Below are 55847 nucleotides of genomic sequence, written 5' to 3'. Positions count from 1 at the left end.
GAGCCCGTGGGTTGGGACGAGGCTTTGGACGAGATTGCCGCCCGCTTGAAAACCATTGCCGCCCGCAACCCCCAGGCCATCTTGCCCTACAGCTATGCGGGCACCATGGGCCTGGTGCAAAGCGAGTCGATCGCGGCGCGGTTTTTCCACCAACTGGGCGCGTCGCTGCTGGACCGCACGATTTGCGCCTCGGCCGGGGCCGAAGCCCTGACCCAGACCCTGGGCAATAAGGTGGGCATGAAGGTCGAGTTTTTTGCCGAATCCAAGCTCATCGTCATTTGGGGCAGCAACTCGATTGGCAGCAACCTGCACTTTTGGCGCATCGCGCAAATGGCCAAGCGCAACGGCGCCAAGCTGGTGTGCATCGACCCCCGGCGCAGTGAAACGGCCGAAAAATGCCACGAACACATCGCCCTGCGCCCCGGCACCGACGCCGCGCTGGCGCTGGCCCTCATGCACGAGTTGATCGTGCACGGCTGGCTCGACCAAGACTACATCGACCGCTACACCCTGGGCTGGGAAGCTTTGAAAGCCCGCGCTTTGCAATGGCCACCCGAGCGTGCGGCCGAGGTGTGCGGTGTGCCGGTTGAACAAATCCGCCAACTGGCCCGCGACTGGGGCACCACCCAGCCAGCGGCCATTCGCTTGAACTACGGCATGCAGCGTGTGCGCGGTGGTGGCAACGCGGTGCGGGCGATCGCTTGCCTGCCGGCGCTCACCGGGGCCTGGCGGCACCGGGCGGGCGGCTTGCTGCTCAGCAGCTCGGGGCATTTCCCGGTGCGGCGCGCGGCATTGCAAAGGCCCGATCTGCTGGGCGAGCGCCGTCCACGCACCATCAACATGACGACGATTGGCGACGATTTGCTGCGCCCAACATCGCCCGCATTCGGCCCGCAAATCGAGGCCTTGATCGTCTACAACAGCAACCCGGTGGCCATCGCGCCCGAGTCGGGCAAGGTGGTGCAGGGCTTTGCCCGCGAAGACCTGTTCACCGTGGTGCTGGAGCATTTTCAGACCGACACGGCCGCCTACGCCGACTTCATTCTGCCCGCCACCACGCAGCTGGAGCATTGGGACATCCACACCAGTTACGGCCACACCGATGTGCTGCTCAACCGCCCCGCGATTGCGCCCGTGGGCGGTGCGCGCACCAACACCGACATCTTCCGGGCGCTGGCTGCACGCATGGGTTTTGACGGTGCGTGTTTTGCCGAGAGCGATGAAAGTCTGTGCCGCAGCGCGATTGGCGATGTGCAGGATTTTGAGCAGCTGCTGGCGCATGGCTTTGCCTCTTTGCCCGTGCCCGATGCGCCCTTTGCGCAAGGCGACTTTCCTACGCCTTCAGGCCGCTGCGAATTTTTCAGCCAGCGCCTGGCCGACCAGGGCCTGGACGGCCTGCCGGACCACTTGCCCAATTACGAACTGGCTGCGCCGGGTGGCCGCTACCCGCTGGCCATGATCTCGCCGCCTGCGCGCAACTTCCTCAATTCCACCTTCGTCAACGTGCAAAGCCTGCGCGACATCGAAGCCGAGCCCGTGCTGGAAATGCACCCCGAGGACGCGGCCCAGCGGGGCATTGCCGACGGCGCGGTGGTGCGCGTGTTCAACGACCGGGGCGCCTACCACTGCAAAGCGCGGGTGAACCAGCGTGCGCGGCCCGGCGTGGTCAACGGCCTGGGCATCTGGTGGCGCAAGCTGGGCTTGAACGGCACCAACGTGAACGAGCTGACCAGCCAGAACCTGACCGATTTGGGTCGTGCTCCTGTCTTTTACGACTGCTTGGTGGAGGTGGCTGCGGATACCAAATTTGCCAGCCAACTCACGGCCGAAATGACCGAGCGACAAGCCAAGAAAGAGCACCATGCCTGAACTGAAAATTGAACGCGAACACACGTTGGGCCTGGCTGGGGCACGCGCCGTGGCCGAGCGCTGGCGTGAACAGGCCGAGCAGGAGTGGGGCATGGCGTGTGAATGCGAGCCGGGCGAGGCCACCGACCGCATGCGCTTTGACCGCAGCGGCGTGAGTGGTGAACTGACGGTGACCGACACCCGCTTTGACCTGCAGCTGAAATTGGGCTTTTTGCTGGGTGCCTACAGCGGAAAGATCGAAGAAAAAATCCGGGCCAATCTGGACGAACTGCTGGGGCCAGTGGCCTGAATCCTTTGCGCATACCCGGCCAACTTGTTGTCATACCCGGCTTGACCGGGTATCCATGATCACCGAAGGCATGGACCCCCGATCGGGTCGGGGGTGACAGATGTCTGTCGTACCCGCGAACGCGGGTATCCATGGCAGTCGAAGGCCTAAGGCATGGACCCCCGATCGGGTCGGGGGTGACAGATGTCTGTCGTACCCGCGAACGCGGGTATCCATGGCAGTCGAAGGCCTAAGGCATGGACCCCCGATCGGGTCGGGGGTGACAGATGTCTGTCGTACCCGCGAAGGCGGGTATCCATGGCAGTCGAAGGCCCAAGGCATGGACCCCCGATCGGGTCGGGGGTGGCAGATGTCTGTCATACCCGCGAAGGCGGGTATCCATGGCAGTCGAAGGCCTAAGGCATGGACCCCCGATCGGGTCGGGGGTGACAGATGTCTGTCGTACCCGCGAACGCGGGTATCCATGGCAGTCGAAGGCCCAAGGCATGGACCCCCGATCGAGTCGGGGGTGACAAAGGCGTGGACCCCCGATCAGGTTGGGGTGAGCAATGGCGGTCGGGTGCAATGCTCACTCAAGGCAAATCCTTGTTGACCTCGGCCACGGGTGAATTGCGTGGACCGATCGAGCCCAGGCGTGCTTTGAGCGACTGCGGCTGGCGGGTCAGGATGGCCGCGTAGTTGGTGGTGTTGGACAGCACTTTCTTCACGTAATCGCGCGTTTCCTGGAACGGGATGTTTTCTGCCCAGATGGCCGCTTCGAGCACGGGACCGTTGCGCCAGTTGCGTGACCGACTTGGCCCGGCGTTGTAGGCGGCGGTGGCCAAAGGCATGGAGCCTTCAAAATCGTCCAGCACCAACTTCAGATAACCCGTGCCAATGGCCACGTTCACCTCGCGGTCGGTGATCTGGTCGGGCGTGAACTGGGTCATGCCGATCTTTTTGGCGGTCCATTTGGCGGTCGCGGGCATGACCTGCATCAAGCCCGATGCGCCCACATGTGATCGGGCGTCCATGACGAATCGGCTTTCCTGTCGGATCAGGCCGTATACATAGGCCGGGTCGAGCTTGATGTCGCCAGCGCGGCGCACCACGATCTCTCGCAGCGGCATGGGAAAGCGTTGGTCAAAGTCGATGGCGTCTTTGGTGCGGTCGCTGGTGTTGATGCAGCGGTCCCACACCTGGCGTTGGCAGGCCAGGTCAGCAGCGGCCAGCAGTTCGCGATCGTTCATGCCGCCAGGTGTGTGCAGGTTGGTGCTGTAGTTCCACTCTCGGTTGCCTTCAGGGCGCAGTCCCATCTGAATGGCGTACATGGCGCGCTGCAGGCCGGGGTTGATGAGTGCGGCCGCTTTTTCTTGCGGGGTCAGGGCCAGGGGGCGCTCAGGCAGGGTGATGCTTTGGCCCAATTCTTCGAGGGCCAGTTGTTCGTAAAAACCCCGCACGCTGGCGATGCTGCGCAGCAGGCTTTGGGCTTCCAGTTTTTGGGCATTGTCCTGCGCTGTGGCGGTCAGGGCGCGTGCACGCCAATACACCCAGGCCGGGTCTTTTTGCGATTCGGGGCTCATGGCTTGGGTGGCGCTGAGCACTTGACGCCATTGGCCCATTCGCAAAGCGGCACGCACTTTCCAACCGAGCAATTCGTCGTTCAGGTCGCTGTCTTTTTGCACCTTGGCAAAGTAGCTGGCTGCGTTGTCTTGCAATTTCCACGCGGCTTGTTTGCCGATCACGCCCCAAGTCCAGTTGCGCTCTTCGGCGCTCAGCTGAATGGACCAGCGTTTTTCCAGCAGTTCGGCTGCTTTGTCAGGCTGGTTGGCGGCCAGGCGGATCAGGGCCAGCACGGCCAGCTCCTTGCGGCTTCGCGTGATGGCGATGATGCGTTTGTCCAGATACTGCTCCGGGTCGGCATGGATCAAGGCCACTTGCTCGGACAAGCGAGGGGCTTCGATGTCGACCGCAGCTTTGGCTGGGCGGGGGCGGTTGGCGTCCATGGCCAGCCGTGCCTTGCGCCACAAGTCCAGACCGTTGATCTGTTTGCCAGAGTGCAAATGCTCGGCCACATAGGTGCAGCCATCGTCGGCCTCGCGCAGGGCGTACCACAGGCGTTTGGCTTCTTCGGCCACATTGGCTTTGCTGTTCATGGCTTCGGTGGCCAGGGCGTAGCAGCGCACCTCGCGGTCGTCGCGCATGCGGTAGCGCGGGTATTCGGCGGTGAAGGTGGCCCAGTCGCGGCGTTTGCCCAATTGCAGCAGCCAGTCGTTGCGCAAGCGGTCTTCGTAGTAACTCCCGGCATAGCTGCTCAAGAAGCCGCGAATCTCGGATTCCGGGGCGCTGTCCAGGCGCGTGCGCATTTCCCAATAGGCGGCCAAAGGTTCCAGTACATGGCCACGGGTTTGCGGCAACAAGGTGGACAAGCGGTTTTTGTCGCCCTTTTTGAAGGCTTGTTGCATCTCCAGGATGACGTCATCGGCCTTGTTTGGGGACTGCACTTGGGCGTGTGCGTGGGGGCCCCAAAGGCCCGTCATGGCCAATGCGCCAACCAGTGTCAGAATCTGAGTGAATTTCATGGGTCGATTATGGACAAAGCTGAAGTTAAAAAAGCCTTACGAAAAGCCTTGATTGAAGAAAGGTTGAACTTGCCTGACCGCTTGGCACGTGCAGAAGCCTTGCAGCGCGTCATGCGCATCTGGTTGTTTGACCGACCCGATACCGTGATCGGGGCCTATTGGCCGATCAAAGGCGAATTTGACCCATTGCCTGTGCTGCACCGCTGGAAGGAAGACGGTGAGTTGAATGGCGAACCCCAGCGCCGCCGCATCGGCCTGCCGGTGGTCAACAAACTCCACAAAACCCTCACGTTTCACACCTGGTATCCCGGCTGTGCGATGGAGGAAGACGCCTACGGCATCCCCAAACCCAAAGACACCGAGGTCATCGTGCCCACTTTGTTGTTTGTGCCTTGTGTGGGCTATGGCACTGGCGGTTACCGCTTGGGCTATGGCGGTGGCTTTTATGACCGCACGCTGGCCACCTTGCAACCCAAGCCTTTCACCGTGGGCTTGGGCTTTACCCAAGGCTTTGTGGATGACCTGGAGCCCGAAGCGCATGACGAGCCGCTGGATGCGATCCTGAACGACAACGGGGTAGTTTGGCCGGTTTGAGCCAGCACTAAAAAGACCATGGCCCGACCCAAATCCGCAACCCACGACATCAAGCGCGACGCGATCCTCGACATCGCCGCGCAATGCTTTGCCCAGCGCAGCTACCCTGCGGCCAGCATGAACGAGATTGCCACCGCCTGCGGCACCTCCAAGGCGCGGCTGTACCACTATTACGAGAGCAAAGAGGCCATCCTGTTTGACCTGCTCGATCGCCATACGCAGCGTTTGTTGGCGCTGATTGCGCAGACCGAAGCCACCGCGCAGCGCAAAGACCTGAACGACCGGGCGGCCCTGCACGAACTGGTGCGGGCATTTTTGCAAGAGTACGAAACCTCTGCCACCCGGCACGCGGCCTTGCTCAATGACACGCAGTTCTTGAGCGATGCCCCTGATCCGGCCTTGGGTGCCGACCCCATCTCCCCCCGCGAACTGGTGTTGAACCGTCAGCGTGACATCGTGGCCGCCATGACCCGTTTCATGAAACGGGCCTACCCCGAGCGCCTGACCCCCACCAACCAGACGGCATTGACCATGATGCTGCTGGGCATGATCAACTGGACCTTTACCTGGCTGCGCCCGGGCGGCCCGATCAGCTACGCTGCATTTGCCGAAGAGGTCATTGCCATGCTCGAAAAGGGCTTGGGCTGACTGGGTTGGGGTTTACCAATCCGTAATGCATTTCGTTTAGGTAAAATCTACGCCATTCATTGACCGGAGCAATTTCCATGTCTAAAGCCAAAACCCAAGCCCCCACCAAGGCCTTCGCCAGTCAAGCCGACCTGAGCGAAAAGAAGATCACCTTTGAGCAACTCAGCAAGCACTGCTGGGCCTACACCGCCGAGGGCGACCCCAACTCGGGCGTGATCATCGGTGACCGTTTCATCATGGTCAGCGACGCCACCGCCACCCCGGCCATGGCGCAAGACCTGATCAAGAAGATCCGCACCGTCAGTGACCTGCCCATCAAATACGTGCTGCTGACCCACTACCACGCGGTGCGCGTTCTGGGCGCTTACGCCTACGCCGCCGAAGGCGCGACCGAGATCATTGCCAGCGAAGGCACGCTCGATCTGATCAAAGAGCGTGGCGCACAAGACATGAAGAGCGAGATGGAGCGTTTCCCGCGCTTGTTCCGTGGTGCTGACAGCGTGCCCGGCCTGACCTGGCCCACCATGGTGGTCGGCGGCGGCAACCCCACAAAGGGCGAAGTGCCCGGCAAGCTCAGCATCAACCTGGGCGGCGTGGTGGTGCAGATCTGGCATCCAGGCCCCGGCCACACCCGTGGCGACACCATCGCCTGGGTGGAAGAAGAAAAAGTGCTGTTCTCGGGCGACCTGGTCGAATACGAAGCCGGTGTGTACACGGGCGACGCCCAGCTCGAAGAGTGGCCCGCCACCTTGGAAGCCTTGCGTGACCTGAAGGCCGAGTTCATCGTGCCCGGTCGCGGCGAAGCCATGAAGGGCAACGACAACGTCAACAAGGCGCTGGACTACACCCAGCGCTGGGTGACCACCTTGTTCCAGGCCGGCAAAGAAGCCGTGGCCGGCAAGATGGACCTGAAAGCCGCCATGGCCCACACCCGCAAAAGCATGGACCCGGTGTTTGGCCATGTGTTCATTTACGAGCACTGCCTGCCGTTTGACGTGACCCGCGCTTATGACGAAGCCAGCGGCATCAAGAACCCCCGCATCTGGACCGCCGAGCGCGACATGGAAATGTGGAAAGCGCTGCAAAGCTGATCTGTGCCCCATTTGTCATACCCGCGAACGCGGGTATCCATGCCAGCCTAAGCCATGGACACCCGATCGGGTCGGGTGTGACAAATTTCAGGCGGCTCGGGTGTGACAAATGTCAGGCGGCTCGGATGCGACAAATGTCTGGCGGCTCGGGTGCGACATGGTCAGGGGTGATCAAGGCGGGTCAAGGCCGCAGCAAGTCCCGAATATCCCGCTCATAGGCACGCAGCGTGCGTGCCACCCGCAGACGCTGCTCGGGGCTGGTGGTGTTGTGCAGCTGTGCCAGGTTGTCGCAGGCTTGTTGCGTCATTTTTTGCACCAGTGCGCGGCCCGCTTCATCAGGCGGCATGAACCAGCGCTGCCAGACGCCAAACAATGCAGCCTCCACCTGGTCTAGCGGTGCTTTGGATTGCGTCAATTGCCGCAAGGTGGACAGCAAGTCTTGTTCGCGCCGCAGTCGGTCATGCCGACCCCATTCCGGGCTCCACGCCGACTGGCTCACCTGGGTTTTGACCAGCGCAATTTGCGCAGCACTCAGGTCACCATAAAACGAGCGGTAGCGTTCCAGTGTTTTTTCCAGGCGTCTTTCGAGCCGTTCGTTGGCGCTGCCTTGCAGCCATTGCTTGTCCCAGTCTTCGTTTTTGCTTTCCTGGTGCCGTGCCAGGTGGCTCAGTTGGCGAGGCCCGAGCATTTTCACCACGGGTGCAGCTTGGGCAATGGCCACCCGCATGCTTCGGTCCATTTTGGTTTGTATCTCTGCCCAGACACTGCACACCTGGCTGGCCTGCACAGGGCCTTGGCTCAGCTCACTGCTGCGCTGCAACACATCGAGGTAAGTGGCGAGTTCCTGGCTTTTGTGCCAGTGGTGCACGTTGGTCAGCGAATCTTTGACACGGTCAGCCTGCGCGTCATTGAAAGAGACAGCACTGTCCAGCCACAGGTAGGAGAGCGTGGGCAACTGCTGGTAGCCCAGTTTGATGGCGCTGCAGCCTTGCAGCAAAAGCAGTGTCAGGATGACGGCAATCTGTCGAATCATGGAATCCTTCTGTGCGAGCGACCTGTTTGCCGCCGTGAGGGGGCAAGGCGCACGCGATCATATGCCCCACGCCGGGCGGCGATAATTGATCTGTATCTGAAGACCGCCACAAACCAGTGGCCATTTGAGAAAGTTTGACCGAATGTCCACCCCAGTTCAGCCCCCCATTGATGTTGTCGTGATGGCCGCCGGCAAAGGCACCCGCATGAAAAGCCGTCTGCCCAAAGTGTTGCAGCGCCTGGCCGGGGTGCCCTTGGTGCAGCATGTGCTGAACACCGCTGCGCAACTGAACGCCCGCTCGGCCGTGGTCATCACCGGCCATGGCGCTGACCAGGTGGAGCCGGTTTTGCTGGCCCCCGGGCAGGTGCTGTCGGTGCAATGCGTGCGCCAGGAGCCTCAGCTGGGCACCGGGCACGCGGTCCAGCAGGCCGTGCCCGTGCTGGCCGATGACGGTGTGGTGGTGGTTTTGTCGGGCGACGTGCCGCTGACGCAGGCCGACACCCTGCAAGCGCTGATCGCCCAGTGCGGCGGCAACCAGCTGGCGCTGCTGACCATCGATTTTTCCGACCCCACGGGTTATGGACGCATCGTCCGGAAGGGTGAAGCTGTGCAAGCCATCGTCGAGCACAAAGACGCGACCGACGCGCAGCGCCAGATCAAAGAGGTTTACAGCGGCATCATGGCCGTGCCCGCGCGCTTGCTCAAAGCCTGGCTGGCCCGGCTGGACAACCAGAACGCCCAGGGCGAGTACTACCTGACCGACGTGGTCAAGTTCGCCGTGGCCGATGGCGTGCCCGTGGTGGCGCACAAGATCGCCGACCCGCTGCAGGTGGCGGGCATCAACAGCCCGGTGCAACTGGCCGAGCTGGAGCGTGCCCACCAGCTGCGCCAAGCCCACCGCCTGATGGAGCAGGGTGTGCGCCTGCAAGACCCGGCCCGCTTTGACCTGCGTGGCCAGCTCGACTGCGCGCAAGACGTTGAGATCGACGTGAATTGCGTTTTTGAAGGCCGTGTATCTTTGGGCGAAGGCGTGAAGATCGGTGCGAACTGCGTGATCGCCAACTGCACCCTTGCGGCAGGCGCGGTCATCCACCCCTTCACCCACATCGATGGCGAAAAATTGGGCGTGTCCGTGGGCGAGGGCGCTCTGATCGGCCCGTTTGCCCGCCTGCGTCCCGGCGCGCAATTGGGGGCCGAGGTGCACATTGGCAACTTTGTTGAAGTGAAAAATTCCACCCTGGCCAAGGGCGCGAAAGCCAACCACTTGGCTTATCTGGGCGACGCCACGGTGGGCGAGCGCGTGAACTACGGCGCGGGCAGCATCACCGCCAACTACGACGGCGCGAACAAACACCGCACCGTGATCGAAGCCGACGTGCACATTGGCAGCAACTGCGTGCTGGTGGCCCCGGTCACCATTGGCGCAGGCGGCACCGTGGGCGGCGGCTCCACCATCACCAAGAGCACCGAACCGGGCGCTTTGAGCGTGGCGCGGGGCAAGCAGATCAGCATCGCCAACTGGGCGCGGCCGCAGAAAAAGCCAAAGGCTTGAACGAAGGGCGCCGACTTCCTGGGCGCCCCAGGTGTTGGCCGCCGCTGAGATGTCATCGGGATTCTGAGAGGGGTGCCCCTTGTTCTGTCATGCCTGCGAAGGCGGGCATCTATCCCCGTAAACCATGGATACCCGATCAAGTCGGGTATGACGGGCAGGTAGGACGACGGGTAGGACGGGTAGGACGGGTAGGACGGGTAGGACGGGTAGGGGATCGGCAGTGACAAAGACGGTGTGGTTCTATCCGAGCACGGGCCAAGTCGTCGTGAATTTCGCCCGTTTGGTCGAGAAGAACGCCTTCACATTGCGCACATTGGCGTCTTGTGTGAACAGCGTCTGGCTGATGGCCAAGTAATGCGGCATGTCGCGCGCTTGCACCACCAGCATGAAGTCGGGCCCGGGCGACACGCGCCAGCACTGTTGCACCGCATCGTGCGCCACGGCGCGGGCCTCAAAAGCGTCCAGGTGTTCGCTGCCCTGTTTGTCGAGTGACACTTCAACCAGTGCCGTGAGGCCATGGCCCAAGGTCGCGGCGAGCCGGTCGGTACTGAGCACAGCCACCTGCCGCTCGACCCAGCCACCCTCGATCAGGCGCTTGACGCGGCGCAAGCAGGTGGGCGGGGAGACATTGACCTTTTCGGCCAGCGCCACATTGCTCAGGCTGGCGTCACGCTGCAGGCTGTCGAGCAGTTGCAGGTCAATGGCGTCGAGTTCGTTGGATTCCATAAAACTGATTCTAATGAAATTAAATTCTGTTCTGGGTAGTCGGTGAAATAAAAAACCATAAATAATGGAGAATTGATCTGATATTTTTTATGGCTGTGCCTACCATCACTGCCATTCCCCCTTTTTAGGAGCCCCTTTATGTGTGGCATCGTCGGCGCAGTCTCATCCCGCAACATCGTTCCCATCCTCGTGCAAGGCCTGCAGCGGCTCGAATACCGGGGCTATGACTCCTGCGGCGTGGCGGTGCACGCCGCCAGCTTGAGCGGCGGCACGGGCGGCCTGCAGCGCGCCCGCAGCACCTCGCGTGTTGCCGAACTCATGGACCAGGTGAGCGCCGACCACATCGAAGGCGGCACCGGCATTGCCCACACCCGTTGGGCCACGCACGGCGCGCCCGCTGTGCACAACGCGCACCCGCATTTCAGCCACGGCACGGGCGCGGCAGACGCCAAGCCCGGCAAGGTCGCGCTGGTGCACAACGGCATCATCGAAAACCACGAAGAACTGCGCGCCGCATTGCAGGCCAAGGGCTATGTCTTCTCCAGCCAGACCGACACCGAAGTCATTGCCCATCTGGTGGACAGCGTGTACGACGGCGACATCTTTGAAGCTGTCAAAACCGCCATCCGCCAGTTGCACGGCGCTTACGCGATTGCCGTGTTCCACAAAGACGAGCCGCAGCGCGTGATCGGTGCGCGTGCAGGCTCACCGCTCATTTTGGGTGTGGGCCAGGGCGAAACATTCCTGGCCAGCGACGCGATGGCGCTGGCCGGCGTGACCGACCAAATCGTGTACCTGGAAGAGGGCGACGTGGTCGACATCCAGCTGGGCAAATACTGGGTGGTGGACCGTGAGCACAAGGCCGTGACCCGCGTGGTGAAGACCGTGCACGCCCACAGCGGCGCGGCCGAGCTGGGCCCGTACCGCCATTACATGCAAAAAGAAATCTTCGAGCAGCCGCGTGCCATTGCCGACACGCTCGAAGGTGTGGAGGGCATCACGCCCGAGCTGTTTGGCGACGGCGCTTATTCCACCTTCAAGGCGATTGACAACGTGTTGATCCTGGCCTGCGGCACCAGCTACTACAGCGGCTGCGTGGCCAAGTACTGGATCGAGGCGATCGCCAAAGTGCCTTGCCAAGTGGAGATCGCCAGTGAATATCGCTACCGCGAATCGGTGCCCAACCCCAACACGCTGATCGTCACCATCACCCAAAGCGGCGAGACCGCCGACACCCTGGCCGCGCTGCGCCACGCGCAAAGCCTGGGCATGACGCACACGCTCACCATTTGCAACGTGTCCACCAGCGCCATGGTGCGCGAATGCAAACACGCTTATGTGACCCGCGCCGGGGCCGAGATCGGCGTGGCATCGACCAAGGCCTTCACCACGCAACTGGCAGGCTTGTTCTTGCTCACGCTGGCGCTGGCGCAGACCAAAGGTCGCCTGTCTGACGAAGAGGAAGCCGGGCACATCAAAGCCATGCGCCACCTGCCCGCCGCGTTGCAAGCCGTGCTGGCGCTGGAGCCGCAAATCATCGCCTGGGCCGAAGAGTTCGCCAGCAAAGAAAACGCGCTGTTCTTGGGGCGTGGGACGCATTACCCCATTGCCCTCGAAGGCGCGCTCAAGCTCAAAGAAATCACCTACATCCACGCCGAAGCCTACGCAGCGGGTGAGCTGAAACACGGCCCCTTGGCCTTGGTGACCAGCGCCATGCCCGTGGTGACCGTCGCGCCCAATGACCAGCTGCTCGAAAAGCTCAAGAGCAATATGCAAGAAGTGCGAGCCCGCGGCGGCGTGCTCTATGTGCTGGCCGATGGTGACACCAAGATCGAAAGCAGCGAAGGCGTCAACGTCATCCGCATGCCCGAGCACTACGGCGTGCTGTCACCCATCTTGCATGTGGTGCCGCTGCAGCTGCTGAGCTACCACACGGCCTGTGCACGGGGGACGGATGTGGACAAGCCGAGGAATTTGGCGAAGAGCGTGACTGTGGAGTGATTGACATCACCGTCTGAATAGCTTAAATTCATGCAAAAATTAACTAGAAGTTAAATTCTGCATGAAAATAATTGATCGGCAAGCGCATACCGTGTTGCTTCAGCGGGCCACGCTCTACCCCGTGGTGACTGTGCTCGGGCCGCGCCAATCGGGCAAAACGACGCTCTGCCGCATGGCGTTTCCAGACAAGCCATATGTCAATCTGGAACAGCCCGATGTGCGGGATTTTGCGCAGCAGGACCCCAAAGCCTTTTTGGCGCAATACCCTGATGGCGCGGTGCTGGACGAAATCCAGAACGTACCTACGCTGTTGTCGTGGCTTCAGGTGCTGACCGATGCCGATCCACGAAAAGGTCGTTTTGTGTTGACGGGCAGTCACCAATTGCAAGTCAGTGCACAAGTCACGCAATCCTTGGCGGGGCGAACCGCCGTGCTGGAATTGCTGCCTCTGAGCTTGTCAGAGTTGGCAGCAGTCGGCGATGGCGTAACCGTTGGCCCCGATGATGTGAATCGAATGATGCTGCAAGGTGGCTATCCGCGCATTCATGCACAAGACTTGCCGCCCGAGGTCATGCTGTCGGATTACTTTGCCACCTATGTGGAGCGTGACGTGCGCCAGCTCATCAACCTCAGGCATTTGCGCGAGTTTGGCCAGTGTGTGCGTTTGTTGGCCGGGCGCACGGGGCAACTGTTGAACCAGACCAGCTTGGGTAACGAAGTGGGGGTCAGCAGCAACACCATCACGCAGTGGTTGAGCCTGCTGGAGGCGTCATTTCTGGTGTTCAGCCTGGCACCCTGGAGCGTGAACATTGGCAAGCGATTGGTCAAAAGCCCCAAGGTTTATTTTTACGATGTGGGGCTGGCCTGTTGGCTTCTTGGCATCAAGACAGTCGAGCAGTTGCAGCACCATCCTTTGCGCGGCGCTTTGTTTGAAAACCTGGTGGTGCTGGAGGTGATGAAGTCTTTGCGCAACCAAGGCTTGCGTGATCCTTTGTATTTCTTCAGAGACAGCAATGGTCTCGAGGTCGATCTGTTGCTGGAGCATGCCGATGGCGTTCAGCTGATCGAAATCAAGGCGTCACAAACCGTGGCGGCACCGCTGTTTAAAAATCTGCGCACCGTCAGTGCCCTGCTCGGCGAGCGTGTGAAAAGTCAGCACCTGGTTTATGGCGGTGATCTTCGGCAAGCAAGAACCGATGTGGATGTCTTGCCCTACGGGCAGGCCGGTTCGCTGGTGCAGGGGGCTTTGTGATGTCACGACCCGACGCCTGTTGGTCGGTGGAGTCTTCCGCCGTTCACGGCAAAGGCGTGTTCGCCACCCGCCACATTGCCGCAGGCGAGCGGATCATTGAATACGTGGGTGAGGTCATCACCATGGTCGAGGCGATTCGCCGCCATCCACACGATGTCAACAACCCCGACCATACGTTTTACTTTCATCTGGACGATGGTCGCGTGATCGATGCGCTGTATGGCGGCAACGATTCCAAATGGATCAACCATTCGTGCCGACCCAATTGCGAGCCCGACTTGGTGAAGGGGCGTATTTTCATCAAAACGCGCAGACCTGTTTACAGAGGCGAAGAGCTGACGTTTGACTATGGCTTGTTCAGCGACGAGCCCATGACCGACGCACTCAAGGCCCGTTATGCCTGCCGTTGCGGCGCGGCCAAGTGCCGGGGCACGATGCTTTCAACTGACTGAACGGGCGTGCCGGACTGACTGCTGTGCTCAAACCGTGGGCACGGGCGGCGGCGGTGTGTCGGTGCTGGGTTTGCTCTGCCCACTGGCACCCTGTGCCGATTTGGCGCACACGCGCTGCACCAGCAGCAACCACGCGGGCTGCTGCAAGGCCTGAAGGCACAGCGCACGCGATACCTCCAGGCGTTGCTCGGGAGACAGTGGGGCGTTCATGCTTTTGGGCTTTGACGCAAGGCCAGAATGTCCAGTGCGATTTGTGTTTTGAGTTTGTCAAACGGGGGCGGCATCTTGATGTGCCTGGCCCATGCCCAACACGCCAATGAGAACAGCCCCAAAGCCATGGGCAAAAACCACATGACCCATGCACTGCGCCCGTCGACCACGGGCAAAGCACTCCACAGCAGCAAGGACACCCCGGCCAGGAAGAGCCCGAGGACCCCGCTTGCCGTGCCCATGGCTGCCATCAGCAGCCGGGTCTTCCAGATGCAGCGCTGCCGCTCCCATTCCTCTGAGGCCAGATCGGCATAGCCATGCGCGTGCATTTTGAGCAGGTCTGGGGGCAGCAGCAACAGCTTGAGCAGGAGCCTGGACATCAGTGGGGGCGTGAACGCGTCAACCAACCGACGAGTGTGGCCGCCACTGCGCCCACACCTGCGGCGATCAGCACCGATTTGAACGGCGCGCAATGGATGTAGTGCTCTGCCGTTGAGGTGACTTCTTGTGTTTTTTGCGCCAATTGTTTTTTGGCACCCACGGCTGCATCCCTGCTGTGATGGGCCATGTCGCTGATGCTGTCAGTCAGACGATCGACGGTGCGTTCGAAAACCGGCTTGGCGTCTTGTGCGGCGTCGTGCAATGTGCCTGTGATGCTTGCGGCAACAGTGGCCAGTTTTTCCTGGGGGGATGGTGCTTGGGTCATGTGAACTCGCTTGGATGGTTGAGGATGAAAGACAGGCATCCACCATAAAAGCGACAGACCGTGGTGTCTGTTTGCTGGCGCACCAGCGCTCAGTGGTCAGGCCGTTGTTGGCGCTTTTGGTCGCGCAGCATGAACAGGTAAAGGCTTTCCACTTTGTCGCGGGCCCAGGGGGTTTTGCGCAGAAATTTCAGGCTTGAGCCCACGCTGGGATCATGGGTGAAACAGCGGATCGGGATGCGTGTGCCCAAGTCGTTCCAGCCGTAATGGTCGGCCAATTGGGTGACGATGGCTTCGAGGGTCAGGCCATGCAATGGGTTGCGCGCTTGCTTGGAGTCAGGTGATGAAGGTTGCATCTTTCGATTGTCCCTTGATTTGATCAGGCAGATCCGCAGACGGTGGTACAGCACACGGAAAAGTTCACAGCTCGGACGTAAATTGAAAAGCTCGGTGCTGCGGTGGTCGCATGTGCCTTGTATTTTTTCAACAGATGGAGGCCCATGGACATGGGCACACGCATGGCCCTGACGACGAGCCGCCTGGTCGAGCTGGATGCTGCCGCGCTGCGCCGAACGGTAGAGCCGCAGACCTTGGGGTTTTCGGACACTTCCGAATTGCTGCATGAACCTCTGCCCTGGATCGGCCAGGAGCGCGCCAAACAGGCGGCCGAATTTGGCATGGGCATGACCGAGCCGGATTACAACTTGTTTGTGTTGGGCGATGTCGGCAGCGGGCGCACGACCTTGCTCAGTCAGATGATGCACGCGCATGCGCAAAAGTGCCCGGTCCCACCGGACCTTTGTTACTTGCACAATTTTGAAGAGCCAGAGCGCCCGCGTGCCTTGCACCTCAAGGCGGGGCAGGGCAGAGTGCTGCGCCAGGCGATGCAGCAGTTGGCCAAACGTTTGCAGGCCGAGGTGCCCAAGCGTTTGGGACAAGATGACTTCAAGGCTGAAAGCAAGCGGATTGAAGCCTCTTACAAAACCGAAGAAGACCGTGGCTATCTGGCACTCAGCGCCTATGCCGAGGCCCATCGTTTTTCCCTGATGTGCGACCAGGGCCACATGGTGTTCACCCTGAAAGACGAACAAGGTGAGCCCGTCACGGCAGGCAAGGCTTTGGCGATGAGTCGTGAGCAGCGTGCCGAAATCGATCTCGCCGAGGCCTCCCTCAGAGAGGAGATCAGCCGCTACCTGGAAAAGATGCGGGCCATGGAGCGCGTGAAGAATGAAGGCTTGTCGGCCTTGCGCAGGCAGACACTCAAGCCCATGCTCGACCATGAGTTGCAGTTGATCAGGTCGGCACTGAACCAGCCTGTGCAGGACATGGTCAAGCTGAACGCGTTTCTGGAGCAGATACAGACCAGTGTGCTCGAAAACGTGGCGCTTCTCGAGCCTGGGGAAGAGGAAATGGTCCGCCTCGAAGCCCTGGACGCTGTGCTGTCCTTGTTTCGTGTCAACTTGGTGGTGGACAACCACGCGTTGCAAGGTGCACCTGTCATTCGGGAAGACAACCCCTTGTTCAGAATGCTGTTCGGCAGCATTGAATACGGCTCGGACAATGGTGAGTTGGTGACAGATTTTTCGCGCATCCGTGCCGGCAGCTTGCTGAAGGCGCATGGGGGGTTTCTCATGTTGCATTTGCGCGATTTGTTGGCCGATCCGCATGTCTGGGAAAAATTGCGCCGCTTCATGCGCAATGGCCGCTTGCAGATCGAGGAGCCCGGCATGATGCATGCCCCCATGGCCGCGATGTCATTGGAGCCCGAGGCGGTGAATGTCCATGTCAAGGTTGTTTTGATCGCTTCGGGCGACGAGTATTACGCCGTGCAAGAAGCCGACCCTGAATTCGTCAGGCGCTTTCGGTGCAAGGTCGATTTTGCCGAGAGCTTTGTGGCCACCCCTGAATCAGCCCACGCCACGGCCATTTTTGTGGGGCATACCTGCCGCAAGATGAACTTGCCACATTTTTCAGCGGCGGCGGTGGCGGCCTTGATTGAAGAAACCCACCGTGAGGCAGATGACCAGAACCGCCAAAGTGCGATCTTTGCGTTGGCCGAAGCCTTGGTGATTGAAAGCGCTGCGCTGGCCAGGCAGGGTGGTCGTCAACGGGTTGATACAAGTGACGTCCATGCCGCAAGACAGGCCCGAGTGCATCGCCACAACTACCCTGAGCAGCGTTTGCAAGAGACCCTCATGGAGGGTGAGCGTTTGCTGGGTGTCTCTGGTGAGCGGGTGGCACAGATCAATGGTTTAACGGTGGTGGATTTGGGCGATTACCGGTTTGGTTTTCCGGTCAAGGTCACCGCTTGCACGTATGCCGGTGAAGAGGGCTTGCTCAACATTGAGCGAGAGGTCGAGATGTCGGGGCCGATACACGACAAGGGTGTGCTGATCTTGCACAGTTATTTGTCGTCCTTGTTTGCCCACATAGCGCCTTTGGCCATGAATGCGGCCGTGGTCTTTGAACAGGAGTACAGCGGGGTCGAGGGCGATTCGGCTTCGTGTGCCGAGTTTTATGCCTTGTTGTCAAGTTTGTCCGGCTTGCCGCTGCGCCAGGGCATTGCCGTGACAGGGGCGGTCAACCAGCATGGCGAGTTGTTGCCTGTCGGGGGTATCAATGAAAAGATCGAGGGCTACTTCAGAAGTTGTGAAAGCTTGGGGCTGGATGGCCAGCAAGGGGTGTTGATGCCCAGCCGCAACCGGCGGCATTTGATGCTGGATGAGCGTGTGGTGAAGGCCGTTGCCGAAGGCCGTTTTCACATCCACATGGCCGATACCGCGGGTGAGGGGTTGGTGCTTTTGACGGGCGTGTGTTTTGGCACCTTGGGGGTTGCGGGCTATGAGCCCGACAGTGTTTTGGGCCGTGCGCAGAAAACCTTGCTGCGTTTTCGTCATGCGTGTGAGCACCTGGGCAACAAACCGCCCGTCACGCCCACCCACATGCGGCATCTGAAGCACACCGTGTTTCGTTGAGCACGTCGTCCAAGCCGCGCGTGCGCGTTTCCTTGCTGTGCAAAAAAATGCAATTCGAACTACCTGTTTTTGTGAGCTTACTGGTTTGAACGTAGCTTGCCTCACCAATTCAGGGGATCACAAAGCACGCAAGCGCGTTCTATTCTGAGTGCAACGATCAGGCCAAGTTTTGCCTTGCTGAAAGGTGCCTCTGGCCTGCGATAAATTTTGATAAGGACATGCCCATGTGCATTGATATTGTGCTAGCCGACCCCTACCCCGTGATGCTGGAAGGCTTGACCCATGTCTTTGAGGATTCACCCGAGTTTTCAGTCAAGTCGTGCGTGAGAACGGGCGATGCTGCTTTGCAGGCCTTGGAGCAGCATCGGCCGCACATCTTGGTGATGGACTTGTCATTGACCCAGCGAAGTGGACTGGCCTTGCTGGAGGACATCAAAACAAAAAATCTCCAGACGCGGCCTGTTGTTTTTACCGGTGCGCCGATTGGAGAAGTCATGCGTGCGCTGGACTTGGATGTGGCAGGCTTGGTTTCGAAAGAGAAATCCAAGCAGGTTTTGACACGGTGCATCAAGTCTGTGCACGAAGGCGGCAAGTGGCTTGACCGTGACCTGACGGTCAAAACGATGTCGCTTTTGTTGGAACAGCAAAAGAAAAATGCCCATGCATCACAGCTGTTGACCCCACGCGAAATGACCGTTGCGCGCATGGTGACAGAGGGCTGGCCCAATAAAAAAATCGCGACCAAGCTGTTCATCAGCGAGGGCACGGCCAAGCTCCATCTCCATCACATTTACCAAAAACTCGATTGCCCAGGGCGCATGTCTTTGCAGCGTTACATGCAAGAGCATGGACTGATGTGATGCAACCCACAGAGTTTTTCCACATGGGTATCTACCATTGAACCATCACCGGTCGAGGAGCTGACATGACCCAAGAACACCGAATGCTTGAGAAAGCCTACGCGGACCACATCGGCGATCACTACCGTCGTGCTTCTGAGGAGTTGCTGCATGCGTACCAACGCAACAAGGAGGCCGCCAGACACCACGAGGCTGGCGCATTCAAGGCCGCTTTGCACCATGCCAAATTGTCCAAGCACCATTCTTTCAACGCACACGATCACCTGAAAGAGGTGCTCAGCATCAGTGAAAAAATGGACGACTTGGCATTGCCCTTGCCTGGGCAGAGTGCTTCAACGGTCGGCCCCTTGGTTCAGTGAGGGTCAACAGAGAAAACCATTTTTTGTTTCATATGTATGGGACCGCACATACAGCGGGCTTGCTGGTGCCTACACTTTCTCAACAAGCGCCGAATGTGGCGCTGATTGACAGGGAGTGTGGAACACGAATGAGTGGTTTGGCTTTGCAATGAAAGGGTCTTTTGACCCAAATTTGGAGACGTGAAAATGTCAATTCGAGTTTTACTTTCTTCCAAGCACAAAGTGGTTTCTGAAGGCATTGCAGCTGTCTTGCGAACGCACCACGATATGGATCTGGTGGGCATGTCTGATAACGGAGCCATGACCAATGCCCTGTGTGATCAGGTCGATCCCGATGTGGTGTTGATTGGCATGCAGGCCAACGACTCCAAAGACATGGCGTTGATGCATCAGATTGCGCACCATCAACCTGCCAAAAACATGGTGGCGTTTTCTGCTGATTCTGATCGAAATTCTATTATTGAGATATTGGATGCAGGTGCCAAATGCTATGTGTCAACGACGAGCAGCATCGATGAGTTGATGTCGGCGATTCGCGCCGCAGCGGCAGGGCGAGTGTATTTGTGCCAGGCAGCTGCAAGTGAAATGATGGAGAGCGTTCGCAAGGCCAGGTCCGGAGACATCAGCTTGAAAGGGCAACTCGGCGGACGCGAAGAGCAGGTGTTGCGCCTGATCGCCGATGGTTATTCGTCCAAAGAAATTGCACGCAATTTGCAGATCGCGCCCAGCACCGTGGAGGTGCATCGCCGCAACATCATGCGCAAGATCGGCTTGCACAAAGTGGCCGACTTGACACGCTATGCGATTCGCAACCAGATGGTGTCGGTTTGACCTGCTTGTTGAGCGTGTCTCATACGAGCGCATTCAAAAAACGATCGTATTCGCGGCTGATCACGCTGTAGCACTCGCAAGTCCTCTCTTCCAGGGCTTTGCGGTCCAGCACGGTGATGTTGCCTCGGCTGTAGTGAAGGATGTTCTCATTCATCAAACGGTGCGCGGCATGGGTCACACCTTCTCGGCGAACACCCAGCAGGCTGGCCATCAGTTCTTGGGTTAAGACAATGGTTTGGCTGTCTTGCCGGTCGAGCGTGAGCAAGAGCATGCGGCACAGTTGCTGTTCCAGGGTGTGATGTCGGTTGCAAACGGAGACTTGGGAAATTTGATTCATCAAGGTTTGCGCGTAGCGCAAAAATACCTTTTGAACCGCGTTGCCTTGGTTAAAGCTGTTGAGCACCACACTCAGTCGAATCCGCATGGCCGATCCGGCTTTTTGCACGATGGCTCGGTTGTTGGTTTGCGCCGCACCCATGAGCTGATAGATGCCGACCATGCCTTCGCGGCCGGTGATCGCGATTTCGCTCGATGCCCCGTTTTCGAGGATGTGACCCCAGGACACGATCGCGGTGAGGGGGAAGTAAAGGTGGCCAATGATGCGGCCTGGCTCGAACAGTACCTGGCCCAGAGCCAGTTCAACAGGCTCGAAATAGGGCAGCCACTCTTTAAGTATCGATTCGGGTAAAAAACCAATAATTTTGTTTAATTTTAATGTAGTTTGCATAAATGCTAATTGTCGTATGGACTACATTTGAATTTATCAGTATCTATGTCTTAGATGGGTTCGGTTTCGAACACATTTATCGCTTTCTTGAAAATTTTCGGATTGGATGATTTTTATCAAACTTGTGTGATGTTCTGAGTCCGGTCGGTGATTTGACGCAATGCGGTCATGTCCAGGATGCTGAGTTCACCTCTTTGGTAATCAATGTGCCCAAGCTTTTTCAGTTCACCAGCCGCCAAGGTGACGCTGACACGCCGTACACCCAGCATTTGGGCCAGGTGATCGTGTGTCAGTTGCAGGTGTCGCGATTGAGCTTTGTCTGCAGACAGGGTCAGCCAACGTGCGAGTCGGGTGGTGATGTCATCAGACTGAATGGATGCGGCCATGTTGGCCACATGCGCGGCCAACAACCACAGATATTGAGAGATGGGCCACAACATGCCGGGACGTTGGTGGAGCAGCAGTGCCAGGTCGGCACTTTCGGCCACCCAGGCGTCGCCGGCGGTTTGCACACGAAACTTAAGGTTTTCGGGGCCGATGTCCAGCACTGACCCCAAACCGATGGCCCCTTCTGATCCGATCAAACCCACGGCCAAGGTGTTGCGCGAAGAGCTTTCAACCAACAAGGCGACGCAGGCACCGGTTAAAAAATAGACTTTGGGTGTTGCTTGTTGAGCGGTGTCACACAGAATTTGTCCTGCAACCAACTGAACCGGTTTGCAGATGTGCTGCAGTCGGTTTTGATCTTCCTTGGCCAGTTGAAAGATGAGTCCGTTGGTGAAAAGCGTCACGGAAATTTGCCTGGTATTGGTGGTGTTGAAATGTGTGTTGATGTGGCTGAAAGATCAGTGGATCTTGAGCTTATACAAAAGTTCCAAGAGTATATGTCTCATGATTTATCAGTAGACCACAGTCCGCATGGAATCAAGTGTTCGTTAAAGAACATAGAATGAATGGGATGCTAAAACCAGCAGCCTTGGTGGTCGTGTTGGGGACAAGTTCAGGCATCGGGAGTCCACACATTTGTCAACTGAAAAAACTGAAAACGCTTTGCTGGATTTGATGCTTGCAGACGTCGCACTTCAATCTGATTTGCAGCCGGTGTGTGTTGATCTGCCGACGGGCCCTTTGGCACCCGATTCTCATGGGCCAGGCCAGTTTGTTTACTTTCCGGTCGATGCGCTGATGACTTTGGGTGCGGCGAATTCAGCGGACGCTGTTCTGGCTGTGGTCGGCCGGCACGGGTGTGTCGCGCCAGGGCAAGCGGGTGGCAGTGCCATTCAGTCGCATGTGATGGTGCCTGGGCGCGCTTACCGGATGGATTGGGCTCCCGTTGCCGACGATCCCGTCCGTTATGCATCTTGGTTGTGGCAGACCACAGCGGCAGCGCAAAGACTGATCGGGCAAATGGCGCAATGGTCTTTTTGCGTGCAGCACCACACGGGCCCGCAACATTTGGCCAGTTGGCTTTTGCATTGTGTGGCGCAGTATCCGCGTGACCCTCTGAACTTCCATCTTCACGCGCTGCCGACGGCCATTCGGCAGTTGCTTCCGCCGTCTGATGCCCAAAATGGGCCTGGTTTTGATGTGCACGAAGGTCACTTGCATGTCACGTCGCCCCAGCGCCTGGCTGAGCAGGCTTGTTCGTGCCACCAAAAAATGACAGGTGCCCACAACGCGTGATTTCTGCGCATGGTTTCAACCCGCGGTTTGGATCGGTATCAGGATGTGATGTTGCGCGCCAAAGATTCGGCCACTTTGATGCCGTCAACACCCGCCGACAAAATGCCACCGGCATAACTGGCTCCTTCACCTGCCGGGTACAAACCCAAGGTGTTGGTGCTTTGGTGGTCTTCGCCACGCGGGATGCGCAAGGGCGATGAAGTTCGGGTTTCCACGCCGGTCAGAACGGCATCGGCCATGTCGTAGCCTTTGATTTTTCGGCCAAATACCGGCAAGGCTTCGCGCATGGCCGCGACGGCATAGTCGGGTAAAACATCGGCAAGGTCGACCAGCTTGACGCCCGGCTTGTACGAAGGCTGCACGCTGCCCCAAGTGGTGGACGGGCGTTTGGCCAGAAAGTCGCCAACCAATTGTCCAGGGGCTTCGTAGTTGCCACCGCCCACTTCAAAAGCCCGCGTTTCCAGTTGGCGCTGCAACACAATGCCGGCCAGGGGATGTGCCGCTGGCGGTTGCTGGCGCGACAAGGTCTGCGCTTCTTGTGCCAGCGCGGTGCCTTCTTCGTCGCCAAAGGCAGCTTGCCAGTTGGCGGTGTCCAGTGGGTAGTCGGGCGGGTCGATGGCCACCACCATGCCCGCGTTGGCATTGCGTTCGTTGCGTGAGTATTGGCTCATGCCGTTGGTGACCACCCGCCCCGCCTCGCTGGTGGCTGCGACCACGGTGCCGCCAGGGCACATGCAAAAACTGTAAACCGCACGGCCGTTTTGGGCGTGGTGTACCAGCTTGTAATCGGCCGCACCCAGCAGCGGGTGGCCTGCGTGTCGGCCCCAGCGCGCCTGGTCGATCACGCTTTGCGGGTGCTCGATGCGCACGCCAATTGAAAAGGCTTTGGCCTGGATGGCCACACCGCGGCGGTGCAGCATGACAAACGTGTCGCGTGAGCTGTGTCCCAGGGCCAGCACCGCATGGCGGGTCTGCAGGGTTTGGATTTGGCCTGTGCGCAGGTCTTGCACTTGCAGGCCCGTCAGTTGGTGGCCGTCGGTGGTGGGTGACAGCAGCAGGTCGCTCACCCGGTGCTCAAAACGAATTTCGCCACCGAGGGCGATGATTTGCTCGCGGATGTTCTCGACCACTTTGACCAGCTTGAAGGTGCCAATGTGCGGGTGCGCGGCAAACAGGATGTCGGCCGGCGCACCGGCCTTGACGAATTCGTCCATGACTTTGCGGCCCAGGTGGCGCGGGTCCTTGATCTGGCTGTACAGCTTGCCGTCTGAAAACGTGCCTGCACCGCCTTCGCCAAATTGCACGTTGCTCTCGGGGTTGAGCACTTTTTTGCGCCACAGGCCCCAGGTGTCTTTGGTGCGCTCACGCACCGGCTTGCCACGTTCCAGCACGATGGGTTTGAAGCCCATTTGCGCCAGCGCCAGCGCTGCAAACATGCCGCAAGGCCCAAAGCCGACGACCACAGGGCGTTCGCCCTCTGCTGCACCAAAGCCTTCGGGGGCTTGGCTGGGGGCGTGCCATGCCATGTCGGGTGTGGGCAGGATGTGTGGGTTGGGGGTGTGCTTTTGCAGCAGGGCGCATTCGGCGGTGGCATCGGCCAGCGCAACGTCCACGATGTACACCGCCAGCAAATCGGCTTTTCGGGCATCAAAACTGCGTTTGAAAACGGTCAGTGTGGTGATGTCTGCCCCATCGATGCCCAAGGCCTGCGCAGCCAACTGGCGCAAAGCGGCTTCGGGGTGCGGCGTGGGCAGACGGTCTTCGTCGGTCTCTGCAGGCGCATCGGCTGCGCGGCGCACTTCGACCGGAAGGGCTGAAAGTGGGAGTTTGAGTTCTGAAATTCGGATCATGGCAACCTCTGTGGCTTGTGGTTATCAAGCAAGAAGCGGTGATTATCGTCGCAGTGATGGATGTCATCCCTGACGCAATGCGGTCTGTCTCAATGCTGTTTCAATGTTGTTTCAATGTTGTCACCCCGGGCGAAGACCCGGGGTCCATCTCCGCCGCCGCCATGGATCCCGGATCAAGTCCGGGATGACAGCGGGATCAAGTCCGGGATGACAGCGGGATCAAGTCCGGGATGACAACGTGGTCAAGTCCGGGTAGGCATGTTGACGTCAGAGGACTCAAGCGGGCAAGAACCCTTCAATCGACAAATAGCGCTCACCTGTGTCGTAGTTGAAGCCCAACACCGTGGCGCCGGCTGGCAATTCGGCCAGTTTTTGGGCGATGGCCGCCAGCGTCGCGCCTGACGAGATGCCCACCAGCATGCCTTCTTCGCGGGCCGAGCGGCGTGCGTATTCACGCGCGGCTTCGGCATCGACCTGGATCACGCCGTCGAGCACGCTGGTGTCGAGGTTTTTGGGGATGAAGCCTGCGCCAATGCCCTGAATGGGGTGGGGCGCTGGGGCACCGCCCGAGATCACGGGCGAAGCGGCAGGCTCGACCGCAAACACCTTGAGATTCGGGAATTTGGCCTTGAGCACGCGGGCGGTGCCCGTCAGGTGACCGCCCGTGCCCACGCCGGTGATCAGCGCGTCGATGCCATCGGGAAAGTCGGCCAGGATCTCTTGTGCGGTGGTGCGCACATGCACATCGATGTTGGCGGGGTTTTCAAACTGCTGGGGCATCCAGGCGCCGGGCGTGCTGGCCACCAGTTCTTCGGCGCGGGCGATGGCGCCCTTCATGCCTTTTTCTCGCGGTGTCAAATCAAAGCTGGCGCCATAGGCCAGCATCAGGCGGCGGCGCTCGATGCTCATGCTGTCGGGCATGACCAGCACCAGTTTGTAGCCCTTGACGGCGGCCACCATGGCCAGGCCGATGCCGGTGTTGCCAGAGGTGGGCTCGATGATGGTGCCGCCGGGCTTCAGGGCGCCGGATTTCTCAGCGTCTTCGATCATGGCCAGCGCGATGCGGTCCTTGACCGAGCCACCGGGGTTGCTGCGCTCGGACTTGATCCAGACGTTGGCCCCTGCGCCAAACAGGCGGTTGATGCGCACATGGGGCGTGTTGCCGATGGTGTCGAGGATGGTGTGGGCTTTCATGGCGGGTCTCCTGTCTGAAAATTCAATGCAAAAAAACATTGTGCGTGAAAGCTCAGACCTTTTGCGGCATGAGCTTATGCCCGCAGGCGATAATCCCCCTCGTGAAGCTCGCCAGACCGCCGCTGGTGCAATCTCCGAAAGGAAGCACTGGAGGAACGTCCGGACTGCACAGGACAGCGTAGGAGGTAACTCCTCTCCACCGTGAGGTGAGGATCAGAGCAACAGAGACGAGCCGATTGAGTTCGGGTGAAACGGGCAATCTCTACGCGCAGCAATACCAAGTAGGCCAACGTTGATGTGGTTCCGCAGAGTTGGCGGGTAGGTAGCATTGAGCCGGGTGGGCAACCCCCGGCCCAGATTAATGGCGGTCACGCAGCGGGCAACCGTTGTGCACAGAATCCGGCTTATCGGCGAGCTTCACACTTTTTTCAGACCACAAAAAAACCCGCCGAAGCGGGTTTTTTGCAGTGTGTGGTGCGCGGTTCAGCCTCGGGACGGCATCAAGGTGCCCGCCAGTGCAAACACCGAATTGGGCGCGGTGATCTTCAAGGTGCTTTTGGGCTTGGCAAACACACCGCGTTTGACGGCAGGCGCAGGCGCAGGCTCGACCGTGACGCCCTTGGTGCGCTGCTCGGCCACCAGTTGGCGCAAGCTGATGGATTGCAGATGGGTCAGCATTTTTTCGTTCAGGCTGGCCCACAGGTCGCTGTTCATCCAACCCCCTTCGGCTGCCGCTTCTTCATCCGAAGGCGCATCCACGGCCCCAACGATGTCGGCCATGGTGATTTTTTCGGCATTGCGAGACAGCGAATAACCGCCGCCTGGGCCACGGGTGCTTTCCACCAAGCCTTGCTGGCGCAGTTTGCTGAACAGCTGCTCCAGGTAGGACAAGGAAATTTGGTGACGCACGCTGATGGCGGCCAGAGAAACAGGACCGCGGTCTTCGCGCAGTGCAACGTCAATCATCGCGGTGACGGCAAATCGGCTCTTGGTGCTCAAACGCATGGTGTGCTCCTTTCTGCGTTGGACAAACCCTCATGGGTCTTGCCCTGGTCACTGACTGCGTGGTTCGCAGATGTGACTGGACGGTCATTTTCTCAGACTGATCATGCAATTGGGGATTGCCCGTCTCATTTCAAGGGTAAATCCTGTGTATTTTTGTCGGAAATCAATCAGAAGCGTTCATAGCCTTCCAGCTGCCGCCATTGCCCCGTCTCCAGAGGGGCCAAGCTCAGGCGGCCCACCCGCTGGCGGCGCAGGTCTTGCAGCGGGCATTGCTGGTCCAGCCAGCGGCCCAGATCTTGGCCATCGATGTCTTTGCCTGCGATGCGCAGTACCGTCAGTGTGTCCGTCTGACGGTTGATGCTGGCGCGGATTCCAGGACCATTCATGGCTTTGAGCGTTGTTTCGCTCACAGGGCCCTGGAGGGTGGCCATCCATTCCACTTCCATGGGGCTGCGGCGGTCTTCTAAATGACGCAATACGCCCAAATCGTCCGAAAAAATGCACAGTCCGCTGGCCGCTTTGGGCAAAGGCAGGGGCATTTGCATTTTGGCCAGCCGCTCGGGTCCCCAAATGCCGGCTTGGGCCGCTTTCAGGCCTGCGGTGTCTTGCAGCCAAGCCAGGTTGGCCACTTTGTCTGAGGGCTTGAACAGCACCAGGGTCAGTGGTGCCAGTGCGGCCATGGACACCAAGCGGTTGACGTCGACAGGCTGCTCGTCCCGCACGCGCCGGGCCGGGTCGGTGACCACTTTGCCTGCGACCTGGACGCCGCCGGCCACGATCAGGGCTTCGGCTTCGCGGCGTGAGCAGTTCTGGTCAGCGGCCACACGTTTGGCCAGGCGTATGCCTTCTTCAGAGGGGGTCATCAAGTCTTTCAAAAATCTCAAAATGCCTCAGGACAAGGCTTGTTCGCGGATGTGGTCCACATGCGCTTGCAGCGAGCGGGCGGCCACCGGCCACAGGCGGGGGGGCACGTCGTCATAGGCTTTTTCGACCCACTCCTGCAGGCTGCCTTGGGGCAGAGCTTGCATGGCGGCGGCTATTTTGGCCTCGCGCCGCAGGCGGTGCGCCCGCAGCTGGGTGATGGCTTGGTGGGCAAAGCCCAGCACATGGCCGTGCGCGGGCAAGATGAATTCAATGTGGCCTGCCTCACAGGCGGCCGCCAGTTTGTCCAACGAGTCAAGGTAGTCACCCATGTGGCCGTCTGGCGGGTCGATCACGGTGGTGCTGCCGTTGAGCACATGGTCGCCCGAAAACAGCAGGCCGTCTTCTTCGAGCACCAGACACAGGTGGTTGGCCGCGTGGCCGGGCGTGTGGACCACGCGCAGGGTGTGGGTGATGTCGCCCTCGGTGCCCGTGCCTTGCAGCACCAGTTTTTCGTTGTCGACCAGCTCGCGATCCGGCGTGAAGCGGCTGTTGGCGCGGGCCGTGGGGCGGGACGCCAGGCCCAGGATGGGCGGCTTGTTCGTGCACAGCGCCTGCAAGGGAGCCGCACCGGGGGAATGGTCAAAGTGTGAATGGGTGCAGACGATGGCCTTGATTTGCCCGCCCGCCGCGCGCCACAGGCGCTGCAGGTGATCGTCGTCGGCCGGACCCGGGTCGATCACGATGTAGCCGGTGTTCGGGTCGCCCACCAGGTAGCTGTTGGTGCCGGGGCCGGTCATCACGCCGGGGTTGGGGGCGGTGAGGCGCTGCACGTTTTTGAGCAAGGGCACGGGCTGGTCGGTTTGCCAGTCGAGGTGGTGCTGGATTTGGCCGTCGGGGCTGACCAGGGCCAGCTCGCCAAACGGGGCTTCGTGCTCCATGTAGCGGGCTTCGTTGCCCGCCAGCCAGCCAGCTCGGGGGCAGCTGGTCCACAGCGGTTCGTCGTTCACGGCGCAGGCTTGCAAAACATCGTCGACCTTCGCGAAGGCTTTGAGGCGTTCCAGCGTGCGGATGGTCGGGAAGATGATGAAAAATTCACCCGCTTCGTGGCGCGTCAGCGCATCCACCGGGCGCACCCAGACGGGCTCGAACTGCTCGGCCTCGTCGGCCACGGGGGTCTGGCCTTCGGGCATGCGGGCCACCAGAAAGGGCACGTCAAAGCGGCGGGGCAGGTCGCGGTCGGTGATCCAGTGGGCCAGCACAAACACCTGGTCGGCGGCCAGCGTCAGGCCCCGGGCCTGGCATTGGGCGGCAAAAGCGGCTTTGCGATCGATCTGCGCAATGTCGCTGTTGTCGGCCCAGCGCCCATCGGCATGGCGGGCGAACAAAATGCCCAGCTCCTCAAAGCTTTCGCGGATGGCGGCAATGGCTTGCGTCAGGTGCAAGTCGCTTTGCTTGGGGCGGCGTGTGGACAGGGGATGTGCCTGTGCGTCGGCAGCGTCAATGCCGCCGCCTGGGAACACATAGGCGCCCGGCGCAAAGCTGGCCGTCATGGAACGGCGGGTCATCAAGACCTCAATGCCTTCAGGGCCATCGCGCAAAAGCAGCACGGTGGCTGCCGGGCGCAGGGGGGCGGGCTCACGTTGGGGGTGCAGGAGTTGGGATATGCGTGCCATGCCCCATTATCAGGCGGCTTGGGCTTCATCCAAGGGCGATAATCGCGGCCATGCACATACGCTTTACCAAGATGCAAGGGGCCGGCAATGATTTTGTCGTGCTCGACGAGACCCAGGCTCGCCTGGGCCTGAACGCGGCGCAGTACCGTTTTTTGGCCGACCGCCACTTTGGTGTGGGGGCCGACCAGATCCTGACGGTGCGCCCGTCGCCCGCGCCGGGGCTGGATTTTGAATACGTGATCCACAACGCCGACGGCGGTGAGGTGGAGCATTGCGGCAACGGGGCGCGTTGCTTTGTGCGCTATGTGCGCGACAAGGGCTTGACCGACAAAACCACGGTGCACGTGAAAGTGCAGCAAGGCGAGATTGAGCTGCACATGAACCCCGATGGCCGCGTCACGGTCAATATGGGTGCCCCGGTGTTCGACTGGGAACGCGTGCCGTTTAACCCTATGGGCCTGATCAGCGACCAGGTGAATGGCTGGCCGGTGTTTGACCTGGCCTTGGGTGCGCAGGGCATCGCCCGCGTGGGGGTGGTGTCCATGGGCAATCCGCATGCTGTTCAGCGGGTGGACGATGTGGACACTTTCCCGGTGCTGGCACAAGGCCCCCTGATTGAAAACCACCCGGCTTTTCCGAAACGGGTGAACGCTGGTTTTATGCAAATTGTTTCGCGCAAGCAAATCAAGCTGCGCGTGTTCGAGCGTGGTGCAGGAGAAACTTTGGCTTGCGGCACGGGTGCATGCGCGGCGGTGGTCGCAGGCATTCGCCAAGGCTGGCTGGACAGCCGCGTGGATGTGCAGGCCCGTGGTGGTGTGCTGACCATTGAATGGGCCGGACAGGCCGACAGCCCTGTGCTGATGACCGGCCCTGCGACTTCTGTGTTCGAGGGCAGCATTGAAGTGCCCGATACCCTTTCCTGAATTTCTGGAGCCAAGACATGACCCCCTCCGAGCCGATGAGCCCGATCACCGAAGACGACATTGCCGACTATCTGGTGAACACCCCCGACTTTTTTGAGCGCCACGCCTCGCTGTTGGCCACTGTGCAACTGACGCACCCGCAAAGCCACCGCACGGTCGGTTTGCAAGAGCGTCAGGCGCAAATGTTGCGCGACAAGATCAAGGGCCTCGAGCACCGCATCATGGACATGATTCGGCATGGCAACGAAAACATGATCCTGACCGACAAGCTGCACCGTTGGTCTTGCGAGTTGCTGGTCACACCGCCAGCACAACTGGCCGAGTCGGCGGTCGAGAACATCCGTGATTTGTTTCAAGTGCCTCAGGTCGCTTTGCGCTTGTGGTCACTGCAGGACGAACACGCCCAGGCGGTTTATGCCCAGGGCGTGACCGAAGCGGTGCAAATGCTGGCCACGTCTTTGGACACGCCTTATGTTGGCCCCAACGCGGGTTACGAGGCGGTGCAGTGGTTGGCCGAGCCGACGCAAGCGGCGTCGCTGGCGCTGTTGGCTTTGCGCGCAACGCCTGGGCAACCGGCTTTTGGTCTGCTGGTGTTGGCCTCGCCCGATGCGCAGCGCTTCAACGGCCAGATGGGCACCGACTTGCTGGAGCGTCTGGCCGAGTTGGCTGGCGCTGCTTTGTCGGTGTTGCGGGCACCGCAGGCCTGATCCATGTCGGATGCGGAGGCCCCAGACCCGCTGGTCGTCCGTTATCTGGACCACGTTCGTTTTGAAAAGCGCCTGGCCGAGCGCACCTGCGCGCTTTACCAGCTCGATCTGATTCGCTTGGCCGACATGGCCGCCGCGTCGAAAGTGCCTTTGTTGCAAGTGCAAAGCGGCCATGTTCGCCGTTGGGTCGCTCAAATGCACAGTGCGGGGCGCAGCGGCCGAGGCATTGCCCTCATCTTGTCGGGCTGGCGCGGTTTTTACACTTGGCTTGGGCGTGAAGGCCTGGTGGCTCACAACCCGGTGGTGGATGTGCGTGCCCCGCGGGCGGCCAAGCCCTTGCCGAAAGCTTTGGGTGTTGATGAAGCGGTGCAGCTGGCCGAGCACGAAGAAGAAAACGACGCCCCTTGGCTGGAAGCTCGCGATGCCGCCATGGTGGAACTGCTTTATGGCTGCGGTTTGCGCATTGCAGAGCTGACGGGGCTGGATGTGGTGGCCAGCGCCGAAGCCAGCCGGGCAGGCCGCGGCTGGATTGACCTGCAAAACGCCGAGGTGCAGGTGCAGGGCAAAGGCAGCAAACGCCGCAGCGTGCCTTTGGGGCGCTCTGCCCTCGAAGCCTTGGCGCATTGGCTGGCCGTTCGCACCCAGTTGCCGGGCATGTTGACCCAGCCCACGCCCGGCGCATCGGGACTGGCGCTGGCGCTGTTTCCTGGACGCCATGGCACCCGCTTGACGCCCCGAGGTGTGGCGCAACGCCTCAAGCGCCGCAGCCTGTTGGCGGGCTTGGCCACGCCGGTGCACCCGCACATGCTGCGCCACTCTTTTGCCAGCCATGTGCTGCAGTCCAGCGGCGATTTACGCGCCGTACAAGAGCTGCTGGGCCACGCCAACATCACCACCACACAGGTCTACACGCGGCTCGATTTTCAGCACCTGGCCAAGGCCTATGACGCGGCCCACCCGCGGGCCAAACGCAAATGACCCCCGGGGCGGGTGTGCCGTCGGCCCATGAGGGTATGTCGGCGCACGCAGCGCAGGTGGTTTGAATTCGTCGCTACACTCCCCAACTCTTGTCTTTTGACCCTTTCCGCGGAGCCTTTCATGTCCCTTATCCCCGCCACCATCCTGACCGGTTTTCTGGGTTCGGGCAAAACCACCTTGCTCAAACGTGTGTTGACCGAGGCCCACGGCCAGAAGATCGCCGTGATCGAGAACGAGTTTGGTGAAGAGAACATCGACAACGACATCCTGGTCTCTGAAACGAACGAGCAGATCATCCAGATGAGCAATGGCTGCATCTGTTGCACCATCCGCGAAGACCTGCGCGCCACGCTGCAACTGCTGGCGGCCAAACGCCGCAAGGGCCTGCTGACGTTCGACCGCATCGTGATTGAGACCACTGGCCTGGCCGATCCGGGGCCTGTGGCGCAGACCTTTTTCATGGACGACGAAATCGCCGAAACCTTCTTGCTTGACTCGATCCTGACCTTGGTGGACGCCAAACACGCGGCCCAGCAACTCAATGACCGCCAAGAGGCACGTCGTCAGGTGGGTTTTGCCGACCAGATTTTCATCAGCAAGGCGGACCTGGTCTCAGCCGAAGAGCTCGATGCCTTGCAGCACCGACTCAAACACATGAACCCGCGTGCGCCCCAAAAGGTGGTGCACTTTGGTGAAGTGGCTTTGTCCGAGGTGTTTGACCTGAAAGGCTTCAACCTGAATGCCAAGCTGGACATTGACCCCGACTTTTTGAATGACGGTGCGCATGACCATGTGCATGGCGAGCACTGCGACCACCCCTCCCACCAGCACGACCATGATCATGAACACGGTGAGCACTGTGATCACCCCTCGCATGACCACGAGCACAGCCATGGACACGGGCATCACCACCACCATGACGACGATGTGAAAAGCTTTGTTTTCCGGTCCGAGCGTGCGTTTGACCCGGCCAAGCTGGAGGACTTCTTGGGCGCCATCGTCAACATCTACGGCCCACGCATGCTGCGCTACAAGGGCGTGCTGAACATGCGGGGTACCGAACGCAAAGTGATTTTCCAGGGCGTGCACCAATTGATGGGCAGCGATTTGGGGCCAATGTGGGCCGATGGCGAAGTCAAAATGAGCAAGATGGTGTTCATTGGCATCGATTTACCCAAAGACATTCTGTTGCAGGGCCTGGAGCAATGCTTGGTGTGAGGTGTGTTTTGTGGCCAGAGACGGGCAGGGGCTGATGGGCTTGAACTTGTCTTTAATCGACAGGTTGCCGTTTTTCGATCGTTCTTATCGCTACAATCGCCCGCCTGAAGCCCCCCCTTTTTTCGGTAGGGCTGGTGAACCCCATAAGGTCTATAACAAGGGTTTGAAATGCAAATGAACAGGTTTTTCAATCGGTTGCTGCAGTGTGGCAAGAGGTTTGGGCCTGCCCTTTCACACGGCTAGGAGACAAGACGTGAAGACCTCGACTCAAAAAACAACGAGCAAAGTGACCGCCGCCAAGGCGAAAGCCAAGCCTGTGCCGGTCAAAAAAGTGCCGGCCAAGTCTGCTGCTTCTGCCAAAACGACAGCAAAGCCACAAGCCAAGCGCCCGTCCTCTGCCGCATCTAAAACCAAAAAGGCTGCACCAGCCCCCAAGTCGACCAAAACACCTCAACCTCTTGCGGCCGCCAAAAAAGCCCCTCCATTGAAAAGCAAGCCCGTCGCACCAGCCCCTAAAAAAGCCGTTGCGGCAGCTCCTAAGTCGGCCCCCGCCCCCAAGGCGAAGGCCGCACCCGTGCCGTCCCCTAAAAAGACGGCCTCTGTACCTGAAGCGAAATCTATGACTGTTAAAAAAGTGGCGACACCGACCCCCCCGGTCGCCCAACCTGCCGTGGCGGCAGTGGCGGCGCCTGCTGCGCCTGACCAATTGGTTCGTGCAACACGCCCCTCCGCCCGTTTGGCCCAAATCACGGTGCCTTCTTTGCCGCCAGCGGTGGCTTCGACGGCAGCCAAGGCCAGTTTCATGCCCAGTTCGCCAGTGGCTGCGGTTTCTGCCCCTTTTGCACCGATCAAAAAAGACCCCAAATTGGCCAACAACTGGAAGACCAAAGCGGTTGAGCAGTTGACCGACGCCGAAATTTTGGCGATGCCCGAGTCGGAGTACATGAACAGCGTGCAAATGGCGTATTTCCGCCGCAAGCTGTCGATCTTGAAACAGGAAATTCTGAACAGCGCGGGCGCGACCACAGAGCACCTGCGTGAAGACACGGTGGTGGTGCCCGATCCTGCAGACCGTGCCACGATCGAAGAAGAGCACGCTCTTGAGCTGCGCACGCGTGATCGCGAACGCAAGTTGCTCAAGAAAATCGAACAATCGATCGGCCTGATTGACTCTGGTGAATACGGTTACTGTGATGAAACCGGCGAGCCCATCGGTGTCGGTCGTCTGTTGGCCCGTCCAACGGCCACCTTGTCTTTGGAAGCGCAACAACGGCGTGAGTTGAAGCAAAAAATGTTCGGCGACTGAGTTAAAAAAGTTGTGTCCAAACGTAAAAAACCCCTTCTCAGGGGTTTTTTTACGCCCGGTTTAAGTCTAGCGGGGTCAAAAACTGATTTTTTGCATTTGATGTATTTGCCATTTTTAATTTTTATCATCCTTCACAGGTTACTTTCATTGCCACTTGTAAGTGCCTAATTTACATGGAAATTTCTCTTGCTGCAGGGTTCGATTTCGGTGCTAAGCCATTGATTTCATTGAAAAAAATCGATCTACACCGGTTGAGTTGCACTGAATTCCTGATACAGTGCAAAAAAGTGCAATTAAGTGGGGAAAAGTGTCCTTGCTTGTGTGTCTCAACTGAAAAAAGGTCGTTGCAGTGTTTCAAGGGGCTTCATCGCTGAGTCTGGATGCCAAAGGGCGGTTGTCTGTACCGACCCGGCACCGTGACGTCTTGAGCGCCACGGCACAGGGCCAGTTGACCATCACCAAGCACCCCCATGGCTGTTTGATGGTGTTCCCCCGCCCCGAGTGGGAAAAATTCCGCGAACGCATTGCCCAGTTGCCCATGTCTGCCCAGTGGTGGAAGCGGATTTTTTTGGGCAATGCCATGGATGTCGAGATGGATGGCACAGGGCGCGTGCTGATCTCGCCTGAATTGCGCCAAGCCGCAGGCATTGCCAAAGACACCATGCTGCTGGGCATGGGCAACCACTTTGAGTTGTGGGACAAAGCCACTTACGACGCGCAAGAAGCGCAGGCCATGCAGGGCGACATGCCCGATGTGTTCAAGGATTTTTCGTTCTGAACGCCATGACCGACACCGTACTGACCCACACCACCGTGCTTTTGAATGAGGCGGTGGACGAATTGCTCCAGGCTTCTGCGGGTGCCGATGGCGCTTATGTGGATGCCACCTTTGGGCGTGGCGGCCATTCGCGTTTGATTCTTTCGCGCTTGTCGGCACAAGGGCGTTTGCTCGCTTTTGACAAAGACTTGGAGGCGATTGCCGAAGCCGGGCGCATTGGCGACGCCCGCTTTTCGATCCGCCATGAAGGCTTTTCAAACTTGGGCGAACTGCCCCCTGGCAGTGTTGACGGCGTCTTGATGGACTTGGGCATCAGCTCTCCCCAGATCGACAGCCCCGAGAGGGGTTTTTCTTTTCGTTTTGAGGGCCCACTTGACATGCGCATGGACACCACGCGCGGCGAAAGTGTGGCCGATTGGCTGGCAACGGCCACGGTGGATCAAATCACGGAGGTGATACGTGACTATGGCGAAGAACGGTTTGCTTTTCAGATTGCAAAGGCGCTTGTGGCTCGCCGACAAGAGCGGGGCCCAATTTCAACCACCACCGATTTGGCCCAGCTCGTGGCTGACACGGTCAAGACTCGCGAGCCGGGCCAGAATCCTGCAACGCGGACATTTCAGGCTTTTCGGATTTTCATCAACGCAGAGCTTGCGGAGCTCGAACAAGCGCTAGAGGCCAGCCTGCATGTGTTGGCCCCAGGCGGTCGTTTGGTGGTCATCAGCTTCCATTCGCTGGAAGACCGCATCGTCAAGCAATTCATTGCCAAGCACTCCAAAGAAGTGGTTGACCGGCGTGTGCCTTTTGCCGAGCCGGTGAAGATGCGTTTGAAGGCCTGTGGCCGTGTGCGTCCCCGCGATGCTGAAGTGCGCGGCAACCCCCGTTCGCGCAGTGCCATCATGCGCATGGCCGAGCGCACCGAGGTGCCTGCATGACTCGCCTCAGTATTTTCCTGTTGCTGGCGGTGATCGCCAGTGCGTTGGTGTTGGTGCACAGCCAATACGAAACGCGCCGCTTGTTCATGGCGCTGGAATCTGCACGCAAGGAAGCCAAGCGCCTGGATGTTGACCGGGACCGCCTGCAGGTAGAGCGCCGTGCGCAAGCCACGCCTTTGCGCGTGGAGCAGATTGCGCGCCAGCAGCTGCAAATGCGCGCAGCTTCGCCCGCCATCACCCAGTACGTGTCCATCAAGGATGCGGCCACCGCTGGCAAGGAGGCGCGTCCATGAGCCGCAGCGTCCAGCTTTCATCGAGCCCGCTGCTGGCGAGCAAAACACCGGTTTGGCGCAGCAAGTTCATTGTGGCGGCGATTGCCTTGGGTTTCACGGGGCTGGTGGCGCGTGCGGCCTATGTTCAGGTTTTTGCCAATGACTTTTTCATTCGCCAGGGTGAAGTTCGTTTTGCCCGGACCTTGACTTTGCCCGCCAATCGGGGGCGTGTACTCGACCGCAATGGCATGTTGCTGGCATCGAGCGTGCCTGCGCCCAGCATCTGGGCCAACCCCGAAGACATGGAGCGCGACCCGGCCAAGTTGCGCGAGCTGGCCCGTTTGCTGGAGATGACGCCGGCTGAGCTGGACAAAAAACTCAAGGACGATGAAAAAACCTTTGTCTGGTTGCGCAGGCAACTCGATGAGCCAGTGGTCAAGCAGATTTTGGCGTTGGGCATCAAGGGCGTATACGACATCAAGGAATACAAACGCTTGTATCCGGAAGGTGAAGCCGCGGCCCACATCGTGGGCTTTACCAATGTGGAAGACCAGGGCCAAGAGGGTGTGGAGCTGGTTTTCCAGAAGCAGCTCTCCGGCAAGCCGGGTTCGCGCCGAGTCATCAAGGACCGGTTGGGTCGTGTGGTTGAGGATGTAGGCGAGGCAGTGCCGCCTGTTGATGGTGAAGACCTGCAGTTGAGCATCGACAGCAAAGTGCAATTCTTTGCTTACCAAAAGTTGCGCGATGCGGTGCTGGATAACAAAGCCAAGGCCGGCAGCGTGGTTGTGCTGGATGCCCAGTCGGGTGAAATTTTGGCGCTCGCCAATTACCCCAGCTATTCACCCGACAAACGCGTCAATCTGAGCGGCGAACAATTGCGCAACCGTGCTTTGACGGACACCTTCGAGCCGGGTTCGACCATGAAACCGTTTGCGGTGGCCTTGGCTTTGGAAAAAGGTTTGGTCAAGCCTGAAACACCGATTCAGACCGCACCCGGTCGGATCACGATCACCGGCTCAACCATCACCGATGCGCATCCTCATGGGGTGCTCACGGTCAACGAAGTGATTCAGAAGTCCAGTAACGTGGGCACGGTCAAGATGGCCATGCAGATGCAGCCCAGAGAGATGTGGGAAATGTACGCCCAGGTCGGTTTTGGACAAAAGCCTCAGCTGCCGTTTCCTGGCGTGGTCAGTGGGCGTTTGCGGCCCTACAAAACATGGCGACCCATTGAGCAGGCCACCATGAGTTATGGCTACGGTATTTCAGGCAGCTTGTTCCAGGTGGCCAGGGCATACACAGTCTTTGCGCGGGACGGCGAAGTGGTTCCGGCCACGTTGATGAAAGCCGAAAACCAGGTCCCTGGTGTGCGTGTCATCAGCGCAGAAAACGCCAAGGCCATGCGCAAGATGCTGCAGATGGCGGCAGGCCCTGGAGGCACTGCGCAAAAGGCCCAAACCATGGGCTATTCCGTAGGTGGCAAAACCGGCACGGCGCACAAGCAAGAAGGCAAAGGCTATGCCGGTAAAAAATACCGGGGCTTTTTCGTGGGCATGGCCCCCATTGAGGCCCCGCGCATCGTGGTGGCCGTGATGATCGACGAGCCCAGCAATGGCCGTTACTTCGGTGGCGATGTCGCGGCACCCGTGTTCAGTCAGACCGTACAGCAGACCTTGCGCTTGATGGGTGTGCAACCCGACATGGCGGTCAAGCCGCAAGTCGTGGCCAAGTCGGTTGAGGAGTCTTTCTGATGCAAGACCTGCACAACGCCCCCGAAGCGGCGCGCTGGTTGCGCGCGCATGTGGCGGGTGAGCTGCGCACCGACAGCCGTCTGGTGCAGCCGGGTGATGCGTTCATTGCTTGGCCTGGTGCAGCGACGGATGGGCGTCAATACCTGGCGCAAGCCTTGGCGCAAGGCGCGGCTGCCTGTTTGCTCGAAGCAGACGGTCATGCGCCTTGGCTCAATGCCATGCAGGCCACTTCGGTCAAATTGGATCGATTGGCCGTGATGAAGGACCTCAAGGCACAGACCGGTCTCGTGGCCGACGCTTATTACGAGCATCCGAGCCAGGCCCTGAGCGTGCTGGCTGTGACCGGCACCAACGGTAAAACGTCCACCGCCTGGTGGCTGGCGCAGGCCTTGTCTTCTCCTGTGCTGCAACATGCTTGTGGTTTGGTGGGCACTCTGGGCGTGGGTCGGGCGCCTGATCTCGTGTCCACTGGCATGACCACACCCGACCCCGTCTTGCTGCAGCGGCAGTTCAGGGTGTTTGCCGATGAGGGGGTCACGCATTGCGCGATCGAGGCCTCTTCGATCGGTCTGGCCGAGCACCGCCTGGATGGCACACACATCCGCGTCGCTGTGTTCACGAATTTCACACAAGACCACCTCGACTACCACGGCGACATGGCCAGCTATTGGGCGGCCAAGGAGGCCTTGTTTGGCTGGTCTGGTTTACAGGCGGCGGTCATCAACACAGATGACGCGCAAGGCGCCTTGTTGGCCCAGCACTTGAACGCAGAGGCGCTGGATGTGTGGACTTGCTCGCGTCAGGGGCCAGCCCGGTTGCAAGCCCGTACCTTGCGCAGTGCCGATGGCCTGGCGTTCGAGGTGATCGAAGGCGCCGAGGTGCAGACTTTGCACACCAGCCTCATGGGCGACTACAACATCGACAACCTGCTGGGCGTGATCGGCAGCATGCGGGCTTTGGGTGTGAGCTTGGCCGACGCCGTGCAGGCGTGTGCACATTTGACGGCCGTGCCCGGGCGCATGCAGCGCGTGCTTGCAGGTGCAACCGATCCGGATTTGCCTTTGGTGGTGGTCGACTACGCACACACGCCCGATGCCGTGTCGCAGGCGCTGACCGCTTTGCGTTCGCAAGCGGCGGTGCGTGGTGGACGTCTTTGGTGTGTGCTGGGTTGCGGCGGTGACCGCGATGCCCTCAAACGTCCCCTGATGGCCGCTGCCGCCGAGGCTGCATCTGACCAGGTGGTGTTGACCAGCGACAATCCCCGGTCTGAATCGCCGCAAGCCATTCTGGCTGCGATGGTGACAGGCTTGTCCCTTCCCAGCCAAGCGCAAATTCAGGCAGATCGCGCACGGGCGATTGCCGAGGTGGTGGCACAAGCCGCCGCGCAAGACGTGGTGCTGGTGGCAGGCAAGGGCCACGAGACTGAACAAGAAATCATGGGCGTGCGTCATCCGTTTTCGGATGTGCTGCATGTTCAGGCGGCCTTGCAGCAACGCCGTGTCCAGCGCCAAGGGGCAAGTGCATGAGCGCCTTGCATTCCACCATGAACTTGCCGCTGGGTCTGGCCTTGACTTGGCTGAGCCAGGCACGTGGCGTGAACGTGAAGGACGTGGTGGTCGACCGCGTCCACACCGACAGCCGCAGCTTGCAGGCGGGTGACTTGTTTGTGGCTTTGCGCGGCGAACGGTTTGACGGCAACCAGTTCATCGCCCAGGCGAAGGCGCAGGGTGCGGTGGCGGTGGTGTGCGAGGCCTCGGGCGAAGCCTTGGCGGCGGCACACGGTTTGCCTGCTTTGGTGGTGCCCGATGCCCGCATCGCTTTGGGTGAATTGGCCGCAGGCTGGCGCGCCCAGTTTGATTTGCCCTTGATTGCCGTGACCGGCAGCAACGGCAAAACCACCGTGACGCAGATGATCGCCTCGATCTTGCGCGCCCATGCCGGGGCGGACGCCTTGTCGACCCAAGGCAACCTGAACAACGACATCGGCGTGCCATTGACCTTGTTCAATCTGCGCGCGCACCACCGCATTGCCGTGGTGGAGCTGGGCATGAACTACCCCGGCGAAATCGCCTACCTGGCCGCCTTGGCGCAACCCACGGTGGCATTGGTCAACAACGCACAGCGGGAGCACCAGGAATTCATGGGCACGGTAGAAGCCGTCGCGCATGAAAACGGTGCCGTGTTGCAGGCTTTGCCTGACAGCGGTGTGGCGGTGTTCCCGGCAGACGAAGAATTCACACGCATCTGGCAAACCCTGTCCGGTCAGCGCACGCAGCGCACATTTGCCTTGTCAACCAACGGTGTTCAAGCGGATGTCCGCGCTGCCGTGGTGCTCTGGCAATCGGGCGCCTGGCAGTTCACCTTGAAGACCGCAGAAGGCACCGCCCCTTTGCGCTTGCACATTGCGGGGCGGCACAACGTGAAAAACGCTTTGGCGGCGAGTGCTTGCGCACTCGCAGCGGGGGTGTCTTTGGCCGCTGTGGCCCAAGGCCTGCAAGCGTTCGAGCCTGTCAAAGGGCGATCACGTGCCCTGGTTTTGCATGCGCAAAACGGTGACATCACTTTGGTGGATGACACCTACAACGCCAACCCCGATTCGGTAAGGGCAGCGATCGATGTGCTCGCCGAGTTGCCTGCCCCACGCTTGCTGGTGTTGGGCGACATGGGTGAAGTGGGCAACCAAGGGCCGGAGTTTCACGCAGAAGTGGGTGCTTATGCGGCCGAGCGCGGCATCGAAGCGATGTACACCTTGGGTGATTTGTGCGTGCATGCAGCCCAGGCATTTGTTCGGGCGAACCATTTTGAGGGCATGGACAGTCTGCTGACAGCGGCCACGCAAAACGTCGCCCATTTCCAGAGTGTGGTGGTCAAAGGCTCTCGCTTCATGAAGATGGAGCGCGTGGTCGAGGCCTTGCTGTCACAAGGTGCGACGAACAACACCCATCAGAACAAAAAAGGGGAGGCTCATGCTGCTTAGTTTGGCCCAATGGTTGCAAAGTTTGTCTCCGGAGTGGGGCTTTTTGCGCGTTTTCCAATACATCACCTTCCGTGCCGTGATGGCTGCGATGACGGCGTTGTTGATCGGCTTGGCCGCAGGCCCCTTTGTGATCCGTCGCCTGACCTCGCTCAAGATCGGTCAGCCGATCCGTGGCTACGGCATGGAGTCGCACCTGTCAAAAAGCGGCACACCCACCATGGGCGGTGTGCTGATTTTGTTGTCCATTGCCATTTCCACCCTGTTGTGGTTTGACCTGTCCAACCGTTTTGTCTGGATTGTGCTGATCGTGACGCTGGGTTTTGGTGCCATTGGCTGGGTCGATGACTGGCGCAAGGTGGTCAACAAAGATCCCGAAGGCATGCGTTCGCGTGAAAAGTATTTCTGGCAGTCGGTGATCGGCCTGTTGGCGGCGCTGTACCTGGTGTTCAGCATTTCCGAAGTGTCCAACTTGCGCGTGTTTGATTTGTTCGCAAAATGGGTCATGTCGGGCTTTGACGTGAACCTGCCACCCAAGGCTGGTTTGCAGGTGCCATTTTTTAAAGAGATCAATTACCCGTTGGGGGTCTTGGGCTTTGTGGTCATGACCTACCTGGTCATTGTCGGTGCCAGCAACGCCGTCAACTTGACCGATGGTCTGGATGGCTTGGCCATCATGCCGGTGGTGATGGTGGGTTCGGCGCTGGGTGTGTTCGCTTACGTGACGGGCAGCTCGGTGTATTCCAAGTACCTGTTCTTTCCGCACATTCCGGGCTCGGGCGAGTTGATGATTTTTTGCGCGGCCATGGCGGGTGCCGGCCTGGCTTTCTTGTGGTTCAACACCCATCCGGCTCAGGTCTTCATGGGCGATGTGGGTGCGCTGGCTTTGGGGGCCGCCTTGGGCACCATCGCGGTCATCGTGCGGCAGGAAATAGTGCTCGCCATCATGGGCGGCATCTTTGTGGTCGAGGCCTTGTCGGTCATGGCGCAGGTGGCTTATTTCAAGTACACCAAGAAAAAATACGGTGAAGGTCGTCGCATCTTGAAAATGGCGCCTTTGCACCACCACTTTGAAAAGAGCGGCTGGAAAGAAACGCAAGTGGTTGTGCGTTTCTGGATCATCACCATGCTGCTGTGTTTGGTCGGCTTGTCGACCCTGAAGCTGAGGTAAGCCATGCAGCTCCAAGGTCAACACGTTCTGATTCTCGGTTTGGGTGCTTCGGGCCTTGCGATGGCCCGTTGGTGTGCCCATGCCGGAGCCAACGTGACGGTGGCCGACACGCGTGACACCCCACCCCAGCTGGCAACTTTGCAGGCCGAATGGCCTGCTGTGCGATTTGTATCTGGCCCCTTTGCGGCCAGTCTGGTCGAAGGCACTTCGGTGCGCGCCGTGTTTCGCAGCCCCGGTTTGGCCCCTGATGTGGTGGCACCCGTGGTGAACGCCGCTCAGGCCATGGGCTTGTGGCAAGGCGGCGAGCTGAGCTTGTTTGCTGCGGGCTTGCAAGATTTGAAAGAACGCTTTGGTTACACCCCCCAGGTGCTGGCGATCACGGGTACCAACGGCAAGACCACGGTGACCTCACTCACCGGACAGCTGGTGGCACGCGCTGGCAAGACGGTGCAAGTGGCAGGCAACATTGGCCCCACACTGCTCGACACACTGACCGAAGCCATGGTGCAGGCCCAGGCGCAGGTTGACCAGGACGCGGCCAATCGCGAAGCCGAACAGGCGGCTGAGTTGGCCGCCAACCCCGAAAAAATCGCCATGCCGACAGAGCGCGTGGTATCAGCCGCGCAGGCCGAATCTGAAAATCGGGTCCACACGTCCGAGCTGCACACCGACAAGGCAGGAAACGAAACTGCCGCTTGCGCAGCTGAAAACAGTGGTGACCTGGCCCGTGCCAACGAAGAAGACCCCGTGGCCCTGGATGGTGATGAGGCTGAACCTGTGCTGATCGCGCCTGCGCCTGCGGTGTCTCTTGACCCCATGGCGCAAGCCTTGCCGCAGGTCTGGGTGCTGGAGTTGTCGAGTTTTCAGCTGGACAGCAGCGAAGGCTTTGAGCCCACAGCCGGGACCGTGCTGAACATTTCGCAAGACCATCTTGACTGGCATGGCTCGATGGACGCTTATGCGGCCGCCAAGGCCCGAATTTTTGGGGCACAGGCTCTGATGGTTTTGAACCGCGAAGACCCCCAGGTCATGGCCATGCGGCCTGCACCGGTGCGTGTGAAATTGCAAAAACCGGTGGAGCGCGCTTGTGTGACCTTTGGTGGCGACATGCCCACGCGTCCCGGTGATTACGGCATTGAAGTCATGAACGGCATGACCTGGCTGGTGCGTGCCCTGGAGGCCGATGAAACCCGCCGCCGTCGCAAAGACGAAGCCGAAGAGCTGCACATTCAACGCCTGATCCCCGCAGACGCCTTGCGCATTCGCGGCCGTCACAACGCGGTCAATGCCTTGGCCGCCTTGGCCATGGCCGGTAGCGCAGGCTGCGCTTTGGGCCCCATGTTGTATGGCTTGCGCGAATACCGGGGCGAGCCGCACCGTGTGGAGCCCGTGGCCATCGTGGGCGAAGTGGAATACTTTGACGACAGCAAAGGCACGAATGTGGGGGCCACGGTGGCCGCCTTGCAGGGCTTGGGCGCCGACCGCCGCGTGGTGGTCATTTTGGGTGGCGATGGAAAAGGCCAGGATTTCTCACCTTTGCGCGATCCCGTTTCCCGTTATGCGCGTGGCGTGGTCCTGATCGGACGCGATGGCCCATGCATGCGCGAAGTGCTGCAGGACTGCGGCGTGCCTTTGCAAGACGCTGTCGACATGCATGCCGCTGTGGCTCAAGCCACCGGCATGGCCCACATGGGCGATGCGGTCCTGATGTCGCCTGCTTGCGCCAGTTTTGACATGTTTGAAAACTACGGCCATCGGGCCAAAGTATTTTGCGATGCTGTGGCCGAGCTGGCTGAAACGGCCGGTGTGGCGATGGAGGGTGGCGCATGAGTGAAGCCCAGACCTTGTCGCAACGCCTGCAGGGCGGTTTGGCCCGCCTGACCGGCTTGTTTGCTGGTGGCCGCCTGAACGCACAGAGCAGTCAAGGTCAAAGTTTGCCTGTCAATTTGGGGGGCTATGACTTTGCGCGTCAGTCCTCCAGCTCTGCTACCCGCTTGCAAAGCGTGGACCAGGCCTTGGTCTGGGTGGTGGTGGCCTTGCTCATGTGGGGCATGGTCATGGTCTATTCGGCATCGATTGCGATGCCGGACAACCCGCGTTTTTCACGCTACGCACAAACGCACTTCCTGACTCGGCACGTGATTTCCATGGTGTTTGGTTGCATCATGGCTTTGCTGGCGTTTCAGATTCCCACGAGCACGTGGGAAAAGGTGGCCCGCCCGATGTTTGTGCTGTCGCTGGTGTTGTTGGCCTTGGTGCTGATTCCTTTCATTGGCAAAGGCGTCAACGGTGCGCGCCGCTGGATTTCATTTGGCGTCATGAATTTCCAGCCCTCCGAGCTGGCGAAATTCGCCACCATCATTTATGCGGCCGATTACATGGTGCGCAAGATGGAGGTCAAGGAACGCTTCTTCCGTGCGGTGCTGCCCATGGGCGCAGCCGTGGTGGTGGCTGGGGTGTTCTTGCTGGCCGAGCCCGACATGGGCGCCTTCATGGTGATCGCCATCATCGCCATGGGCATCCTGTTTTTGGGGGGCGTCAATGCCCGCATGTTCTTCTTGATTTTTGCGGGTCTGGTGGGCGCGTTTGTGGTGATGATTGCGGCATCTCCTTGGCGTCGCGACCGCATTTTTGCCTACCTCGACCCGTTCAGCGCAGAGCATGCTTTGGGCAAGGGCTACCAACTGTCGCATTCCTTGATCGCCATCGGGCGTGGCGAGGTTTGGGGTGTGGGTCTGGGGGGCAGCGTTGAGAAACTGCACTGGTTGCCCGAGGCACATACCGACTTCTTGCTGGCGGTGATTGGCGAGGAATTCGGTTTGGTCGGTGTTTCCCTGGTGATTTTCCTGTTCCTGTGGCTCAGCCGCCGCATCATGGTGATCGGTCGTCAGGCCATCGCACTGGACAAGGTCTTTTCCGGTTTGGTCGCCCAAGGCGTGGGCATCTGGATCGGTTTTCAATCGTTCATCAACATGGGTGTGAACCTGGGTGCTTTGCCCACCAAGGGCCTGACGCTGCCCTTGATGAGTTACGGTGGCTCGGCCATCATGATGAACCTGATCGCCATTGCCGTGGTCTTGCGAATTGATGCCGAGAACAAGCAAATGATGCGTGGAGGTCGCTCATGAGCGTCAAATGCGCATTGGTCATGGCGGGCGGCACGGGCGGACACATCTTTCCGGGCTTGGCCGTGGCCGAAGCCTTGCGTGATGCCGGTTGGCGCGTGCACTGGTTGGGGGCACCGGACAGCATGGAAAGCCAGTTGGTGCCACCGCGTGGCTTTGCCTTTGAGGCGGTTGACTTTGGCGGCGTGCGCGGCAAAGGCCTCAAAACGCTGGCCGTGCTGCCTTTCAAATTGTTGCGTGCATTTTGGCAAAGCCTGCAGGTGGTGCGCCGTGTGCAGCCGGATGTGGTGCTGGGTTTGGGCGGCTACATCACATTCCCGGGCGGCCTGATGGCCAGCCTGTGGGGCAAACCTGTCGTGCTGCACGAACAAAATTCAGTGGCTGGCCTGGCCAACAAGGTGTTGGCTCAGGTGGCCGATCGCGTGTTCACCGCGTTCCCGGGTGTCTTCAAAACCGGCCAATGGGTGGGCAATCCACTGCGCCGGGCATTCACCGAGCAAGCCACACCCGCCCAGCGCTTTGCCGAGCGCACTGGCCCCTTGCGGGTTTTGGTGGTGGGCGGCAGCTTGGGGGCCAAGGCCTTGAACGACATCGTGCCGCAGGCCCTGGCGTTGCTGCCCACCGCAACGCGCCCTGTGGTGACCCACCAAAGCGGGGCCAAACAAATCGAGGCGCTGCGCGTCAACTATGCGGCAGCGGGGGTGCACGCCGATTTGACGCCGTTCATCGACGACACGGCCACGGCGTTTGCGCAAGCCGATCTGGTGATCTGCCGGGCAGGTGCCAGCACGGTGACAGAAATGGCTGCCGTGGGCGCGGCGGCTTTGTATGTGCCGTTCCCGTTTGCGGTGGACGACCACCAAACCACCAATGCGCAGTTTTTGGTCGCGCAAGGTGGTGGCTGGCTGGTGCCGCAAGCAGAGTTGACCGCGCAGGCGCTGGCCGACCGATTGGCCGGACTGAGTCGCGAGAGCTTGTTGGCCTGTGCTGAAAAAGCGTACGAACAGAAAAAAACAAATGCGACACGGGAGGTCGTGATGGCTTGTGAGGAACTGGCAGCATGAAACACGCCATTCGAAAAATCCATTTCATCGGCATCGGGGGCTCGGGCATGAGCGGCATTGCCGAGGTCTTGCTCAATTTGGGTTACGCCATTTCCGGCTCTGACCTGTCAGACAGTGCCACTTTGCGGCGTTTGGCTGCATTGGGCATCGAGACCCATGTCGGTCACACCGCCCACAACGTCAAGGACGCCGATGCGGTGGTCACCTCCACCGCCGTGAAAGCCGACAACCCCGAAGTGCTGGCCGCCCGTGAGCGCCACATCCCCATCGTGCCCCGCGCCGTGATGCTGGCCGAGCTGATGCGCATGAAGCAAGGCGTGGCCATCGCGGGCACCCACGGCAAAACCACCACCACCAGCTTGGTGGCCAGTGTGCTGGCCGAGGCGGGACTGGACCCGACCTTTGTGATCGGTGGTCGACTGAACAGCGCGGGCGCCAATGCCAAGTTGGGCACGGGTGATTACATCGTGGTTGAGGCCGATGAATCGGATGCCTCTTTTCTGAACCTGCTGCCTGTGATGGCGGTGGTGACCAACATCGATGCCGACCACATGGAAACCTATGGCCATGATCTGGCACGGTTGAAGTCGGCCTTCGTCGAATTTTTGCACCGCATGCCTTTTTATGGCACAGCCATTGTGTGTTCGGACGATCCCGGCGTGCAGTCCATCGTGAACGACATTGCTCGCCCCGTGACAACCTATGGTCTCAATGAAGGTGCACAAGTGCGCGCCGTGGATGTGCGTGCTGAACACGGCCAGATGCATTTCACGGTGCAAAGGCGCAACGGCGTGACTTTGCCTGACCTGCCTTTGGTGCTGAATTTGCCAGGCAACCACAACGTGCTCAATGCGTTGGCAGCGGTGGCGGTGGCGGTGGAGTTGGGGGTGGACGATGCGGCTGTGCAGCGTGCTTTGGCAGGTTTCAAAGGTGTGGGGCGTCGTTTCCAGCGTTATGGCGATGTGACCGTGCCCGGCGGTACAGGGCATTTCACCGTGATCGATGATTACGGTCACCACCCGGTCGAGATGGCGGCCACGCTGGCCGCAGCCCGTGGCGCATTCCCGGGTCGTCGCTTGGTGTTGGCCTTCCAGCCGCACCGCTACAGCCGCACGCGCGATTGCTTTGAAGATTTTGTGAAAGTCATTGGTCAGGGCTGCGACAGCGTGCTCTTGTCCGAGGTCTATGCCGCAGGCGAAGCGCCGATCGTGGCGGCCGACGGCCGCTCACTGGCGCGTGCACTGCGTGTGGCAGGCAAGGTCGAGCCGGTGTTTGTCGACGCCATCGCCGACATGCCGCAAGCCGTATTGAGCAATGCGCGTGACGGCGATGTGGTGATTTGCATGGGTGCGGGCTCCATCGGAGCAGTGCCTGCCAAAGTGGTTGAGATGGGAGGTGCCGCATGAGCGCTTCCAATCTGGGCAAAGTGGCCGTTCTCATGGGTGGGCGTTCCGCCGAGCGCGAGGTGTCCCTGATGTCTGGCCAAGGCGTGCTGAAAGCCTTGCAGGTCTCTGGCGTGGATGCCCATGCTTTTGACCCTGCTGAAAGAGATCTGAGCGATTTGAAACGTGAAGGGTTTGACCGTTGCTTCATCGCCCTGCATGGCCGATACGGCGAAGACGGTACGGTGCAGGGTGCTCTGGAGTTGTTGGGCATCCCCTATACGGGTTCTGGTGTGATGGCTTCCAGCATCGCCATGGACAAAACCATGACCAAACGGGTGTGGCTGGCCGAAGGTTTGCCCACACCAGCCTATGTGTTGGTGCACCGTGAACATTTGGGGCAGGTCTCGGTCGACGGGCTCATTAAGGCCTTGGGTTTGCCCATGATCGTCAAGCCAGCGCGTGAAGGCTCGTCGATTGGCGTGACCAAGGTCCTCACAGCCGAAGAGTTACCTGCCGCCTTGGCTGCCGCAGGCGTGTGTGATGCGGACATCCTTTGCGAACAATGCATCGTGGGTGACGAAGTCACTTGTCCTGTGATGGGCGCCGGTGAGACCAGCCGTGCTTTGCCTGTGATTCGGATTGTGGCGCCCGCTGGAAACTACGATTACCAGAACAAATACTTCACGGACGATACCCAGTACCTGGTTCCATCGGGGCTGTCAGCAGCAGAAGAGGCTGCCATCGAGGCCTTGGTGGTCAAGGCTTACCAGGTGTTGGGCTGCCGGGGTTGGGGGCGCATTGACGTGATGATCGATGGGGCGACGCGCAAACCCTATCTGCTTGAAATCAACACTTCTCCGGGTATGACGGGCCATTCTTTGGTGCCCATGTCTGCCCGTGCATCAGGTCTGAGCTACGAAGCCTTGTGCTGCCAGTTGTTGGCGTCGGCCACGCTGGACCATGTGCAGGAGGTGTTGGGGTGAAAAAAGCCATGTCTGTGCCGCTCGATATCCGGCTCATGAACATGACGGCAGCTTCGCTGACGGGGGTGTTTGTGTTGCTGGTTCTGGCCGGTGGTGCTTGGTGGCTGTTGCGGCATCCTGCGTTTTCGATCCAGGCGATCACCGTGCAGGGCGATGTGACGCGCAACAACGCGGTCACCTTGAGGGCCAATGTGATGCCGCAATTGAGTGGCAACTTTTTCACCATCGATTTGAACCGGACACGTGAAGCCTTTGAGGCGGTGCCTTGGGTTCGGGGTGCGGTGGTGCACCGTGATTTCCCCAGCAGTTTGAGAGCCGTTTTGGTCGAGCATGAGCCCATGGCGCTTTGGGGCGATGACGGCTCCAACAAGATGGTCAATCAGCAAAGCCGCGTGTTCGAGGCGAGCGTCGAAGATGTGGATGTCGAGCGCTTGCCTCGGCTCAAGGGCCCAGATGACCAGTCGGCCATCGTTGTCCAGATGTACCGGCATCTGCTGCCTATTTTTGAAGCCATGGACATGGACATAGACCAGCTCGAATTGACGACACGCGGAAGCTGGCGCGTGATGACACAAAGCGGCGCATGGCTGGAGTTGGGGCGTGGCACTGAAGCAGAAGTGGGTGCCCAGTTGAAGGTTTTTTTCAGGACCCTGTCACAGGTGACGGCACGGTACGGACGAACACCCACGGCATTGGCCGGGGCAGATTTGCGGCACAAAGATGGCTATGCCTTGCGTTTGCGTGGTGTGACCACGCTGGAAGCGCAAGCTCAGAAAAAGCCTTGAGTGATCAAGGCACAGGAATGAAACGGAAACGGTGAGTCAAATGGCAAAAGAGTACAAAGATCTGGTGGTTGGGTTGGACATTGGCACCTCCAAAGTCATGGCGGTGGTGGCCGAGGTCATGCCGGATGGCGAGCTCAAGATCGCCGGTCTGGGCATTGCACCGGGCAATGGCCTCAAGCGCGGTGTGGTGGTCAACATCGATGCCACCGTGCAAAGCATCCAGCAGGCGCTGAAAGAAGCCGAGTTGATGGCTGACTGCAAGATCACCCGCGTGAATGTGGGCATCACCGGCAGCCACATTCGAGGCATCAACTCCAGTGGCATGGTGGCGATCAAGGACAAGGAAGTCACGCAGGCCGATGTGGCCCGCGTGATGGAAACCGCCCGTGCAATCAACATCTCGACCGATCAGCGCTTGCTGTTGGTGGCGCCACAGGAATTTGTGATCGACGGGCAAGAGGTCAAGGAGCCGATTGGCATGAGCGGCATGCGCCTGGAAGCCAAGGTGCACATTGTGACGGGCGCGCAAAGCGCGGCTGAAAACATCATCAAGTGCGTGCGCCGCTGCGGCCTTGAGGTTGACCAGTTGCTGCTCAACCCGCAATCGTCAAGTCTGGCCGTGCTGTCAGAAGACGAGCGCGAATTGGGCGTGGTGTGTGTGGACATTGGCGCAGGCACGACCGACGTGGCGATCTTTGCCAACGGTTCAATCCGCCACACGGCCGTGATCCCAATCGCGGGTGACCTGATCACCAGCGACATTGCCATGGCTTTGCGCACGCCAACGAAGGATGCTGAAGACATCAAAGTCGAAAGTGGTTACGCCAAGCAGTTGCTGGCCGACCCGGACGCGCAGGTCGAAGTGCCAGGTCTGGGCGACCGGGGGCCGCGCATGCTCAGCCGCCAAGCCTTGGCTGGCGTGATTGAGCCACGCATCGAAGAAATTTTCTCGCTGGTGCACCAGGTCATCCGCGAGTCGGGCTACGAAGAAGTGCTGTCTTCCGGCATTGTGCTCACAGGCGGTAGCGCCGTCATGCCCGGAATGGTCGAGCTGGGCGAGGACATCTTCCTCAAGCCCGTGCGCCGTGGCCTGCCCAAATACGCAGGCGGCTTGGCTGATATGGTCAGCCAGCCGCGCGCAGCCACGGTGATGGGCCTCTTGGAAGAAGCCCGCTTGGCCCGTCTGCGTGGCTACAAAGTCACCCAAAAGAAAAGTTCAGTGAACAACGCTTTTGGTCGCTTCAAAGACTTCATCGTGGGGAACTTCTGATGAACTGGAAAAAACGCTTTCTGGCCAGAGGCAGCCCACCGACATGCAGGCCGTGTCGATGTTGACACCCCTCAACCGAACAAAAAAACGAATCTAGAAAATCCAAGCAACTGCAAACAAATTTAGGAGTAGCACCATGACCATTGAAATGATCCAAACCGAAGAGTTCAACCAAGGCACCCAGATCAAAGTGATCGGCGTCGGTGGTGGCGGCGGCAACGCTGTTGAGCACATGATCGAGCGCCAAGTTCAGGGCGTTGAATTCGTGTGCGCCAACACCGACGCACAGGCATTGGCCCGCAGCGCGGCACACCGCTTCATCCAACTGGGCCAGACCGGTCTGGGTGCTGGGAGCAAGCCCGAAAAAGGCCGTGAAGCCGCAGAAAGCGCCGAAGCCGACATTCGTGCCGCCATCGAAGGCGCACACATGTTGTTCATCACCGCCGGCATGGGCGGCGGCACAGGCACAGGCGCTGCGCCTGTGATTGCCCGCATCGCCAAAGAGATGGGCATCCTCACGGTGGGTGTGGTGACCAAACCTTTCGAATTCGAAGGTGGTCGTCGCATGTCCAATGCCGACCTGGGCATGCAGGAACTCGAAGCCAATGTGGATTCGTTGATCGTGGTGTTGAACGAAAAACTGCTGGAATTGCCTGGCGGCGAAGACATGACGCAAGACGAGGCGTTTGCGCATGCCAACGACGTGCTGAAAAACGCTGTGGGTGGCATTGCCGAGATCATCAATGTGCCCGGTCATGTGAACGTCGACTTTGAAGACGTGCGCACAGTGATGGGCGAGCCCGGCAAAGCCATGATGGGCACAGCTGCCGCCAGCGGCCCGGACCGCGCCCGCATCGCGGCCGAGCAAGCTGTCGCTTGCCCTCTTCTCGAAGGTGTGGACTTGTCGGGTGCCAAGGGTGTGCTGGTGCTGATCAGCGCCGCCAAGGGTTCGCTCAAGTTGTCCGAGTCCAAGCAGGCGATGAACACCATCCGTGCTTACGCTTCGGAAAACGCCCATGTGATCTACGGCACTGCCTATGACGAAAGCCTGGGCGACGAGATCCGCGTGACTGTGGTGGCCACAGGCTTGTCCAAAGCCGGTGCACGCCGCACCGCGCCTCCTTTGCAAGTGCTGCGCACCGGTACCGACAACGTGCCTTTCACCATGGGTGGTCAGGATGCTGTGGCCAATTCATTGCACAGCGCTGCACCTTCGGCCACCAACGGCATGAACACGCCCGCCATCTGGCGCAGCAACCGCACCCACGCGGCTGCCCGTGTGGATGGCATGGCCAATGCCGGCATGGACGACATCGAGATCCCTGCTTTCTTGCGCAAGCAAGCAGACTGATCTGCGGATCTGACGGTTATTTTTGGTGCTTTGGGGTCAGACGGGCGGGAGCCTGTCTGACCCCTTTTTGCGTGATATCAAACGAGTGGGGCTAGAACTTTGAGAACGGCTGTGGGTATGGGCCGTCCCGGTATGTTCCCCGGGGCCGTCGGGCTCGTCGTCGCTTCGCGCCTCAATTTCGCCCGCCAGCCCCGGGGAACACGCCGGGACTGGAGTGTTGCCGAAGTCGGCCTAAGGGCCAAGTTCAATGCCTTGTCAGCGCCACAGGATCCCGTGCCAATTAAAATAATGCCATGCTCGCTCAACGCACCCTCAAAACCTTGACCAAAGCCGTCGGCGTGGGTTTGCACAGCGGTCAGCGTGTCGAGCTGACCCTGCGCCCCGCCGCGCCGGACACGGGCATTGTGTTTCGCCGAATTGACCTGCCAGAGCCGGTGGACATTCCGGTCAATGCCGAAGCGGTGACCGATACCCGGCTGGCTTCCACGATTTCGGCAGGGCAGGCCAAAGTCCTGACCGTCGAGCACCTGATGTCGGCTTGTGCCGGTTTGGGCATTGACAACCTGTATGTCGACATCACGGCCGAAGAGGTGCCCATCCTTGACGGTTCGGCTTCATCTTTCGTGTTCTTGCTGCAAAGTGCGGGCGTGGTCGAGCAGCAGGTGCCCAAGCGCTTTGTGCGCGTGCTCAAGCCTGTGGAAGTGTCCGAAGGCGAGGGCGAGAACATCAAATGGGCGCGTTTGACGCCTTACCACGGTTACAAGCTGAGCTTTGAGATCGATTTTCGTCACCCGGCGGTCGATTCGACCGGGCAGCAAGTGGTCTTTGACATGTCGGAGGGCGTGTACGCCCGAGACATCGCCCGTGCCCGCACCTTTGGCTTTACCAAAGACGTGGAGATGTTGCGTGCCAATGGGCTGGCTTTGGGCGGCGGCTTAGACAACGCGATCGTGATGGACGACTACCGTGTGCTCAACTCGGATGGCTTGCGCTATGACGACGAGTTCGTCAAACACAAAATTTTGGATGCCATGGGCGATTTGTACATTTTGGGCAAACCGCTGTTGGCCGCTTACAGCGCGTTTCGTTCAGGCCACGCCATGAACAACCGCTTGCTGCGTGAATTGTTGTCACGCCCCGATGCTTATGAGGTGGTGACTTTTGACAAAGCCGCCGAAGCGCCACGTGGGTTTGCCGCCCTGCAGCCTGCTTGGTGATGGACCGCACCACCCACTTGCTTTATCTGCACGGTTTTCGGTCTTCGCCCAGCTCGGTCAAGGCCCGAAAAATGGCCGATACCGTTCAAAGCCAGCACCCCGGGGTGACTTGGTGGTGCCCTCAGCTGCCAGCGTCTCCCAAACAGGCTGTGGAGATGGCGCTGCAAGGCGTGTCGGCCTGGCCCAGGGATCGGATGGCCATCATGGGGTCTTCTTTGGGGGGCTTTTACGCGGCCTGGCTGGCCCAGCAGCTTGATTGCCCGGCAGTTTTGCTCAATCCGGCCGTGCACCCCGCCCGTGATTTGGTGGCCTACATCGGCGAACACCCGGCATGGCATGACCCCTCACAAAAAGTTTTTTTTGAGGCGGTGCATGTGCAAGAGCTGGCCGAACTGGAAGCCCAGCCGCCAAGCGCCCAAGCCCGAACCCTGGCAGTGATCGCCAAGGGCGATGAGGTGCTGGACTGGCGCGAAATGCTGGCCCAGCATCAGGCGGGGCGGGTGCGCCTGCTAGAGGGCAGCGACCACGCGCTGAGTGATTTCGACAATGATTTGCCCGAAATCCTGGAATTTCTTCGCTTGGTCTGAACCCCGAGGCCTGCCAAGGCGGTACCGCATGGGAAAATCAGGCCATGTACGCATTATTTGAAGAAGCCGGCAAATTCATGGCCGGACGGATTTTGTCCGAAGCCGAAGCCTCCGCCCAAGTGGAGCTGGATTCGGGCAAACGGGTCAAAGTCAAGGCAGCGCAAATGCTGCTCAAGTTTGAAAAGCCAAGCCCCGCCAGCTTGCTGAGCGAAGCGGCAGCCCTGAGCCCAACCATTGAGCTGGAGCTGGCCTACGAATTCGCATCTGACGAAGAATTCGGCTTTGCCGACCTGGCCAAAGACTATTTCAGCGAGGGGGCCAGCACCGTGCAACAAGTGGCGGCTTTGTTTCGCTTGCACGAAGCACCGCACTATTTTCGCCGTGGTGGCAAAGGCCGCTACCGAAAAGCCCCAGCCGAGATCGTGCAACAGGCCTTACTCGCCATTGAAAAAAAGAAGCAGGTTCAGGCGCAGATCGAAGCTTGGTCGGCCGAATTGGTTGCAGGCGTTTGCCCTGCACCGATCCGCGAGCAACTCTACAAAATCCTGTTCCGTCCAGACAAAAACACCTCCGAGTACAAAGCGGTGGTCGAGGCCAGCAAGGCCAGCCACACCGCGCCTTTGGACCTGCTGCAAAACGCCGGGGCCATTGCCTCGGCCTGGGACTTCCACTGGCAACGCTTTTTGTTTGACCTGTTCCCCAAAGGCACGGGTTTTCCGGCTTTGCAAGCCCCGGCCATCACCGACGAGTTGCCTTTGGCCCCGGTGCAGGCTTTCTCGATTGACGATTCGCACACCACCGAAATCGACGATGCCTTGTCGTTGCAAGGCCTGGGCAGTGGCACGGTCACGGTGGGCATCCACATCGCCGCCCCCGGCCTGGCCCTGACGCCGGGCAGCGCCATCGACCAGCTGGGCCGAGCCCGGCTGTCCACTGTCTACATGCCTGGCTACAAAATCACCATGCTGCCCGACAGCGTGGTGCAGGCCTACACCTTGATCGAAGGGCGCGACTGCCCCGCAGTGTCCTTGTATGTGACCTTCAGCGAAGACACGTTGGAGGTGCAAAAAACCGAAACCCGCCTGGAGCGGGTGCCGATCCTGGCCAACCTGCGGCACGACCAACTGGACGACAGCATCACCCGCGAATGGCTCGAAGGTGAAGACCCGAGCGACCATGCCGATGTGCCGGTCAGCCGTGCCACGCTGGGGTTTTTCTGGCGGCTGGCGCAAACCCTCAAAGCGCGGCGCGAGGTGGTGCGCGGCAAGCCTGAAAACTTCAATCGCCCGGACTACAGCTTCAAACTCGATCGCGCCAGCAACGACACGCCACCCACCGGCGAAGAGACGGTCTTGATCGGCACGCGCAAGCGCGGTGCGCCGCTCGACTTGATGGTGGCCGAGGCCATGATTTTGGCCAACAGCACTTGGGGCCAGTGGATGGCCAGTTTCGGCGTGCCCGGCATTTACCGCAGTCAGGCCAGCATGGCCCCCGGCGTGAAGGTGCGCATGGGCACCAAGGCCCTGCCGCATGCGGGCATTGGCGTGCCCAGTTATGCCTGGAGCACCTCGCCCCTGCGCCGCTACACCGATCTGGTCAACCAGTGGCAAATCATCGCCTGTGCCCGCCACGGCGCAACCGCCGCTCTGGCGGCCCCCTTCAAACCTAAAGACGCCGAGTTGTTCTCCATCATCAGTGGCTTTGACACCGCCTACAGCGCCTACAACAGCGTGCAGTCCAGCATGGAACGCTATTGGACGCTGCGCCATGTGCAGCAGCAAGGCATTGAGGAGTTGGAGGCCAGCCTGGTCAAGGAAATGGGCGGTGGCGTTTGGTTGGTGCGGGCGGATACCTTGCCTTTGATGTTCAGCGTCATGGGTGCGCAGGGCCTGATGCGTGGGGCACGTGTGCGTGTCAAACTGGGCGAGGTCGATTTGATGGCGCTGGACGTGCATGGCACCGTGACAGCGCATCTGGATGCCCCGGCGGCGACAGCCGACCAGGAAGCCGATGAAACAGAAGAGGACGAAGCGCTTGTTGCAGGTCCGCTCACGATTGCCGTCGA

The 55847-nt window shown here is 59.8% G+C and carries 51 protein-coding genes and 1 other RNA gene (2 of these 52 cut by a window edge); 38 read left to right on the top strand and 14 right to left on the bottom strand.

The annotated features are described in order from the left end of the window. Both B9Z37_RS05095 and B9Z37_RS05090 read left to right on the top strand, forming a co-directional pair. Positions 1-1869, top strand: the 3' portion of a protein-coding gene (locus B9Z37_RS05095) for a molybdopterin-containing oxidoreductase family protein (RefSeq protein ID WP_108311979.1). The gene continues 246 nt to the left of window position 1, outside the view; the window shows 1869 of its 2115 coding nt (coding positions 247-2115); its start codon lies off the left edge, out of view; the stop codon is at positions 1867-1869. Then, a complete protein-coding gene (locus B9Z37_RS05090; RefSeq protein ID WP_108311978.1) occupies positions 1862-2158 on the top strand; it encodes a polyhydroxyalkanoic acid system family protein in 297 nt (98 codons plus the stop codon). The genes B9Z37_RS05095 and B9Z37_RS05090 overlap by 8 nt, the downstream gene beginning before the upstream one ends. 572 nt (positions 2159-2730) lie before the next feature. On the opposite strand, the gene B9Z37_RS05085 is transcribed toward B9Z37_RS05090, so the two are convergent. Beyond that, positions 2731-4719 carry a lytic transglycosylase domain-containing protein gene (locus B9Z37_RS05085; RefSeq protein WP_108311977.1) on the bottom strand — a complete coding sequence of 663 codons (1989 nt, stop codon included), beginning with the start codon at positions 4717-4719 and terminating at the stop codon, positions 2731-2733. A gap of 9 nt (positions 4720-4728) precedes the next feature. Here B9Z37_RS05085 and B9Z37_RS05080 point away from each other — a divergent pair, with 9 nt between their 5' ends. From B9Z37_RS05080 to B9Z37_RS05070, 3 genes are all read left to right on the top strand, one after another. Next, positions 4729-5313, top strand: coding sequence for a 5-formyltetrahydrofolate cyclo-ligase (locus B9Z37_RS05080; protein WP_108311976.1), 585 nt, complete (start codon positions 4729-4731; stop codon positions 5311-5313). Between the two features lie 18 nt (positions 5314-5331). Further along, positions 5332-5961 (top strand): TetR/AcrR family transcriptional regulator, encoded by a 630-nt coding sequence (locus B9Z37_RS05075; RefSeq protein ID WP_108311975.1) that lies wholly within the window; start codon positions 5332-5334, stop codon positions 5959-5961. A 77-nt stretch (positions 5962-6038) separates the two neighbouring features. Further along, entirely contained in the window at positions 6039-7052 is a 1014-nt protein-coding gene (locus B9Z37_RS05070) for an MBL fold metallo-hydrolase (protein ID WP_108311974.1), read from the top strand. A gap of 181 nt (positions 7053-7233) precedes the next feature. Here the strand turns inward: B9Z37_RS05070 and B9Z37_RS05065 are convergent, their stop codons facing one another. Next, positions 7234-8085: a DUF6279 family lipoprotein gene (locus tag B9Z37_RS05065; protein WP_108311973.1), complete on the bottom strand. Its 852-nt coding sequence runs from the start codon at positions 8083-8085 to the stop codon at positions 7234-7236. A gap of 142 nt (positions 8086-8227) precedes the next feature. Between B9Z37_RS05065 and glmU the strand changes: the two genes are divergently transcribed. Continuing rightward, positions 8228-9637, top strand: a complete 1410-nt coding sequence (glmU, locus tag B9Z37_RS05060; protein WP_108311972.1) for a bifunctional UDP-N-acetylglucosamine diphosphorylase/glucosamine-1-phosphate N-acetyltransferase GlmU — start codon at positions 8228-8230, stop codon at positions 9635-9637. Positions 9638-9877: 240 nt separating this feature from the next. Here glmU and B9Z37_RS05055 read toward each other — a convergent pair whose 3' ends face one another. Next, positions 9878-10363 (bottom strand): Lrp/AsnC family transcriptional regulator, encoded by a 486-nt coding sequence (locus B9Z37_RS05055; RefSeq protein WP_108311971.1) that lies wholly within the window; start codon positions 10361-10363, stop codon positions 9878-9880. 138 nt (positions 10364-10501) lie between these two features. On the opposite strand from B9Z37_RS05055, the gene glmS reads away from it, so the two are divergent. From glmS to B9Z37_RS05040, 3 genes are all read left to right on the top strand, one after another. Next, a complete protein-coding gene (glmS, locus tag B9Z37_RS05050; protein ID WP_108311970.1) occupies positions 10502-12364 on the top strand; it encodes a glutamine--fructose-6-phosphate transaminase (isomerizing) in 1863 nt (620 codons plus the stop codon). A 61-nt stretch (positions 12365-12425) separates the two neighbouring features. Continuing rightward, entirely contained in the window at positions 12426-13616 is a 1191-nt protein-coding gene (locus B9Z37_RS05045; protein WP_205872548.1) for an ATP-binding protein, read from the top strand. Continuing rightward, positions 13616-14068 carry an SET domain-containing protein gene (locus B9Z37_RS05040; protein ID WP_108311969.1) on the top strand — a complete coding sequence of 151 codons (453 nt, stop codon included), beginning with the start codon at positions 13616-13618 and terminating at the stop codon, positions 14066-14068. The genes B9Z37_RS05045 and B9Z37_RS05040 overlap by 1 nt, the downstream gene beginning before the upstream one ends. Before the next feature lie 27 nt (positions 14069-14095). Here the strand turns inward: B9Z37_RS05040 and B9Z37_RS05035 are convergent, their stop codons facing one another. The 4 genes from B9Z37_RS05035 to B9Z37_RS05020 form a co-directional block, all read right to left on the bottom strand. Beyond that, the gene (locus B9Z37_RS05035) at positions 14096-14278 is read right to left on the bottom strand and encodes a hypothetical protein (protein WP_108311968.1); all 183 of its coding nucleotides are present in this window, start codon (positions 14276-14278) and stop codon (positions 14096-14098) included. Then, positions 14275-14658, bottom strand: coding sequence for a hypothetical protein (locus B9Z37_RS05030; RefSeq protein WP_108311967.1), 384 nt, complete (start codon positions 14656-14658; stop codon positions 14275-14277). The genes B9Z37_RS05035 and B9Z37_RS05030 overlap by 4 nt, the downstream gene beginning before the upstream one ends. Beyond that, positions 14658-14984, bottom strand: a complete 327-nt coding sequence (locus tag B9Z37_RS05025; RefSeq protein ID WP_167394329.1) for a DUF883 family protein — start codon at positions 14982-14984, stop codon at positions 14658-14660. Before B9Z37_RS05025 ends, B9Z37_RS05030 begins: the two co-directional genes overlap by 1 nt. Before the next feature lie 89 nt (positions 14985-15073). Continuing rightward, positions 15074-15337 carry a VF530 family protein gene (locus B9Z37_RS05020; RefSeq protein ID WP_108311965.1) on the bottom strand — a complete coding sequence of 88 codons (264 nt, stop codon included), beginning with the start codon at positions 15335-15337 and terminating at the stop codon, positions 15074-15076. A 150-nt stretch (positions 15338-15487) separates the two neighbouring features. On the opposite strand from B9Z37_RS05020, the gene B9Z37_RS05015 reads away from it, so the two are divergent. The 4 genes from B9Z37_RS05015 to B9Z37_RS05000 all read left to right on the top strand — a co-directional run bounded on the left by B9Z37_RS05015 (position 15488) and on the right by B9Z37_RS05000 (position 20006). After that, positions 15488-17956: a Lon protease family protein gene (locus B9Z37_RS05015; RefSeq protein ID WP_240606629.1), complete on the top strand. Its 2469-nt coding sequence runs from the start codon at positions 15488-15490 to the stop codon at positions 17954-17956. Positions 17957-18180: 224 nt separating this feature from the next. Continuing rightward, the gene (locus tag B9Z37_RS05010) at positions 18181-18816 is read left to right on the top strand and encodes a response regulator transcription factor (protein ID WP_108312520.1); all 636 of its coding nucleotides are present in this window, start codon (positions 18181-18183) and stop codon (positions 18814-18816) included. 65 nt (positions 18817-18881) lie between these two features. Next, entirely contained in the window at positions 18882-19175 is a 294-nt protein-coding gene (locus B9Z37_RS05005; protein ID WP_108311963.1) for a hypothetical protein, read from the top strand. Between the two features lie 186 nt (positions 19176-19361). Beyond that, a complete protein-coding gene (locus tag B9Z37_RS05000; protein WP_108311962.1) occupies positions 19362-20006 on the top strand; it encodes a LuxR C-terminal-related transcriptional regulator in 645 nt (214 codons plus the stop codon). Between the two features lie 19 nt (positions 20007-20025). Here the strand turns inward: B9Z37_RS05000 and B9Z37_RS04995 are convergent, their stop codons facing one another. Both B9Z37_RS04995 and B9Z37_RS04990 read right to left on the bottom strand, forming a co-directional pair. After that, positions 20026-20733, bottom strand: a complete 708-nt coding sequence (locus B9Z37_RS04995; RefSeq protein ID WP_108311961.1) for a Crp/Fnr family transcriptional regulator — start codon at positions 20731-20733, stop codon at positions 20026-20028. 116 nt (positions 20734-20849) lie between these two features. Continuing rightward, positions 20850-21524 (bottom strand): Crp/Fnr family transcriptional regulator, encoded by a 675-nt coding sequence (locus tag B9Z37_RS04990; protein ID WP_108311960.1) that lies wholly within the window; start codon positions 21522-21524, stop codon positions 20850-20852. Positions 21525-21795: 271 nt separating this feature from the next. On the opposite strand from B9Z37_RS04990, the gene B9Z37_RS04985 reads away from it, so the two are divergent. After that, positions 21796-22416, top strand: coding sequence for a hypothetical protein (locus B9Z37_RS04985; protein WP_146179708.1), 621 nt, complete (start codon positions 21796-21798; stop codon positions 22414-22416). A gap of 38 nt (positions 22417-22454) precedes the next feature. Here the strand turns inward: B9Z37_RS04985 and B9Z37_RS04980 are convergent, their stop codons facing one another. Both B9Z37_RS04980 and cysK read right to left on the bottom strand, forming a co-directional pair. Beyond that, a complete protein-coding gene (locus B9Z37_RS04980) occupies positions 22455-24266 on the bottom strand; it encodes an NAD(P)/FAD-dependent oxidoreductase (RefSeq protein ID WP_108311958.1) in 1812 nt (603 codons plus the stop codon). A gap of 276 nt (positions 24267-24542) precedes the next feature. Then, positions 24543-25460 (bottom strand): cysteine synthase A, encoded by a 918-nt coding sequence (gene cysK / locus B9Z37_RS04975; protein ID WP_108311957.1) that lies wholly within the window; start codon positions 25458-25460, stop codon positions 24543-24545. 103 nt (positions 25461-25563) lie between these two features. Here cysK and rnpB point away from each other — a divergent pair. Next, positions 25564-25883, top strand: an RNA gene (gene rnpB, locus B9Z37_RS04970) — RNase P RNA component class A. Between the two features lie 60 nt (positions 25884-25943). Here rnpB and B9Z37_RS04965 read toward each other — a convergent pair. From B9Z37_RS04965 to B9Z37_RS04955, 3 genes are all read right to left on the bottom strand, one after another. Continuing rightward, the gene (locus B9Z37_RS04965) at positions 25944-26465 is read right to left on the bottom strand and encodes an Rrf2 family transcriptional regulator (protein WP_108311956.1); all 522 of its coding nucleotides are present in this window, start codon (positions 26463-26465) and stop codon (positions 25944-25946) included. 167 nt (positions 26466-26632) lie between these two features. Then, positions 26633-27328 carry a S4 domain-containing protein gene (locus tag B9Z37_RS04960; protein ID WP_108311955.1) on the bottom strand — a complete coding sequence of 232 codons (696 nt, stop codon included), beginning with the start codon at positions 27326-27328 and terminating at the stop codon, positions 26633-26635. 27 nt (positions 27329-27355) lie between these two features. After that, entirely contained in the window at positions 27356-29002 is a 1647-nt protein-coding gene (locus B9Z37_RS04955) for an MBL fold metallo-hydrolase (protein ID WP_108311954.1), read from the bottom strand. A 50-nt stretch (positions 29003-29052) separates the two neighbouring features. Between B9Z37_RS04955 and dapF the strand changes: the two genes are divergently transcribed. From dapF to B9Z37_RS04840, 23 genes are all read left to right on the top strand, one after another. Next, entirely contained in the window at positions 29053-29925 is an 873-nt protein-coding gene (gene dapF / locus B9Z37_RS04950; protein WP_108311953.1) for a diaminopimelate epimerase, read from the top strand. Positions 29926-29942: 17 nt separating this feature from the next. Then, on the top strand, positions 29943-30632 hold the full coding sequence (locus B9Z37_RS04945; RefSeq protein ID WP_108311952.1) for a DUF484 family protein: 690 nt from the start codon (positions 29943-29945) through the stop codon (positions 30630-30632). A 3-nt stretch (positions 30633-30635) separates the two neighbouring features. Then, entirely contained in the window at positions 30636-31610 is a 975-nt protein-coding gene (locus B9Z37_RS04940) for a tyrosine recombinase XerC (RefSeq protein ID WP_108311951.1), read from the top strand. Positions 31611-31730: 120 nt separating this feature from the next. Beyond that, the gene (locus B9Z37_RS04935) at positions 31731-32828 is read left to right on the top strand and encodes a CobW family GTP-binding protein (RefSeq protein WP_108311950.1); all 1098 of its coding nucleotides are present in this window, start codon (positions 31731-31733) and stop codon (positions 32826-32828) included. A 574-nt stretch (positions 32829-33402) separates the two neighbouring features. Beyond that, positions 33403-34134 (top strand): RNA polymerase-binding protein DksA, encoded by a 732-nt coding sequence (dksA, locus tag B9Z37_RS04930; RefSeq protein ID WP_240606657.1) that lies wholly within the window; start codon positions 33403-33405, stop codon positions 34132-34134. A gap of 349 nt (positions 34135-34483) precedes the next feature. Beyond that, complete coding sequence (gene mraZ, locus B9Z37_RS04925) at positions 34484-34912, top strand: division/cell wall cluster transcriptional repressor MraZ (protein ID WP_108311949.1); 429 nt, start codon at positions 34484-34486, stop codon at positions 34910-34912. A gap of 5 nt (positions 34913-34917) precedes the next feature. Further along, the gene (rsmH, locus tag B9Z37_RS04920) at positions 34918-35847 is read left to right on the top strand and encodes a 16S rRNA (cytosine(1402)-N(4))-methyltransferase RsmH (protein ID WP_108311948.1); all 930 of its coding nucleotides are present in this window, start codon (positions 34918-34920) and stop codon (positions 35845-35847) included. Beyond that, positions 35844-36140 carry a cell division protein FtsL gene (gene ftsL / locus B9Z37_RS04915; RefSeq protein ID WP_108311947.1) on the top strand — a complete coding sequence of 99 codons (297 nt, stop codon included), beginning with the start codon at positions 35844-35846 and terminating at the stop codon, positions 36138-36140. Before rsmH ends, ftsL begins: the two co-directional genes overlap by 4 nt. Continuing rightward, positions 36137-37870, top strand: a complete 1734-nt coding sequence (locus tag B9Z37_RS04910) for a peptidoglycan D,D-transpeptidase FtsI family protein (RefSeq protein WP_108311946.1) — start codon at positions 36137-36139, stop codon at positions 37868-37870. Before ftsL ends, B9Z37_RS04910 begins: the two co-directional genes overlap by 4 nt. After that, positions 37870-39396 carry a UDP-N-acetylmuramoyl-L-alanyl-D-glutamate--2,6-diaminopimelate ligase gene (locus B9Z37_RS04905; RefSeq protein WP_108311945.1) on the top strand — a complete coding sequence of 509 codons (1527 nt, stop codon included), beginning with the start codon at positions 37870-37872 and terminating at the stop codon, positions 39394-39396. Before B9Z37_RS04910 ends, B9Z37_RS04905 begins: the two co-directional genes overlap by 1 nt. Then, positions 39393-40847, top strand: coding sequence for a UDP-N-acetylmuramoyl-tripeptide--D-alanyl-D-alanine ligase (locus B9Z37_RS04900; RefSeq protein WP_108311944.1), 1455 nt, complete (start codon positions 39393-39395; stop codon positions 40845-40847). Before B9Z37_RS04905 ends, B9Z37_RS04900 begins: the two co-directional genes overlap by 4 nt. Beyond that, on the top strand, positions 40837-42015 hold the full coding sequence (mraY, locus tag B9Z37_RS04895) for a phospho-N-acetylmuramoyl-pentapeptide-transferase (RefSeq protein WP_108311943.1): 1179 nt from the start codon (positions 40837-40839) through the stop codon (positions 42013-42015). Before B9Z37_RS04900 ends, mraY begins: the two co-directional genes overlap by 11 nt. A gap of 3 nt (positions 42016-42018) precedes the next feature. Further along, the gene (gene murD, locus B9Z37_RS04890; RefSeq protein ID WP_108311942.1) at positions 42019-43845 is read left to right on the top strand and encodes a UDP-N-acetylmuramoyl-L-alanine--D-glutamate ligase; all 1827 of its coding nucleotides are present in this window, start codon (positions 42019-42021) and stop codon (positions 43843-43845) included. Continuing rightward, the gene (gene ftsW / locus B9Z37_RS04885) at positions 43842-45143 is read left to right on the top strand and encodes a putative lipid II flippase FtsW (protein WP_108311941.1); all 1302 of its coding nucleotides are present in this window, start codon (positions 43842-43844) and stop codon (positions 45141-45143) included. Before murD ends, ftsW begins: the two co-directional genes overlap by 4 nt. Then, a complete protein-coding gene (gene murG / locus B9Z37_RS04880) occupies positions 45140-46204 on the top strand; it encodes an undecaprenyldiphospho-muramoylpentapeptide beta-N-acetylglucosaminyltransferase (RefSeq protein WP_108311940.1) in 1065 nt (354 codons plus the stop codon). The genes ftsW and murG overlap by 4 nt, the downstream gene beginning before the upstream one ends. After that, positions 46201-47610: a UDP-N-acetylmuramate--L-alanine ligase gene (gene murC, locus B9Z37_RS04875; RefSeq protein WP_108311939.1), complete on the top strand. Its 1410-nt coding sequence runs from the start codon at positions 46201-46203 to the stop codon at positions 47608-47610. Before murG ends, murC begins: the two co-directional genes overlap by 4 nt. Continuing rightward, positions 47607-48572, top strand: coding sequence for a D-alanine--D-alanine ligase (locus tag B9Z37_RS04870; protein WP_108311938.1), 966 nt, complete (start codon positions 47607-47609; stop codon positions 48570-48572). Before murC ends, B9Z37_RS04870 begins: the two co-directional genes overlap by 4 nt. A gap of 8 nt (positions 48573-48580) precedes the next feature. Next, the gene (locus B9Z37_RS04865; protein ID WP_240606628.1) at positions 48581-49357 is read left to right on the top strand and encodes a cell division protein FtsQ/DivIB; all 777 of its coding nucleotides are present in this window, start codon (positions 48581-48583) and stop codon (positions 49355-49357) included. A gap of 40 nt (positions 49358-49397) precedes the next feature. After that, a complete protein-coding gene (ftsA, locus tag B9Z37_RS04860; RefSeq protein WP_090044934.1) occupies positions 49398-50627 on the top strand; it encodes a cell division protein FtsA in 1230 nt (409 codons plus the stop codon). A 136-nt stretch (positions 50628-50763) separates the two neighbouring features. Continuing rightward, positions 50764-51978 (top strand): cell division protein FtsZ, encoded by a 1215-nt coding sequence (gene ftsZ, locus B9Z37_RS04855; protein WP_108311936.1) that lies wholly within the window; start codon positions 50764-50766, stop codon positions 51976-51978. Positions 51979-52271: 293 nt separating this feature from the next. Beyond that, positions 52272-53195, top strand: a complete 924-nt coding sequence (gene lpxC, locus B9Z37_RS04850) for a UDP-3-O-acyl-N-acetylglucosamine deacetylase (RefSeq protein WP_108311935.1) — start codon at positions 52272-52274, stop codon at positions 53193-53195. Then, positions 53195-53782 (top strand): YqiA/YcfP family alpha/beta fold hydrolase, encoded by a 588-nt coding sequence (locus B9Z37_RS04845; protein WP_108311934.1) that lies wholly within the window; start codon positions 53195-53197, stop codon positions 53780-53782. The genes lpxC and B9Z37_RS04845 overlap by 1 nt, the downstream gene beginning before the upstream one ends. Before the next feature lie 44 nt (positions 53783-53826). Continuing rightward, positions 53827-55847 carry the 5' portion of a ribonuclease catalytic domain-containing protein gene (locus tag B9Z37_RS04840; RefSeq protein ID WP_108311933.1) on the top strand. 34 nt of this gene lie beyond the right edge of the window, so 2021 of the gene's 2055 nt are visible here — the first part of the coding sequence; the start codon lies at positions 53827-53829; the stop codon falls past the right edge of the window.

Origin of the sequence: Limnohabitans parvus II-B4, assembly GCF_003063455.1 — a bacterium.
Classification (GTDB): Bacteria; Pseudomonadota; Gammaproteobacteria; order Burkholderiales; family Burkholderiaceae_C; genus Limnohabitans_A; species Limnohabitans_A parvus.
This window is presented reverse-complemented; position numbering and strand designations above follow the sequence as displayed.

What these genes read in the sequence shown, in the direction of transcription:
- B9Z37_RS05090 (WP_108311978.1), top strand. Translation starts at nt 1,862, where the DNA reads ATGCCTGAACTGAAAATTGAACGCGAACACACGTTGGGCCTGGCTGGG.
- B9Z37_RS05085 (WP_108311977.1), bottom strand. Translation starts at nt 4,719, where the DNA reads ATGAAATTCACTCAGATTCTGACACTGGTTGGCGCATTGGCCATGACG.
- B9Z37_RS05080 (WP_108311976.1), top strand. Translation starts at nt 4,729, where the DNA reads ATGGACAAAGCTGAAGTTAAAAAAGCCTTACGAAAAGCCTTGATTGAA.
- B9Z37_RS05075 (WP_108311975.1), top strand. Translation starts at nt 5,332, where the DNA reads ATGGCCCGACCCAAATCCGCAACCCACGACATCAAGCGCGACGCGATC.
- B9Z37_RS05070 (WP_108311974.1), top strand. Translation starts at nt 6,039, where the DNA reads ATGTCTAAAGCCAAAACCCAAGCCCCCACCAAGGCCTTCGCCAGTCAA.
- B9Z37_RS05065 (WP_108311973.1), bottom strand. Translation starts at nt 8,085, where the DNA reads ATGATTCGACAGATTGCCGTCATCCTGACACTGCTTTTGCTGCAAGGC.
- glmU (WP_108311972.1), top strand. Translation starts at nt 8,228, where the DNA reads ATGTCCACCCCAGTTCAGCCCCCCATTGATGTTGTCGTGATGGCCGCC.
- B9Z37_RS05055 (WP_108311971.1), bottom strand. Translation starts at nt 10,363, where the DNA reads ATGGAATCCAACGAACTCGACGCCATTGACCTGCAACTGCTCGACAGC.
- glmS (WP_108311970.1), top strand. Translation starts at nt 10,502, where the DNA reads ATGTGTGGCATCGTCGGCGCAGTCTCATCCCGCAACATCGTTCCCATC.
- B9Z37_RS05045 (WP_205872548.1), top strand. Translation starts at nt 12,426, where the DNA reads ATGAAAATAATTGATCGGCAAGCGCATACCGTGTTGCTTCAGCGGGCC.
- B9Z37_RS05040 (WP_108311969.1), top strand. Translation starts at nt 13,616, where the DNA reads ATGTCACGACCCGACGCCTGTTGGTCGGTGGAGTCTTCCGCCGTTCAC.
- B9Z37_RS05035 (WP_108311968.1), bottom strand. Translation starts at nt 14,278, where the DNA reads ATGAACGCCCCACTGTCTCCCGAGCAACGCCTGGAGGTATCGCGTGCG.
- B9Z37_RS05030 (WP_108311967.1), bottom strand. Translation starts at nt 14,658, where the DNA reads ATGTCCAGGCTCCTGCTCAAGCTGTTGCTGCTGCCCCCAGACCTGCTC.
- B9Z37_RS05025 (WP_167394329.1), bottom strand. Translation starts at nt 14,984, where the DNA reads ATGACCCAAGCACCATCCCCCCAGGAAAAACTGGCCACTGTTGCCGCA.
- B9Z37_RS05020 (WP_108311965.1), bottom strand. Translation starts at nt 15,337, where the DNA reads ATGCAACCTTCATCACCTGACTCCAAGCAAGCGCGCAACCCATTGCAT.
- B9Z37_RS05015 (WP_240606629.1), top strand. Translation starts at nt 15,488, where the DNA reads ATGGGCACACGCATGGCCCTGACGACGAGCCGCCTGGTCGAGCTGGAT.
- B9Z37_RS05010 (WP_108312520.1), top strand. Translation starts at nt 18,181, where the DNA reads ATGTGCATTGATATTGTGCTAGCCGACCCCTACCCCGTGATGCTGGAA.
- B9Z37_RS05005 (WP_108311963.1), top strand. Translation starts at nt 18,882, where the DNA reads ATGACCCAAGAACACCGAATGCTTGAGAAAGCCTACGCGGACCACATC.
- B9Z37_RS05000 (WP_108311962.1), top strand. Translation starts at nt 19,362, where the DNA reads ATGTCAATTCGAGTTTTACTTTCTTCCAAGCACAAAGTGGTTTCTGAA.
- B9Z37_RS04995 (WP_108311961.1), bottom strand. Translation starts at nt 20,733, where the DNA reads ATGCAAACTACATTAAAATTAAACAAAATTATTGGTTTTTTACCCGAA.
- B9Z37_RS04985 (WP_146179708.1), top strand. Translation starts at nt 21,796, where the DNA reads ATGCTTGCAGACGTCGCACTTCAATCTGATTTGCAGCCGGTGTGTGTT.
- B9Z37_RS04980 (WP_108311958.1), bottom strand. Translation starts at nt 24,266, where the DNA reads ATGATCCGAATTTCAGAACTCAAACTCCCACTTTCAGCCCTTCCGGTC.
- cysK (WP_108311957.1), bottom strand. Translation starts at nt 25,460, where the DNA reads ATGAAAGCCCACACCATCCTCGACACCATCGGCAACACGCCCCATGTG.
- B9Z37_RS04965 (WP_108311956.1), bottom strand. Translation starts at nt 26,465, where the DNA reads ATGCGTTTGAGCACCAAGAGCCGATTTGCCGTCACCGCGATGATTGAC.
- B9Z37_RS04960 (WP_108311955.1), bottom strand. Translation starts at nt 27,328, where the DNA reads ATGACCCCCTCTGAAGAAGGCATACGCCTGGCCAAACGTGTGGCCGCT.
- B9Z37_RS04955 (WP_108311954.1), bottom strand. Translation starts at nt 29,002, where the DNA reads ATGGCACGCATATCCCAACTCCTGCACCCCCAACGTGAGCCCGCCCCC.
- dapF (WP_108311953.1), top strand. Translation starts at nt 29,053, where the DNA reads ATGCACATACGCTTTACCAAGATGCAAGGGGCCGGCAATGATTTTGTC.
- B9Z37_RS04945 (WP_108311952.1), top strand. Translation starts at nt 29,943, where the DNA reads ATGACCCCCTCCGAGCCGATGAGCCCGATCACCGAAGACGACATTGCC.
- B9Z37_RS04940 (WP_108311951.1), top strand. Translation starts at nt 30,636, where the DNA reads ATGTCGGATGCGGAGGCCCCAGACCCGCTGGTCGTCCGTTATCTGGAC.
- B9Z37_RS04935 (WP_108311950.1), top strand. Translation starts at nt 31,731, where the DNA reads ATGTCCCTTATCCCCGCCACCATCCTGACCGGTTTTCTGGGTTCGGGC.
- rsmH (WP_108311948.1), top strand. Translation starts at nt 34,918, where the DNA reads ATGACCGACACCGTACTGACCCACACCACCGTGCTTTTGAATGAGGCG.
- ftsL (WP_108311947.1), top strand. Translation starts at nt 35,844, where the DNA reads ATGACTCGCCTCAGTATTTTCCTGTTGCTGGCGGTGATCGCCAGTGCG.
- B9Z37_RS04910 (WP_108311946.1), top strand. Translation starts at nt 36,137, where the DNA reads ATGAGCCGCAGCGTCCAGCTTTCATCGAGCCCGCTGCTGGCGAGCAAA.
- B9Z37_RS04905 (WP_108311945.1), top strand. Translation starts at nt 37,870, where the DNA reads ATGCAAGACCTGCACAACGCCCCCGAAGCGGCGCGCTGGTTGCGCGCG.
- B9Z37_RS04900 (WP_108311944.1), top strand. Translation starts at nt 39,393, where the DNA reads ATGAGCGCCTTGCATTCCACCATGAACTTGCCGCTGGGTCTGGCCTTG.
- mraY (WP_108311943.1), top strand. Translation starts at nt 40,837, where the DNA reads ATGCTGCTTAGTTTGGCCCAATGGTTGCAAAGTTTGTCTCCGGAGTGG.
- murD (WP_108311942.1), top strand. Translation starts at nt 42,019, where the DNA reads ATGCAGCTCCAAGGTCAACACGTTCTGATTCTCGGTTTGGGTGCTTCG.
- ftsW (WP_108311941.1), top strand. Translation starts at nt 43,842, where the DNA reads ATGAGTGAAGCCCAGACCTTGTCGCAACGCCTGCAGGGCGGTTTGGCC.
- murG (WP_108311940.1), top strand. Translation starts at nt 45,140, where the DNA reads ATGAGCGTCAAATGCGCATTGGTCATGGCGGGCGGCACGGGCGGACAC.
- murC (WP_108311939.1), top strand. Translation starts at nt 46,201, where the DNA reads ATGAAACACGCCATTCGAAAAATCCATTTCATCGGCATCGGGGGCTCG.
- B9Z37_RS04870 (WP_108311938.1), top strand. Translation starts at nt 47,607, where the DNA reads ATGAGCGCTTCCAATCTGGGCAAAGTGGCCGTTCTCATGGGTGGGCGT.
- B9Z37_RS04865 (WP_240606628.1), top strand. Translation starts at nt 48,581, where the DNA reads ATGTCTGTGCCGCTCGATATCCGGCTCATGAACATGACGGCAGCTTCG.
- ftsA (WP_090044934.1), top strand. Translation starts at nt 49,398, where the DNA reads ATGGCAAAAGAGTACAAAGATCTGGTGGTTGGGTTGGACATTGGCACC.
- ftsZ (WP_108311936.1), top strand. Translation starts at nt 50,764, where the DNA reads ATGACCATTGAAATGATCCAAACCGAAGAGTTCAACCAAGGCACCCAG.
- lpxC (WP_108311935.1), top strand. Translation starts at nt 52,272, where the DNA reads ATGCTCGCTCAACGCACCCTCAAAACCTTGACCAAAGCCGTCGGCGTG.
- B9Z37_RS04845 (WP_108311934.1), top strand. Translation starts at nt 53,195, where the DNA reads ATGGACCGCACCACCCACTTGCTTTATCTGCACGGTTTTCGGTCTTCG.